Origin of the sequence: Lysobacter sp. Root494 (genome assembly GCF_001427225.1) — a bacterium.
Taxonomy (GTDB): domain Bacteria; phylum Pseudomonadota; class Gammaproteobacteria; order Xanthomonadales; family Xanthomonadaceae; genus Agrilutibacter.
Genome location: NZ_LMFH01000001.1, coordinates 287738 through 345408 on the forward strand (window position 1 = coordinate 287738; position 57671 = coordinate 345408).

The window sequence follows — 57671 nt, forward strand, 5'->3', positions numbered from 1 at the left end:
GATGCCGTCGTGCTGGGAATGGGCAACGATGCGCATACCGCTTCGCTGTTTCCCGGCGCGGTGGACCTCGCGGCCGCACTCGATCCGCAGGGTGCCGGGGATGCCTGCCGCATCGATCCGCAACCGCTGCCGCCCGAAGCGCCGTTCCCGCGCGTCACCCTGACCGCTGCGCGCCTGTTGCGCGCACGCAGTCTCCACCTCGCCATCACCGGCGAAGGCAAGCACGCCATGCTGCGTGAAGCGCAGGCATCGCAGGACGCATTGCGGTATCCGGTTGCCGCCATCCTGCATGCGCCTGGCGCCGACGTGCACATCCACTGGAGCGAATGATGTCCCTGCACCCCGCCATCGAACGCGTGACCCAACGCATCGCGGACAGGAGTGGCCGTACGCGTGGCGATTACCTCGCGCGCATGGACGCGGCGCGCGAAACGTCGCCCGCCCGTACGCGACTGAGCTGCGGCAACCTCGCCCACGGCTTTGCCGCGTCGGGCGATGACAAGGCGCACCTGCGCGGTACCCGCGGCGCGAACATCGGCATCGTCACCGCGTTCAACGACATGCTTTCGGCCCACCAGCCGTACGAGCAGTTCCCGACCCTGATCCGCATGGCCGCGCGCAATGCCGGCGGCAGCGCGCAGGTCGCCGGTGGCGTGCCCGCGATGTGCGATGGCGTGACCCAGGGCCAGGTCGGCATGGAGCTGTCGCTGTTCTCGCGCGACACCATTGCGCTGGGCACCGCCGTCGCGTTGTCGCACGACATGTTCGACGCGGTCCTGTGCCTGGGCATCTGCGACAAGATCGTGCCGGGCCTGCTGATCGGCGCATTGAGCTTCGGCCACCTGCCGGTGGTGATGATTCCCGGCGGACCGATGCCGAGCGGCCTGCCGAACAAGGAGAAGGCCGCGGTACGCCAGCGCTACGCCGAAGGCAAGGCGACACGCGACGAGTTGCTGGAAGCCGAAGCGGCCTCGTACCACGCACCGGGAACGTGCACGTTCTATGGCACGGCGAATTCCAACCAGATGATGATGGAAGCGATGGGCCTGCACATGCCGGGCAGCGCCTTCGTCCATCCCTACACCGCGCTGCGCGACGCGCTCACCGTCGCCGCGACCGAACAGGTACTGCGCATCACCGCGCTCGGTGACGACGGCACATCCGATAACTACCGGCCGATGGCGCGCACCGTCGACGAGAAATCGATCGTCAACGCGCTGGTCGCGCTTGCCGCAACCGGCGGTTCCACCAACCACGCGATCCACATGGTTGCGGTCGCGCGTGCGGCCGGGATCCTTTTCGACTGGGATGATCTCGATGAGCTGTCGCGGGTGACGCCGTTGCTTGCGCGCGTCTATCCGAACGGCAGCGCCGACGTGAACGGTTTCCAGGAGGCCGGCGGCACCGGGTTCGTGATCCGTGAACTGCTCGACGCGGGCCTGATGCACAACGACATCCTGTGCGTGCACGGTGGCGACCTGCGCCAGCAGACGCTTGAACCCTATCTCGACGGCACGCAGCTGCGCTGGCGCGAACCGCCACGGGTCACGCGCGATCCGACCATCGTGCGGCCCGTTGCCGAGCCGTTCGACAGCGAAGGCGGCCTGCGCCGCCTGCAGGGCAACCTCGGTCGCGCGGTCGCGAAGATCTCCGCGGTCGCGCCGGAGTTCCGCCGGATCACCGCGCCCGCGAAGGTCTTCGATGCGCAGGACGCTTTGCTCGATGCCTTCAAGGCAGGCCAGCTCGAAGGCGATTTCGTCGCCGTCATCCGTGGCCAGGGACCGCGTGCCAACGGCATGCCGGAACTGCACAAGCTCACGCCGACGCTCTCGCTGCTGCAGGATCGCGGCCAGCGCATCGCGTTGCTGACCGATGGCCGCATGTCGGGCGCGTCGGGCAAGGTGCTCGCGGCGATCCACGTGTCGCCGGAAGCCGCCGATGCCGGCGCGATCGCGCGGATCCGCGACGGCGATGCGATCCGTATCGACGCGGACGCCGGCACGATGGATGCGCTGGTCGACATCAACGAGTGGAATGCGCGCGCGCCGGAACTCGCGCCGCTGCAGCCCAATCGCACCGGCCTGGGGCGCGAGCTGTTCGCATTGATGCGTACCCAGGTCGGCACCGCCGAGCAGGGCGGATGCAGCCTGTTCGTGACGGAGACGCCATGACGACGCCTGATGGTTCGCAGCGCGAGCTTGCACTGATCGCCGATGTCGGCGGCACCAACGCGCGCTTTGCCCTGACCGACCCGGTGACGCCCGCGCCGGAGATCATCGAGCCGCGTTCGCTGGTCAACGCGAAGTTCGCGAGCCTGCAGCACGCAGCCGAACACTATCTCGCCGAAGTCGGCGCGAAGCCGCGCAGCGCCGCGATCGCCGTCGCGTCGCCGGTGCATGGCGACGAGATCCGCCTGACCAATCGCGCATGGTCGTTCACGCGCGCCGAACTCAGGCAGGCGCTGAACCTGGATCACCTCGCGGTGATCAACGATTTCGGCGCGGTGTCGTGGGCCGTGCCCGCGCTGCAGCCCGGCGAATACGTCACCCTGCATGGCGCCGACGACGCACCGTTGCGTGGCCCGGTCACGGTGATGGGTCCGGGTACGGGATTGGGCGTCGGGCTGCTGGTCGGCGACGAAAAGCGCAGCTGGGAAGTCATCGAGACCGAAGGCGGGCATGTCAGTTTCGCGCCGCTCGGCGACGAGGAACTGATGATCTCCCGCTGGCTCACCGCGCGTTTCGGCCGCGCATCGACCGAACGCGTGCTGTGCGGCGCCGGCCTCTCGCACATCGACGCGGTGCTCGGCAGCAATGGCAATGCCCCGAACGATGTCGCGTTGCGCGATCCCGCCGACATCGTGAAGGCGGCGCTGGAAGGCCACGACGTCGCCGCACGGCGCGCACTCGCGCGCTTCTGCGCGGTGCTCGGCAGCGTGTGCGGCGACGCCGCGCTGATCCATGGGGCGCGCACGGTGATGATCGCCGGCGGCATGGTGCCGCGCTTCATTCCGTTCCTGCGCAGCAGCGCGTTCCGCGAGCGTTTCCTCGCCAAGGGCCGCTTCGCCTCCTATCTCGAATCGGTGACGATCCGCGTCATCACCCACGCCAATCCCGGCCTGCTCGGCGCGGCCGTTGCCGCCCGCGAGGCCCTCTCGGAGGCAACATCATGAGCACGCCGATGGAACTCCATTCGCAACGCATCGACCAGGTCCTGGCGCGTGCGCCGATCGTGCCGGTGCTCAGCATCAACCGCGTCGAAGACGCGGTGCCGCTGGCGCGCGCACTCGTCGCCGGCGGCCTGCCGGTTCTGGAAGTGACGCTGCGCACCGAAGCGGCGATCGGCGCCATCCGCGCCATCCGCGAGGAAGTGCCCGGCGCCAGCGTCGGTGCGGGTACGGTGCTCAACGCGCGCCATCTCTCGGCGGTCGAAGCCGCGGGCGCGACGTTCGCGATTTCACCCGGCGCCACCGACGCGTTGTACGCGGCGGCGAGTGACTCGCGCATTCCGTTGCTGCCGGGCATTGCCACGGCGAGCGAGCTGATGCATGGACTCGAACTGGGCTACGAGCGCTTCAAGTTCTTCCCGGCCGAATCGAGCGGCGGCATCGCGTCGTTGAAATCCTTCGCCGGCCCGTTCGCGCAGGCGAAGTTCTGCCCCACCGGCGGCATCGATGCCGCGAAGGCGCCCGCGTATCTCGCCCTGCCCAACGTGATCACCGTCGGCGGTTCGTGGATGGTGCCCGCGGATGCAATGGCCTCGGGAGACTGGAGCCGGATCGAGAAGCTGGCGCGCGAAGCCTCCGCACTGCGCAACAGTTGATCGCGCGTTCCGGCGCCGCCTGCCCGCCGTTGCGGTTGAAGTGCGAGCAACCGGCACGGATAAAAAACACGCGCTCCTTGCAGAGCGTTCCGGCTTGCCCGGTTTTTCGCGCCGGTCCGGCCGTTGCGGCCATTCGCGTTCGACCCCAACAGCAATCGCTGTTCGGAGCGCACCGGCCTTTGCCGAGCCACCCGCGCGCCAATAAAAAAGCCCTTGCCTGCGGGAGGAGCAGGCAAGGGCCCAAAGGCAGAGCGAAGGCCCGTTATCAGAACTTGTAGTTCACGCCCAGCAGGTAGGTACGTCCATAAGAGTTGTACGAGGTCGGGCGGTCCGGGAAGCCCGCCTGCGATTCGCGGAACGGTTCGTTCTCCAGGTTGTAGACCTGCAGCAGGAACGAGAGGTTCTGCAGCGGTCCGGACTGGATCTCGTAACCCAGCTGCACGTCGGTGACTTTCTCGCCCTTGAACAGGCGTCCGCGCGACAGGTCGCCGCCAAAGCCGATGACCTGGCTGCGGAAGTCCGAACGGCTACGCTGGCTGACGCGGGCGGAGAAGCCCCAGCGTTCGAAGTACACCGACATGTTCGAAACGTACTTGGACAGGCCCGGCAGCGTCTCGTCGGCGTCGTTCGGGTTTGGCCGGATCGAGCTGGTCACGTCGCTGTAGTTGCCGGTGAAGCCGAAGCCTTCCAGCGGCGCCCAGAACATGTCGAACGGAATCGACAGCGCGACCTCGTAGCCCTTCAGCGTGCCGCCGGTGCCGTTCACCGGCTGGTTGAAGAAGCCCTCGGTCGTCGGCGGCCTTTCCGCGCCCGGCGGAAGGGCATCGTCGATCGGCAACTGGCTGAAATCGAACGGCGTCGACTGGTTGTAGATGTAGCTCTGCAGATCCTTGAAGAACACGCCGGCGGTGAAGAAGCCCGAGCCGTGGAAATACTTCTCGTAGCCCAGGTCGAAGGCATTGGCGATCCACGGCTTCAGCTCCGGATTGCCGCCGCTGCCGGAAAACTCGAGCCGCGTGCCATTGACGTCGCTGACGCGCGCGACGCTGAAGTCCGCGCTGGCCTTCATCTCGTCCATGCGTGGACGGGCCATCTGCCGTCCGAGCGCGAAGCGGATGAAGTTCTCGTTCGGCAACTCCAGCTTCAGGTTCAGGCTCGGCAGGATCTCGGTGTACTTGGCGCCATTGCTCGAGCCGGTACTCACCGCCACGCCGTTGAACATCGCGATACCGCTCGATTGCTGGTCGGCCTGCACCGCCTGCACGCCGAAGTTGCCGCGCAGCGGCGCACCGAGGAAGTCGGTATCGATGTTGGCCTGGATGTAGGCCGTGGCCAGGTCTTCGTCGACTTCCCAGTTCTTGTTGTTGATGTCGCGATGGATGTTCCTGCGTGCGTAATACAGCGGCAGGACCTTGTCCGCATCGACACCGACCAGGCTGCCGCTCGGAATGCCGGGGAAGCCAATGCTCGTGGTCCACAGCGCGTCATCCGGAATCGGCGCGCTGCCCGGAGTGAAGTCGGGGTTGAGATACAGCTGCGCTTCGTCGGCGGCACGGCTCTTCTCGCGCTTGGCGTAGTTGAGGCCGAATTCGAGGCTGCTGACAAAGCCCTTTTCGAAGCTGCGTTCGAAGTCGAGCCGGAGCGAGTTCATCTCGTCCTCGACGGTGAAGTCCTTCAGGTAGCCATCCTGGCCCCAGCTACCCGCGGCGCCGCCACCACCGGTGGTTAGGACCATCGAGCCCGGATCGCCATAGTCGCGGCCGTAGTCGAACTCGTAGTAACCGTCGGGATTCAGGGTGTAGGTCAGCGTGTCGCCGCCTTCCACCGGATACTCGGCATAGACCTCGAGCACGCGCTCCTTGCGCTCGGCGGAGGAGTGGCTGACGTCGGCCGTCATGTTCCACGCTTCGCCGAACTTGAACTCGTTGCGCCAGCCCACCGAGAGCAGCTTGTCGCGCATCGAATGCGATTCGTTCTTGCTGGTGATGAAAGGCAGGTTGGCGAAGGTGACCGAGGTGGCGGTGCCGTCCGGCGCGTCGGTGCGCGACGTCACCGTCGAACCCGCGCGGGCGCTCTCGAGGTTGTGCAGGTCCTCGTCGACGTCGAACTTGGAATAGAACACGTCCAGGGTCGATTCCCAGTTGCCGCCGGGGCGGAACTCGAGCACGCCCATCAGGCCATCGCGCTCGTTCTCACCGATGCGTTCGCCGACGTTCCAGCCGCCGAGGATGCCGTCACCGTCGTAGCCCCAGCTGCCGAAGGTGTGGTTCTGCGAAGGATTGTTGAGGTGCGCGTAGCCCAGCGCCAGGCCGATGGTGTTGTCGGCGAACTGGTCGATGTAGGAAACGCTGTAGCGGTTGCCGTACTTCTTCGAGTCCTCGAGGCGGTTCATGTCGCCGCGCAGGTTCACCGCGATGGTGCGCTTGTCGTAGTCGAGCGGGCGGACGGTGCGCAGGTCGACGGTGCCGGACAGGCCCTGGCCGATGATCGACGCGTTCTGGGTCTTGTAGACCACGGCCGAGCTCATCAGCTCGGAGGGGTACTGGTCGAATTCGACGCCACGGTTCTGGCCCAGGCTGACCTGTTCGCGGCCGTTGAGCGTGGTGGTGGAGAAGTCGCCGGAAAAGCCGCGGATGTGGATTTCCTGGGCGCGGCCACCAAAGCGCTGCGCGCTGAGGCCGGGCAGGCGGGCGATCGAGTCGGCGATCGACACGTCGGGCAGCTTGCCGATGTCTTCGGACGACACCGCTTCGACGATTTCGTTGGATTCCTTCTTGGTGTCGATCGAGCGTTCGATGGCGCCGCGAATACCGGTGACGAGAACCGTGTCCAGCGTCTTGGCATCGCCCTGCTTCGTGTCTTCCTTCTGCGTCGTCTGCGGTTCGGCGGTCTGCGCCTGCGCGCCGGCCGCGAGCATCATCGTGGCCGACGCCAGCGCGACACTCAGCATGTTTCTCTTGAATTGCACCATCACTCCCCCTCCGGAATGAAACTTCTCTCTTGTGTGGTCGTCTGCGGTCCGATTGCGCGGGCCGCGGGCCTTCACGTGCGGACCAAAACGGTGCCGCGAACGTTCGGCGATGGTAGTCCCGGGCGCCGCCGCACAATTTCCCCTGCATACGTATTCATGCAAAAAGCCCCGGAAAAACTGGTGTTAGCGTCACTTCCCGGTGAACACGCGGGTGCCCCCGGCCCTCGTCGTCACGCGCAAGGCGGCACAAGGAGGCCCGGGACACGGTGCCCGGCGTGGGATCGCGCAACAAGGTTCAAGGCGCTTCCGCGCCTTGCGAGGATTTACTTCGTGCCCAGCAGGAACTGCAGCGGCACGTCGACGCGCTGGCGCCAGGCGCGTTCGGAGTGCTCGGCACCTTCGTAGACGCGGGTCATGAAGTTGCCGCCTTCGACGTAACCGCGGGCACGCACCAGCGCATCCATGCGTTGCTGGAACGGCGCGTACTGCGCATCCAGCGTGGCCGTGCCGTGGTCGAAGTAGAGCCGGTGCGTGCGCGGATCGGGCAGGTGCGTGGCGAGCCAGTCGATGACGACGCCGTTGCCGATCGGCCAGTGCGTGGAGACCGCGCCAGCGCCGCCGAACACCTGCGGATACTCCGCCACCGCATACAGGGAAATCAGTCCGCCCATGCTCGAACCCATGACGAAGGTGTCGTCGCGCCCACGTCTGGTGCGGTAGGTCCGGTCGATGAACGGCTTGAGTTCGTCGACGAGGAAGGCGAGGTACGCGTCGGACACGATGCCCGATGCGGGCAGCTCGCCCATGCCCTCGACGCCGATGGGCAGCGAATCGCCCGTGACAGGCTTGCGCGGCATGTATTCCTGCAGGCGCAGCGGCGTGTTCCAGACGCCGACCACGATCGCTTCGCGCACGCGGCCTTCGGCGATCAGTTTCGTCATCGCTTCGTCCACGCCCCAGTCGGTCTGCGCGTAGTACGACAGTGACGGGTCGAACAGGTTCTGGCCGTCGTGCATGTACAGCACCGGATAGCGCCGGTGCGGATTCGCGGCATAGCCTGGCGGCAGCCACACGTCGACGTTGCGCGCGGCGACATGCGCCGAAGGCACGTCCTGCCAGCTCTCGAGCGTGCCGGTGGCCTTGATCGCGGGCGCATGCACCGCGTACGCCCAGCGCAGGAAGCGGGGAAGCATCTTCGCCCACGACGCCTGGTTGTGCTGGCCGCCTTCGAGCACGGCGAGCGCTGCGTCGGCGCGCGTCGGATGCGTGCCGTATTCGAGGTTCACGCTGTAGCCGAGCTGGCGCAGGCCTTTCGTCTTTACCTCTTCGCCCACGCGCCAGCCATCGATGAGATCGCGGGTGTCATCGAGTGCATCGTTGATGCCGTCGCCGTCGCGATCGTCGGTTTCCTCGGCCGTGCCCACGGCGAAGTAGAAGCGCGCGCCATTACGTGGCGCCGTGCCATCGACCATGCGTTGCGCCAGCCGCGTGCGTTGCACGGACGGCGGATCGCCGCGTTCGGCGGACAACCAGAACGAGGGCGAAAACGCACCCACGCGGCCGAACAGTTCCGGGTACTGCCAGCCGACACTGAACGCATTGAGCGCACCCAGCGACCAGCCCAGCACCGCGCGCGCATCCGGCGTGGTGCGCGTGCGGTAGCGGGCATCGATCAGCGGCACCAGCGTCTTCGCCAGCCATTCCGAGTACGCGTGCGCCAGCGCGCCCACGGGTCCGTACTTCGTCTGTGCAATGGTGCTGCGCGACTGCGCACGATCGGAAAGCCCGTACGCGCCCATGCGATCGGGGGGCATGTCGATCGCGACCACGATCACCGGCCGGATCGTCACTTCCGCATACAGCGCGGCGAGCGTCGGCTGCAAGCCAACGGCTTCCGCGTCCTGGCCATCGTTGACGTACAGCACCGGATAACCGATCGCCGCCCTCGCGTCGTAATCCGGCGGCAGGTACACGCGAACGCGCAAGGGTGCGGAAGCGATGCCGGGTGCCTCGACCTGCAGCGTGTCGACGCTCGAGTGCGTGGCGACTTCGCCGGGCGTCATCGGTCGCGGCGCCGCGACGTGCGCGCAGCCGGCGCACAGCAGGAACAGCAATGCGGATGTGATACGGAAAGAAATCACGCGAGGTTCCGCCTGCAGGTGAAGAAGCCGTTGAGAGTGAGCCGGCCGGTCCGCGGATCGTCGCAGAGCCGCTCCGGCGCCGTGATGTCGCCGCTGTGGAAGACGGTGCCGGAATAGAAGATCAATCGGTTCCACTTCGCCGGAACGGAAGTCATCTTCTCGAACCACGCATTCGAGGCAACCATGTAAGCCGGCCGGAGTCCATGGCGTGCGCCAAATTCAGCAGAAGGAAGCGCGGCCGCTTCCTCCATCAGCTGCATGATCTCTCCCAGGGGTCGCAGCGGCCGGTAAAAGCCGGTGCCGCCGAGCGACTCATCCCGGAACAGATAGAGCACCGATGCCACGGCGAGTTGCCCGGGCTCGGTACGCATGCGGTCAATGTGGCAAAGCCACTGCCTGGGCTGCAGTTCTTCAGGGCGCCTTGAGGCGATCGACAGTCGCGCATTGAGGCTCAGCGTGCGCCTCGCCTCGAAGCGCTGGCGCAGGTGCCGGGAAAAAAACGCTTCCAGTTGCAACAGGGCCGCTTCGGGAAGCGCCAGTTCTGGTCCGGGAAACGCGTTCCGCGGCGCGTCCCGGAAGGCGTGATGGTTCGCCGCGGCGAATTCGACCCAGCGTTCGGGCTCCAGCAACGCATTGTCGATGACGTGGCACAGCGGGCGCCCGCCGACGGTGACGGTTTCGATCACCGGCGCCGGATTGAACAGGCTGCGATCGAACATCGGCTACTTCGCCACGAACCGGATCGCCGCGCCACCGCCGGAACCGAGCTTCAGCGTCAGGGTGTCGCCACGCTTCACCGCGCGCTCTTCGCGCACGAATGCGAAGGGGCTGGTCTTCCAGTCGGCGCCGTCGCCATCGCGATAGATCTGCGCGGTGTAGGCGCGACCGGCATCGAGGAACGACAGCGGCACCTGCAACGTGCGCGCTTCTTCGTCGGTCACGCTGCCGAGGTACCAGTCCTCGCTGTTGCGGTCCTTGCGGACGATGGTGGCGTAGTCGCCGACCTCGCCATTGACCACGCGCGTGTCCTGCCAGTCGGTCGGCACGTCCTTGATGAACTGGAACGCGTCCATGTGCTGCTCGTAGTGCTCGGGCAAATCGGCCGCCATGTGGATCGGGCTGTACAGCACGACGTAATCGGCGAGCTGGCGCGCCAGCGTGTTCTGGATCACCTGGCCGCCGCGGCCCTTCAGGCTCACCACGCCCGGCGTGAAGTCCATGGGACCGGCCAGCATGCGGGTGAAGATGAGGTTGGGCTCGTGCTCCGGCGGATTGGGTGGATTGCCCCAGGCATTGAACTCCTGCCCGCGCGCGCCTTCGCGCGACACCCAGTTGGGATAGGTGCGGCGCAGGCCGGTGTCCTTGATCGGCTCGTGCGCATCGATCGCGATGTGACGCTTCGCCGCCGCCTCCAGCACGCGCGTGTGGTGGTTGCTCATGAACTGGCCTTCGTGCCACTCGCGCACGACCGGGCCATTCGTTTCATCCTGGCGTTCGATCTGGCCGGCGTCACAGACGTAACCCGTCTTCACCGCATCGATGCCGAGTTTTTCGAACAGCGCGAATGCCTCGTCCATCTGCCGCTCGTAGTGGCTCACCGCGCACGCGGTTTCGTGGTGGCCGATCAGGTGCACGCCCTTCGACTTCGCGTAGGCGGCAAGCCCTTCGAGGTCATAGTCGGGCGTCGGCTTGCGGAAATCGAAGTTCCAGCCGTTGGCGAACCAGTCGCCATCCCAGCCGACGTTCCAGCCTTCCACCAGCACGCCGCGGAAGCCATGCTTGGCCGCGAAGTCGATGTAGCGCTTCGTGTTCTCCGTGGTTGCGCCGTGCTTCGGCCCGGTACCCCAGGTCTGCTGGTCGAGATGCAGCGACCACCACACGCCGACGTACTTGGACGGCTTGAACCAGCTGACGTCGCCGAGCTTGTTGGGCTCGTTGAGGTTGAGGATCAGGCTGGATTCGACCAGGCCACCTGCGCGGTCGGCGACCTGGATGGTGCGCCATGGCGTCGCGAACGGCGCGCGGCGCACGACATTCGCCACGCTGCCGGGCGTGAGCGATGCGCGCAGGCGGCCGCCTTCGCCCTTCGCCAGGTTCATGCCGGCGTAGTCGACCAGCGCGGCCTCGTGGATGGCGATGTGCGTGCCTTTCTCGGTACGCAACGTGATCGGCGTCTGCGCGGTGCCGACTTCGGACAGTGGCGTCTTCGTGTACAGGTATTCCTCGCGGTTCCACTCGTAGGCCGGAATCCACCAGGCCGTCGCCGGCTGCGCGATCGCGAATTCGGTCAGCTCCTGCTGGATCTGCACCTCGTCGAGCCTGGGCTGCTTCGGGAATTCGTAGCGGAAGCCGACGCCGTCGTCGAATACGCGGAACACGATGTCGAGCCGGCGATGGTCGCGATCGCCCTCGACGAAACCCGTGCGCAGCTCGTTGTAATGGTTGCGCACGAAGCGGCGCTCGCCCCAGGGCTGCTCCCAGGTCTCGTCGAAGCTGCGCGTGGCCTTCGTATCCAGCTTCAGGCCGCGCAGGAACTCACGGCCGTTGCGCAGGTTCATGCCGAGCCGCGAATAGCCGATCAGCGGCTCGCCCTTGCGCGACACGCTATAGCCGAGGCGGCCTTCGCCGTTGACGTCGACTTCGACCTTGAGCGTGCCGTCGGGCGAGGAGACCTCGGCGACGGTGTCGGCGTGGGCGGGCAGGGCGAATGCCAGCAGGAGGATGGACAAATAAGAGCGCACGTGGAATTCCTCAGTAATGAACTACCGAACCGTCATTCCCGCGAAGGCGGGAATCCAGCGACTTTGTCTTGGCTGTTATCCGAAAGCAAAGACACTGGATTCTCGTCTTCGCGGGAATGACGAGCCAAAGCGAAGCCGGGCACTGCATCGCCGCGACCAACTCACTGCACAACAAACACTACCGTTGTTCGTGCCGGCACCGCCACGCGGCCTGTTCGCGAATCGAACCGGGCCTGCTTCACGCGAACGTCAGAGGCGCCTTCTTCCGCCAGCACCGGATGCAGCACGTAGCGCTTGCCGGCTTCTTCCGGGAGTTCCAGCGACTGCGCCTGCGGCGACACGTTCAGCAGATACAGAATCTCGCGGAAGCCGGCCCCGTCGTAGCCATGGCCATCGAGGTGGCCCACGATCACCAGCGGATTCTGCGAGGGACCGGTGTTGGGAAAGCGAAGACGCTGCTGCACGTCTTCCGCCGTGCGCAGGCGGAACAGCGTCGAACTCGCACGGATGCGCAGCAGGTCGCGGAAGGCATCGCGCATCCACGCAATGTGCTCCGGCGCCGGCTCGATCGCGGCTGCATCGGCGAGGATCGGTCGTAGCAGTTCCCAATCCTTGCCGTTGTCGTTCACGGGCGGCAGGCCGGTCCCGAAGTAATTGCCGCGATAGGTCCAGTCGAGCCGGTTGAACCAGTCGCCCGAATCGAAACTGTTGCGGTCCAGCGACTTCGAGCGCAGCACGTCCATGCCGGCATGGAAATACGCCACGCCCTGGCTGAAGGCGACGAAGGCCGCGCCCAGCAGCTGCACGCGTGCACGGTCTTCCGGTGAGGTATCACGCGGCAGCTTCATCGCGTTGATGTCGAACAGCGTCTGGTTGTCGTGGTTCTCGACGTAGTTGACGACTTCCGACGGCTGCGCGGCGAAACCCGCGGGCTGCCCCTTGTAGTCGATTTCCCGCAGCGGCCTGGTGCGGCCATCGGCGGTCTGCAGGCGGTAGTCACGCAGTGTGCCGGCAAGGCCGATACGCACGAAGTCGGCCGCGCGCAGCAGTTCGGCGCGCGTGTGCTTGCCTGTGCTCAGCGCGTTGGGTGAGTAGAACAGCCCATTGAGCCAGCCTTGCGCCGCGATTGCTTCGATCCCGCTGTCGCAGCAACCGCCGCCACGCAGCGCATCGCGCGCGCGATCGCTGAACGTGCCGATGCCAGAATCCTGCAGCGAGAGCTGCGAGGCCTGCACGAAACGCTTGCCGTCGGCGATCTCGCCGAAGTTCCAGCCTTCACCGATCAGGTTGACCTGGCGGCCGGCGGCTTCATCGGCGCGCTGCTGCACGATCTCCATCGCCGCGCGGGGCTGGTGGCCCATCAGGTCGAAGCGGAACGAGTCGATGCGGTAGTGCCTGGCCCACAGCGCGACTGAATCGGCCATGAGCTTGCCCATCATCAGGTGCTCGGTGGCGGTGTTGTCGCAGCAGGTGGAGCGCTCGACTTTTCCATTCGCGTCGAGGCGGTGGTAGTAGCCGGGCACGATGCGGTCGAGCACCGAGCGTTCTTCCTGGCCCGACACCGTGGTGTGGTTGTAGACCACGTCCATGCCGACGCGCAGCCCGGCAGCATGCAATGCAGCCACCAGCGCACGGAACTCGCGGATGCGCACTGCCGCGTCGCCGGGGTCGCTGGCGTAACTGCCTTCGGGCACGCTGTAGTGGTACGGGTCGTAGCCCCAGTTGAAGCAGTCGCGCGCGGCGTCCTTCATTACCGCCGCCTGTTGCGCGTCGCTGTCCGGTGCGGCCTGCGGAACCTGCGGTGTGATGCATCCGGCTTCCGGAATCGTGGCGATGTCGAACACCGGCAGCAGGTGGATGTCGCTGAGGCCCGCGTCGTGCAGTGCGCGCAGGTGGCGCATGCCGTTCGACTGCGTATCGGTGAACGCGAGGTACTTGCCGCGATGTGCGACCGGAACGCTCGCGTCGCCGATCGAGAAATCGCGCACGTGCAGTTCGTAGATCGACATGTCGGTCTGCGCGGCGAGCGGCGCGGGCCGCGCGGCTTCGTCCCAGCCCGGTGGTTTCAACGACGGATCGTCGAGATCGGTGATGTAGCTGCGCTTCGAATTCGTGGTCAGTCCGACCGAATACGGATCGGTGGTGCGGTTGCGCACCACGCCAACGCCGGGGACGAATACATCGACGAGGTAGGTGTAGTACTTCGTCGAAAGATCCATTGGCAACGTCGCCGACCAGAGGCCGGTCCCCGCTTCGCGCCGCAGCGGAACGACACGCGTCGCCTTGCCGCTGCCGGTATCGTGGATGCAGGTGGCCACCGTTCGTGCCGTCGGCGCCCAAAGCTGGAACCTGGTGCGTGCGCCATCGATGCTCACGCCCAGCGCATGGACATCGGCGGCGCGCGCATACAGTTCATCGAGCGCGCCTGGCACCTGCACGTAGGTGGCATCGAGCACGCGTCCGCGCTCGTCCTCGCGCACCAGCAACACCTGGCCAGTAAGCAGCGCCGGCACCTTCGCGAGATCCTCGCGCATCACCGCGAGTTCGATGCCCGCGCCAGTGAAGTCGAAGCGCCGGGTCGCTGCGGGCAGGTTGTCCGGAATATCCAGGGAGATGCTGCCATCGGCGCCGGCGATGCGTTGTCCGTTTGCGGCGCGAAGCTGGCCCGTCGCCGAGTGGTAGAGCCGGTAACGTCCGGACTCCACCCGCTGCTGCGGCCATCTCAGGAAACCGGCGCCGATCCAGTATGCCCGCGCGTCGGTTTCGCTCCGTGCCGCGGCCGAAAGCACCGTCGCATGCGTCGCCGCATCGCAATCGGCGAGCGCCGCCGGCCGCGCCGCCGCAGGGCCGGCCAGCGCGGCCGTCGTCAGCAGAAGTGTCAGGAATCGCGGCATGAATACGTTTCCAGTGCAATGTGAATGCGCCGCCGGCCGGGAATGCACGTGGCCCGGCACCGCAGAATGTGCGTCCGCTTTGTCGGCGGCATACTCAGCATTCGCAAGGGGACGGGGACGATCCATGGTCGATGGCAGCAACGAAGGTCGGGTGAGGAATATCGTCATCGTCGGTGGCGGCACCGCGGGGTGGATGGCGGCGGCCGCATTGTCGAAGGCGCTGACCCGCGACTATTCGATCCGCCTGATCGAATCGGAAGAGATCGGCACCGTCGGCGTAGGCGAAGGCACCATTCCGCTGATCAAGCTGTTCAACCATGCGCTCGAACTCGATGAAGCCGATTTCGTGCGCCGTACCAAGGGCAGCTTCAAGCTCGGCGTCAATTTCGTGGACTGGGGCAGGCTCGGCGATTCGTACGTGCACGGCTTCGGCAAGATCGGCCAGGATCTCGGGCTGGTGCCCTTCTACCAGTACTGGCTGAAAATGCACCAGGCCGGCAAGGCCAGGCCGCTCGACGACTATTCGATCAACACCGTCGCCGCACGGCAGAACAAGTTCATGCCGGCGGTGACCGATCGCCCGAACTCGCCGCTGGCCGATATCGCCTACGCCTACCACTTCGACGCCGGGCTGTACGCGCGCTTCCTGCGCGAGTACTCCGAGGCGCGCGGCGTGCAGCGCATCGAGGGCAAGGTCACCGGCTATCAGTTGCGTGGTGAAGACGGCTTCGTCGAATCGGTGACGATGGAAGACGGCACGCTGATCGACGGCCAGTTGTTCATCGACTGCTCCGGCTTCCGCGGCCTGCTGATCGAGCAGGCGCTCAAGACCGGCTTCGAGGACTGGACGCACTGGCTGCCCTGCGATCGCGCGGTCGCGGTGCCCTGCGCGAGCGCGCCGGGTGGAATCACGCCGTACACGCGTTCGACGGCGCGCAAGGCCGGCTGGCAGTGGCGCATCCCGCTGCAGCACCGGATCGGCAACGGCCATGTGTTCTGCAGCCGGTACACCAGCGAGGACGAAGCCACCGCGACGCTGATGGCGAACCTCGACGGCGAGGCACTGGCCGAGCCGCGCGTGCTGCGCTTCGCCACCGGCAAGCGCAACAAGACGTGGAACAAGAATGTCGTGGCCATCGGACTGTCGAGCGGTTTCATGGAGCCGCTGGAATCCACCAGCATCCACCTGATCCAGTCGACGATCGCGCGGTTGACCGCGTTCTTCCCGCATGTGGGCTTCGACCAGGCCGACATCGACGAATTCAACGCGCATTCCGATTTCGAAACGGTCCGGATCCGCGACTTCCTGATCCTGCATTACCACGCCACCGAGCGTGACGACTCGCCGTTCTGGAATTACTGCCGGACCATGGACATCCCCGACACGCTGCGGCAGAAGATGGACCTGTTCCGCAGCAACGGGCGCGTGTTCCGCGAGCACACCGAGATGTTCGCCGAGCCCAGCTGGGTGCAGGTAATGCACGGCCAGCGCGTGCATCCGCGCGGCTATCACGCGCTGGTTGACCTGCAGCCCGAGGAACGCATCGCGGAATTCCTCGAGAACGTGCGTGGGGTGATCGGCCATTGCGCGACGCAGATGCCGACCCACGATGCCTTCATCTCGCGCCTTGTCGCGAAGGAAAGCCAGGCCGCCTGATCGCGGCGGCGCCGTCACGAAAGCGCGGCGAAAGCCGCGCCGCAGGGCGGGAAATGCAGGATGCCGTCACGCAGCTCCGCGGCGGCCACGCCGGGTGCCGCCAACGGCGACAGCGCGTGCGGCGGCTGCCAGGACACCGGCGAGGACGACAGGTTGAAGGCGACGAGCATCGACTGGTCGCCGCATTCGCGGACGAAGGCAAGCACCGGTTCGGCCGTGTCAATGAAGCGGATCGATCCCTGGCGTAGCGCCGGTTGCGTCTTGCGCCAGCGCAGGAACGAACGCGCGGCATTCAGCACCGAATGCGCATCGGCATCCTGCAATGCGACGTTGCGTTCGACATGCTCCGGCGGAATCGGCAGCCACGGCTTGCCGTCGCTGAAGCCCGCCTGCGGCGCGTCGTTCCACGGCATCGGCGTGCGGCAGCCGTCACGGCCCTTGAAGTTGGGCCAGAACGTCTTGCCGTAGGGGTCCTGCAGCGCTTCGTACGGCACGTCGGCCTCGGGCAGGCCGAGTTCCTCGCCCTGGTACAGGCACACCGAGCCACGCAACGAGCACACCATCGCCACCATCTGCGCCGCGAACGTATCGCTTGCGTCCGGTCCGCCCCAGCGCGTTACGGCGCGCTGCACGTCGTGGTTGGAGATGGCCCAGCACGGCCAGCCTTCGGTCATCGTGGCTTCGAGCCGTTCCACCGTGCCGCGGATATAGGCGGCGCTGAAGTCATCGGTCAGCAGCTCGAAGCTGTAACCCATGTGCAGGCGCTGCCCGTTGCAGTACTCCGCCATCGTCGCCAGCGAATCCTCCGAAGAGATTTCGCCCAGCGTGGTCGCATCCGGATAGCGGTCGAGCAGGGCGCGCAGCTCCTCGAGGAACTGCAGGTTTTCCGGCTGCGTGTTGTTGTAGTGGTGATATTGGAATGCGTACGGATTGTCCGGGCTGAAGCCGCGCCCGGTGCGCAGTTCCGCCGGCTTTGGCGGGTTGTCGCGCAACTGTGCGTCGTGGAAGCAGTAGTTGATCGCGTCCAGGCGCAGGCCGTCGACGCCCTTGTCCAGCCAGAACTTGACGTTGTCCAGCGTCGCCGCGCGCACGTGCGGGTTGTGGAAATTCAGGTCCGGCTGCGACGACAGGAAGTTGTGCAGGTAGTACTGCCGGCGCCGCGGTTCCCACTTCCACGCCACGCCCCCGAAGATCGACAGCCAGTTGTTGGGTGGCGTGCCGTCGGGCTTCGCATCGGCCCACACGTACCAGTCCGCGCGCGCGTTGTCGCGGCTTTCGCGGCTCTGCCTGAACCACTCATGTTCCATCGAGGTGTGGCTGAGCACCTGGTCGATCATCACGCGGATGCCGAGCGCATGCGCCTTCGCCAGCAGGCGATCGAAATCGGAGAGCGTGCCGAACAGCGGATCGACGTCGCGGTAGTCGGCGATGTCGTAGCCGAAGTCCGCCATCGGCGACTTGAAGAACGGCGAGATCCAGATCGCATCGACACCGAGGCTGGCGACGTAATCGAGTTTCTCGACGATGCCGGCCAGGTCGCCGACGCCGTCACCGTTGGTATCCAGGAAGCTGCGCGGGTAGATCTGGTAGATCACCGCGCCACGCCACCAGCGGTTCGTCGCCATCTGCACCCGGCCCCAATTCCTTCAGAGCGGCGACTATTCCACGCCGCGCTCCCCGATAAGAGGGCGTTTGGTCACCGTGCTGCTTGAATACGATTACATTTCATTGTGCAGTGCGGCCGCTGACTACCATGCGTGCCGCCGTCGACAGAGGAAGCCAGATGAAGCAAAGCGAAGCGCAGCAGGGCACGAACCACAAGCCGCAATTGTCGTTCTGGCAGATCTGGAACATGTGCTTCGGTTTCCTCGGCATCCAGTTCGGTTTTGCACTGCAGAACGCGAACGTCAGCCGCATCTTCCAGACACTGGGCGCGGACATGGAGACGCTGCCTTCATTGTGGATCGCCGCGCCGCTCACCGGGCTGATCGTGCAACCGATCGTGGGCTATCTCTCGGATCGCACGTGGACGCGCCTCGGTCGCCGCCGCCCCTATTTCATGGTGGGCGCGGTCCTCGCCTCGGCTGCGTTGCTGCTGTTTCCCAACGTGCCCGCGCTGTGGATGGCCGCGGGCCTGCTGTGGATCCTCGATGCGTCGATCAACATCTCGATGGAGCCGTTCCGCGCCTTCGTCGGCGACCAGTTGCCGGTGAGCCAGCGCGCCACCGGCTATTCGATGCAGAGTTTTTTCATCGGGGTAGGCGCGGTGGTCGCCAGCCTGCTGCCGTGGCTGCTGACGAAGGTCGGCGTATCCAACATCGCCGGTCCGGGCGAAGTGCCGGACACCGTGCGCTATGCGTTCTATGCAGGCGGCGCGGTGCTGCTCGGCGCGATCACCTGGACGGTGTTGCGTACGCGCGAATATCCGCCCGAGGTGCTGCACGCCTGGGACGAAGCACCGGCGCTGGTACGACGCCCGCGCGAGGTTGCGCGCGTTCGCAGCCATGCACTCGCATGGCTGCTGGCCGGTGTCGCCGGATTGTTTGCGGTGGCGTGGGGTGGCTGGGATCGGCAGCTGTACATCCTCGGCGGCATGCTCGCCGCCTATGGCATCGCATTGCTGTTGCGCTCGCGCCTGCAGGGCGATCATCCATTCGGCCACATCATGGATGACCTCTACGACATGCCGCCGACGATGCGGCAGCTCGCGGTCGTACAGTTCTTTTCCTGGTTCGGCCTGTTCGCGATGTGGATCTACACCACGGGCGCGGTCACCAGCGTGCATTTCGGCAGCAGCGATACCAGTTCCGCCGCCTACAACGAAGGCGCCAACTGGGTGGGCGTACTGTTCGCCGCCTACAACGGCTTCGCTGCGCTCGCCGCGGTGGTGATTCCGTGGATGGTGAAGCGCTGGGGCCTGCGTGTTTCGCACCTCGTCAATGCGTCGCTGGGTGGCGTGGGCCTGCTCTCGTTCGTGCTGATCCGCGATGCGCAGTGGCTGTTGCTGTCGATGGTCGGTGTCGGTTTCGCCTGGGCATCGATTCTGTCGCTGCCGTACGCGCTGCTGTCGGATTGCGTGCCCTCGCAGAAGATGGGCGTGTACATGGGCATCTTCAATTTCTTCATCGTGATTCCGCAACTGGTGGCGGTGAGCACCCTGCCGGTATTGCTGAAGCTCGTCGGCGGGAATCCGATGTCCGTCCTGGTGATTGGCGGCGTCAGCATGATCGTCGCCGGACTGTGCGTGCTGCGCGTGCGTGAACCCGCACCGCGCATGGCAGCGGCGGTGAATTCATGAGGGCGCGTCGCATGCAACCCCGGATGATTGTCGCCGCTTGCGCGTTGTTGCTCGCGGCATGTGCGCGCGAAACGGCGCCACCCGCCATGAATGCGGAGCAAGAAGGTGCGAAGGCGATTGCCGCTTCTGCCGCGCCGCCCGAAGCAGGCGATTACGTCGGCACCACCGAACCGCTGGCCGCGGACGCGGTGTACTTCGTGCTCACCGACCGCTTCGTCAACGGTGATCCCTCGAACGACCAGCGCGAACAGGGCGGCACCGATCCCGCGTTGCGCACCTTCGATCGTCCCGTGCCCGGCGCGCCGGCGGGACGCACCGACAACGTCGGCTATCTAGGCGGCGACTTCAAAGGACTACTGGACAACGCGAAGTACATCCGCGACATGGGCTTTGGCGCGGTATGGATCACGCCAATCGTCGACAACCCGGACGAGGCCTTCACCGGCGGCGACGCGGTGAAGTGGGGCGGCATGTTCACCGACCGCGGCAAGACCGGTTTCCACGGTTACTGGGGCGTGAACTTCTACAAGCTCGACGAACACCTGCCCAGCAGCGGCCTGGACTTCCGCGCGCTCACCGCCGGGCTGAAGCAGCATGGCCTCAAGACCGTGCTCGACATCGTCAGCAATCACGGTTCCCCGGCCTACACGATGCCGAAGGACCAGCCTGGTTATGGCGAGATCTACGACCAGGACGGCAAGCTCCTCGCCGACCACCAGAACCTGCATCCGTCGAAGCTCGATCCGGCCGGCAATCCGCTGCACCGCTGGTACAACACCAGGCCGGGGCTGGCGCAACTCTCGGACATCAACGAGAACAATCCGGAGGTGCTCGAGTACTTCGTCGGCGCGTACTCGCAGTGGATCGACCAGGGCGCGGATGCGTTCCGCATCGATACCATTCCATGGATGCCGCACTCGTACTGGCACGCGTTCACCACGCGCATCCGTGAGAAGCATCCGGGCTTCTTCATGTTCGGCGAGGCGTTCAACTACGACGCCGCGACCATCGCGGCGCACACGCTGCCGCGCAATGCGGGCGTGAGCGTGCTCGATTTCCCGTTGAAGGAACGCGTCGCCGAAGTGTTCGGCAGGCAGGGCGGTGGTTTCGAGCGGATCGCCGAGCGCCTGTACCTGGAAGACGGTCCCTACGAGCGTCCTTACGAGTTGATGACCTTCTACGACAACCACGACATGGCAAGGATGGATGCCACGGACGAGGGATTCATCGACGCGAACAATTTCCTGTTCACCGCGCGTGGCATCCCGGTCATCTACTACGGTTCGGAAACCGGCTTCGAGCGCGGCACCGCGGAGCATGCGGGCAACCGCAACTACTTCGGGCAGGAGCGCATTAACGCCGCGCCGAAGAGTGCGATCCATCGGTCGCTCAAGCGCATCGCCAACCTGCGTGCGACCACGCCCGCGTTGCAGCGCGGCCTGCAGGTGAACGTGCTGATGGAAGGCGACCGTGCGGCGTTCTACCGCGTGCTGCAACACGAAGGCACGCAGCAGATCGCGCTGGTGCTGCTCAACAAGGGTGCGGCGCCCGCGGCGTTCGAGACCAGCGAGATGTTGCAGGCCGGTCGCTGGCGCGCGGCTATCGGCGGCGGCGCTGTCGACGTGGCCGGAGGCGGCGCGTTGCAGGCGACGGTGCCGGCGCACGGCGTCGAGGTGTACCTGCTCGATGCGGCGGTTACGGAGCCACAGTTGCGCATGGCGCTGGCGCGTGCGCAGACCGGCGCACGCCCACGCGGATAATCCGCCCTGTTGCAGAGCTGATCCAGGCGCTTTTGCCCGCCATTCCTGCTTCGCCAGGGATGACGGCAGGCCTTGTGCCCGCTATCGCGGGCGACGGGAGAAATACGGCTCCGCTCAGCCGACCGTGCTCGAACGCCGCACCACCAGCGACGGCGGCATCATCACGCTATCCACCGGTTCCTCGCGCACCAGCTTGAGCAGCGTTTCCACCAGCAGCTCGCCGGCACGCGAAGTGTCCTGGATCACCGAAGTGAGCGGCGGGCTGGCGAAGCGCGCCATCGGGATGTCGTCGAAACCGACCACGGCGACGTCCCACGGCACATGGCGGCCGTGCTCGATCAGTGCGCGCATCGCCCCGATGGCGATCATGTCGCTCGCCGCGAACACCGCATCGAACGGACGCCCACGCTCCATCAGCGTTATCGCGGCGGCGTAGCCGGCTTCCTCCGAGCTTTCCGCATCGACCTGCAGGTCCGCGTGCATCGACGCCCCTGCCTTCTGCAGCGCTGCATCGCAACCGCGATAGCGATCGAAGAATTCCGGATAGTGGTTCGAGGCATAACCGAGGAACGCGACGCGCTTGCGACCAAGCCCCACGAGGTGTTCGCCGACGAGCTGCCCGCCCTGGAAATTCTCGCAGCCGATCGAGATGCCGGGCTGGTCGGGCAGCACCGGCCCCCAGCGCACGAAATGCGTGCCCTGCTCGACCAGCTGGTCGAGCTTGCTGCGATACGCCATGTAGTCGCCGTAACCGAGCAGGATCAGGCCGTCGGCCTTCATGCTGTCCTCGTAGTCGGCGTGCCAGTCGTCCGAGAGTTGCTGGAACGACACCAGCAGGTCGTGGCGGTGGCGCGCGCAGGCGCGCGTGATCGAGCCGAGCATCGACAGGAAGAACGGATTGATGTGCGACTCGTCCGGCGTGGGATCCTCGAACAGCAGCAGCGCCAGCGTTCCCGAGCGCTGCGTGCGCAGGCTGGACGCGCGATGGTCGACCTTGTAGTTCAGTTCGCGCACCGCTTCGAGCACGCGCTCGCGCGTCTCGGGATTCACCAGCGAACTGCCGCGCAATACCCGCGACACGGTGGCCTGCGAAACGCCGGCACGATGGGCGATGTCGACGGAGGTGGCGCGGGTCTTCTTGCTGCGCATGCGGACCGGCTTGTTGCGGAAACCGGCCGAGTGTAGTCCGAAAGCGATCCGGTCTACGAGGCGGGTTAACACCCGGAAAGGGAGGTTGGAACGGGCCGCCGGAAACGGCGACGCCGGCGCGAGGCCGGCGTCGGGTGCAGCTTGATGTGGAACCTTACCGCTTCATCGAGCTGAAGAACTCGTCGTTCGACTTGGTGGTCTTCATCTTGTCGAGCAGGAATTCCATCGCGCCGATTTCGTCCATGCCATGCAGCAGCTTGCGCAGGATCCAGATCTTCTGCAGCAGCTCCGGCTCGATCAGCAGGTCTTCGCGGCGGGTGCCCGAGCGGTTGATGTCGATCGCCGGGTAGACCCGCTTCTCGGCGATGCGACGGTTGAGATGGACTTCCGAGTTGCCGGTGCCCTTGAACTCTTCGTAGATCACCTCGTCCATCTTCGAGCCGGTGTCGATCAGCGCGGTGGCGATGATGGTCAGCGAGCCGCCTTCCTCGACGTTGCGCGCGGCGCCGAAGAAGCGCTTCGGACGATGCAGGGCATTGGCGTCGACGCCGCCCGACAGCACCTTGCCCGACGAGGGCACGACATTGTTGTAGGCGCGCGCCAGGCGGGTGATCGAGTCGAGCAGGATCACGACGTCTTTCTTGTGCTCGACCAGGCGCTTGGCCCGTTCGATCACCATTTCGGCGACCTGCACGTGGCGCGCGGCGGGTTCGTCGAACGTGGACGACACCACTTCACCGCGCACGGTGCGCTGCATTTCGGTCACTTCTTCAGGACGCTCGTCCACCAGCAGCACGATGAGGTGCACGTCCGGGTGGTTGTGGGTGATGGCCGTGGCCACCTGCTGCATCATCATTGTCTTGCCCGCCTTGGGCGGCGAGACGATCAGGGCGCGCTGGCCTTTGCCCTGCGGCGCCATCAGGTCGAGGATGCGGCCGGTGATGTCTTCGGTCGAACCGTCGGCGCGCTCGAGCTTGAACTTGCGGCGCGGAAACAGCGGGGTGAGATTCTCGAACAGGACCTTGTTCTTGGACGCTTCCAGCGGCTCCCCGTTGATCGTGTCGATCGTCGACAGCGCGAAGTAGCGTTCGCCGTCCTTGGGCCAGCGGATGCGGCCGGACAGGTGGTCGCCGGTGCGCAGGTTGAAGCGACGGATCTGGCTGGGCGAGATGTAGGTGTCGTCCGGGCCGGCCAGGTAGCTGGCTTCGTGCGAACGCAGGAAACCGAAGCCGTCGGGCAGGATTTCCAGCACGCCGTCGGCGGCGACGCCTTCGCCGTGGCGGGTCAGGACCTTCAGGACCGCGAAGATGACGTCCTGCTTGCGCGCGCGGGCGACGCCGTCGGTGATCTGCAGCTGTTCGGCGATGTCGAGCAGCTTCGGCGCAGGCATGCGCTTGAGGTCGCCGAGCGAATAGGTCGGGAAGCCTTCCGGCACCTGCGGATGGGGGCGTGGGACGAAGGTTTCGTTGCCGCCGCCCTCGTCGGGCATGCCGCCGTCGCGGTAGCGGTCGCGCTGGCGATCGCGGCGGTTGCGGAAGCGGTCGCGGCGGTTGCCACGGCCTTCGAAGCCGCCGTCGCGCTGCTGGCCATCGCCGCCGCCGTTCTGGCCTGCGGAAGCGTTGTCGCCGGAGCCGGCGGACGCGGAGTTCTGGGTGTCGCCGGAGGCCTGCGGCGCAGGTGCGGGCGCGTTGTCGCGCGGAGCCGCCGGGGGCAAGGCTGGGGCCTGTGGGCTTTGCTCGGCAGCAGTGGCCGGAGCGTCGGCCTTTACGACGCGTGCCTTGCGCACGCGCTTCTCGGCGGTTTCGCCGGAATCGGGGGTGTTATCGGACAAGCAGGGAATCCTCGCTAAGCGGCGAGCGCTCGCGTCGGGCGAGCGGGACGTCAGGGACGTGTGGTGTGAGAAGAGGGGCGCGGCGCCGGAGAAAACGGAGCGCCTGCAGAGGCGAAACTAGCACCGTGGCTGCGTGGCGGCAAGCGGGATGGCGAATCTGTTCATGTTCCCCGTTGCCCGGGGAGGCTGGACGCGGTTCGGCCGCGTCGGCGTGCACGATCCGGCAAATCGACTTCCAGCACGGGCAGGCGCCGGACATCGTATCGACAATCGGCGCACCCCAACGGACAGGAGTCCTGTTGAATATCGATTACCTCGCACTTGAAATTCCGGCTGACGCAGTCGCTTTCGCGGATGAAGCTGCTGGCAGTCGGTGGCGCCCTGATAGCCGCCTTCACCCTGCTGGTGGCTGCGAAATCGCCGGAGCGCCCGGCGCAATTCGGAATCATCGATGCGCAGCGCTCGTGGTTACGCCATCCGGCGAAGCGAAAATTGTCTTTCTCGACGCCGACGTAAAGCGCACGAAGGAAATTTCAGGGGGAAATTAGCGCCTCACGCACAGGGCGCGGACCCGCACTGAGGGCGCCAGCAATGGGACGCATCGCCTGCCCGGCGGGCGAGCATTGGCGCTCAAAGCGCCTTGTCGATCATCTGGCTGAGCTGCGCCTTGCCCACGGCACCGATCTGCTGGGAATGGATCTGGCCGTCCTTGAACAGCAGCAGCATCGGGATCGAGCGGACGTGGTACTTCATCGCGCTGGCGCGATTGTGGTCGACGTTGAGCTTCACAATCTTGGCCTTGCCGGCGTAGGTATCGGCCAGCTCGTCGAGGGCCGGTGCGATCATCTTGCAGGGGCCGCACCATTCGGCCCAGAAGTCGACGAGGACCGGCTCGGACGAGCCCAGCACGACGGCATCGAAATCGGCATCGCCGACATGCATCACTTTGTCGCTCACGCAAATCTCCTGGATGGACCCCTTCGAGGGGCGCGCCCCGGCGAATCGGCGGGGCAGGAAAATATGGATTGGAACCGTGGGTTAAACTGGGGCGTTTCGCGCAGGCTTCAAGCCCTCTGGCTGGGGCCGCGCCGACATTCGACCGGACGGTCTGGCTGAACAGATTCCTGAACCAGCAGCCCACCCAACCCGGCCCCGGCAGTCTGCGATGGCAGGCCGCCACCATGCAAGCGCGCGAGTCGCGCGAGAATGAAACACACTGATGAGTGACAAGCCTTTAACCGATATCACGTTCGATTCGTTCGAACTCCACCCGTCATTGCTGGCGGGCCTCGAAGCCGCGGGCTTCACCCGCTGCACCCCGATCCAGGCGCTGACGCTGCCGCTCGCGCTCAACGGCCGTGATGTCGCCGGCCAGGCGCAGACCGGCACCGGCAAGACCCTCGCCTTCCTCGTCGCGGTGATCAACCGCCTGCTTACGCGGCCCGCATTGGCCGACCGCAAGCCGGAAGATCCGCGCGCGCTGATCCTCGCTCCCACGCGTGAACTGGCCATCCAGATCCACAAGGATGCGGTGAAGTTCGGCAGCGAGCTCGGCCTGAAGTTCGCCCTGGTCTATGGTGGCGTCGACTACGACAAGCAGCGCGAGCTGCTGCAGAAGGGCGCCGACGTCATCATCGCCACGCCCGGCCGCCTGATCGATTACGTCAAGCAGCACAAGGTCGTGTCGCTGCACGCCTGCGAGATGTGCGTGCTCGACGAAGCCGACCGCATGTTCGACCTCGGCTTCATCAAGGACATCCGCTTCCTGCTGCGCCGCATGCCCGAGCGCACCACACGCCAGACGCTGCTGTTCTCGGCGACGCTGAGCCACCGCGTGCTTGAGCTCGCCTACGAGCACATGAACGAGCCGGAAAAGGTCGTCGTCGAAACCGAGTTCATCACTGCGGCCAAGGTGCGCCAGAAGGTGTATTTCCCGGCGGACGAGGAAAAACTGCCGCTGCTGATCGGCCTGCTCTCGCGCAGCGAAGGCGCGCGCACGATGGTGTTCGTCAACACCAAGGCGTTCGTCGAGCGCGTCGCGCGCTCGCTTGAAAAGGCGGGTTATCGTGTCGGCGTGCTGTCCGGTGACGTGCCGCAGAAGAAGCGCGAGTCGCTGCTGAAGAAGTTCCAGGCCGGCAATCTCGAGATCCTCGTCGCCACCGACGTGGCCGCGCGTGGCCTGCATATCGACGGCGTGTCGCACGTCTACAACTACGACCTGCCGTTCGATGCGGAAGACTATGTGCATCGCATCGGCCGCACTGCGCGTCTTGGCGCGGAAGGCGACGCGATCAGCTTCGCCTGTGAGCGCTACGCGATGTCGCTGCCCGACATCGAGAGTTACATCGAGCAGAAACTGCCGGTGGCGCCGGTGGAACCCGAACTGCTGATTCCACTGCCGCGTCCTCAGCGCGAAATCCCTGCGGGCGCCGCCAACGAAGGCGATGACGAATCGGAAAGCATCGGCACCATCTTCCGCGAAGCACGCGAGCAGCGAGCCGCCGACGAGCAGCGCCGCGGAGGCGGTACCCGCAGCCGTAGCGGTGGTACCCGCAGCGGCGGAAGTCGCGACGGTGGTCCGCGTCGCGAGCGCGCGCCCGGCGAAACGCGCGCACCGCGTCCGCCGCGTGGGGAGCCCGCAGCCGCGCCGCCGCAAGCAACGCCCGTAGTGCCCGCAGTCGCCGCGGATGCCGAGCGCGCGCCGCGCAAGCGCCGCCGTCGCCGTAATGGCCGGCGCATCGAAGGTGCGGAAGGCGCGACGCCGGTGGTGAAGTCGGTGAATGTCGCGGCGAAGCCGGCTGCCGGCAAGGCCGAGTCGACGAAGCCGGGTCTGTTCGCACGCATCGGCCATGGCTTGAAGAAGCTGATCACGCGCGCGCCGAGTTCGCAGCACTGACGATTGCGTCCGGGCTCGCAGCGACCAGCTGCGGGCCCGTGATCCGCGCGGCTGCCGGAGTGACGCGTCACCGCAAGAGCACGATTGACCCTTCGTGCCTGGCAGTACATGGCGACTAGCCATCCGTCCCTCGGCGGTCGATACTGCCGGCATCCGGGCTGCAAATCGCGCATCGAATGACCGTCCTGCGCTTCGACAACGTCAGCAAACGCTATTCCAGCGGTCACCACGCCCTGACCGACGTCAGTTTCGAAGTCGCCCCGGGCGAGATGCTATTCGTCACCGGCCATTCGGGCGCAGGAAAAAGCACGTTACTGAAGTTGATCCATCTCACCGAGCGTGCGAGCCGCGGCGCGGTGCTGTTTGGCGAGAGGAACCTGGCGAAGGTGCGCGGCGGACGCATCGCGCTGCATCGTCGCGATGTCGGCGTGGTCTACCAGGACCATCGCCTGTTACCTGATCGAACCGTCGCCGACAACGTCGGGCTGCCGCTGGTGCTGCGCGGCATGCGCCGCGGCGACATCGCCAGGCGCGTCCGCAGCGTGCTGGAAAAGGTGGGCCTCGCCGCACGCGCGAATGCGTTGCCGGGACAGTTGTCGGCCGGCGAGCAGCAGCGTGTCGGCATCGCCCGCGCGATCGTCGGCGAGCCGAAACTGCTCGTCGCCGATGAACCCACTGGCAACCTCGATCCCACGCTGTCGGCGGAAATCCTCGCGCTGTTCGCTTCGCTGCCCGAGCGTGGCACCAGCGTGCTGGTCGCCAGCCACGACCTCAACCTGCTCAAGCGCATGAAGAAGCGTGTGCTCGTGCTCAACGATGGCCGCCTCGTCGACGACATCTCGCCGCAGGACCTGGCCGAATGAACATCGAATCGGAAGCCATCCGTTCGCAGTCGCGTCTCGGGATGTGGTTCGACCACCACGTGTACAGCCTGGTCGCGAGCCTCGGCCGCCTGTTCCGCAGGCCATGGGCGACCGCGCTGACCGTCGGCGTGATGGCGGTGGCGCTCGCATTGCCGCTGGGCCTTTGGGCGACGCTGCAGAACATGCAGCGCTTCGCCGGCGACATGCAGCAGTCGCGCCAGGTCAGCCTGTTCCTGAAGCCGGCCGTTGCGGTCGATCGTACGAAGTCGCTCGCGGAAGAACTGAAATCGCGCCAAGACGTCGCCGCCGTCGAACTGCGCACGCCCGAACAGGGCTTGGAGGAACTACGGCGACGCGGATTCGGTGACTCGCTGGCTGCGCTCGAAAGCAATCCGCTGCCGAGTTTGCTGATCGTCACGCCGAAGCTCGATGCGCGCGCGCTCGATGGCAGCACCAACGACAGCACCGCACTTGTGCAAGCGTTGCAGGCACTGCCAGAAGCTGACGTTGTCCAGCACGATGCCGGCTGGCGCAATCGTCTCGATCAATGGCTGCGCTTCGGCGCACGGCTGGCGTGGGTGCTCGCTGCGTTGCTCGGACTGGGCGCGCTGCTTGTCGTCGGCAACACCGTGCGGGTCGACATCCAGGCGCGGCGGGAAGAAATCGGCGTGCTGCAGTTGCTGGGTGCCAGCGACGGATTCATCCGCCGTCCGTTCCTGTATCTCGGCGCGTGCTACGGCTTGTTGGCCGGCGCGCTTGCGCTCGCATTGCTGACCGGCACGGATCTCGCGCTGCGCGAGCCGCTGGCCGAACTGGCGCGCAGCTACGGCAGCCGTTTCGCGCTGCGCGGCTTCGACATCGTGCAGGCCGCGGCCATCGTGGTGGGAGCAAGCGTGCTCGGCTGGCTCGGCGCCGGCCTGGTGACCGGCCATTACCTGCGCCAGACCCGTCCGACGGAAACCTGATCGAAAAGCCGACCGGCGTCGCAGCACGGTCCGATAAACCTTGTGCCCGGCGCGTACACTCGCCGTTCGCCTTCCCGCACTGAACTCCATGCCTTCGCAGGATCTCCGCCACCTCGACAATGCCGCGCCGCGCGTGATGGTGGTCGATGGCAGCAAGCTGGTGCGCAAGATGATCGGCGATGTGCTGGTGCGCGAAGTCGCCGACGCCGAACTGGTCGCCTGCAGCAGCATCGGCGAGGCGCGCGATGCACTCGCGCGGGGCACGGTCAACCTCGTCACGACGTCGCTGGTGTTGCCCGATGGCGACGGCATCGCGCTCGCGCGCACGGTACGCGAGGCATCGGGACAGGCCTACGTTCCGATCATCGTCGTTTCCGGCAACGCGCAGGACGCGCTCGAGGCGCGACGTTTCACCGAGGACGTCACCGACTACTTCGACAAGGGCCTCGGCTACAGCGCGCTCGCCGCGTTCATCCGCGGCTACGTGCAACCCGAGCCCATTCCGGGCGCACGCATCCTGTACGTGGAAGACAGCAAGGTCGTGGCGCTGGCGACCAAGCGCATGCTCGAACGCAATGGCCTGGCGGTCGTTCATTTCGTCGGCGTCGAGGAAGCGCTCGAGTATCTCGAACAGCATCGCGGCAATGGTGACCCTGGCGCGGACCTCGTCCTCACCGACGTGTACCTCAAGGGCCAGCTGGAAGGCAGCGACCTGCTCAAGCGCATCCGCAACGACTTCGGCTACGGCAAGCGCCGCCTGCCGGTGCTGGTGATGACCGGCGATGCGAATCCGGACAACCAGAGCGAACTGCTGCGCATGGGCGCGAACGACCTCGTGCTCAAGCCCATCGAAGAGCGGCTGCTGGTAACCAAGACGTTGTTCCAGCTGCGCGTGGCGAAGATGCCGGAGCAGCGCACGCTGGATGCCTGAATGACGTGAGTCGCTGGGTTGCGCGGAACGTGGCGGCCCGGAACATCGAAGCACATTCTCGTGAATGGCGGGAGTCGCTGGTTTCCGTCAATTCAAGGCAAGAGCAAAGGCGCTGCATGACTGCCGCCGGCTGCCGAAAAGCACTTCCGTCTTCGCGGGAATGAACGATTCTCCCTGTACGCACAGGGACGCCGGCACGGCGGCTTGCCCGCAGGCCAGCGCTTCGCTCTGCCATTATCCTTCCCCCATGAACGAAACTGCCGACCGGATCAAACTCGAACCGTCGTGGAAGGCGCGCATCGGCGATTACCTGCAGCGCGAGGACATGCAGTCGCTTTCGGCCTTCCTGCGCGAACGCGGGACCAACGGCGCACGCATCTTTCCGCCGGGTCCGCAGATCTTCGCGGCGCTCGACGCGACACCGTTTGACGCAGTGAAGGTCGTGATCCTCGGGCAGGATCCGTATCACGGCTTTGGCCAGGCGCACGGGCTGTGCTTCTCCGTACAGCCTGGTACAACGGTGCCGCCGTCACTGGACAACATCTACAAGGAACTCCAGCGCGATCTCGGCATCGCACGTCCGGACCACGGTTGCCTGACGCATTGGGCCGCGCAGGGCGTGCTACTGCTCAATGCCGTGCTCACGGTGGAAGAAGGCCGCGCCGGCGCGCACCAGGGCAAGGGCTGGGAAGGATTTACCGACCGTATCGTCGAAACGCTCAATCGCGGGCGCGAGCATCTCGTCTTCATGCTTTGGGGCAGCTACGCGCAGGCCAAGGGCAAGGTGATCGATCCGCGCCGGCACCTGGTGCTAAAGGCGCCGCATCCTTCGCCCTTGTCGGCGCATCGCGGCTTCATCGGGTGCGGGCATTTCTCCGCCGCCAATCGCTATCTCGCGCAGCACGGAATGCAACCGATCGACTGGTCGCTGCCGCCGCGATCGCGGTTAGCGGCATCGACTTCGTAACGCCGCGCCTGCGCGGTGCGTTGCACTGCGGAAGCAGGAACGCACGAGCAGGCCCGGCGCTAAAAAAGCAAAGCGCCGGCCATGGCCGGCGCTCTTGCAATCCGCCGGACATGCAGCTCAGTCGAACTGCAAAGCCGCATCGCCGGAGAACGACTCCAGCGTGATCTCGCCATCGCCGTTGCCGTAGCGGTGTTCAAAGCTGGAACCCGGACCGTGCTTGGGCCGGTTGATCTGCGCATTCGGCGCGGACAGGTCGCCGCTGAAGCTCTCGCCGCGCACTTCGGCGGAGAGTCCGGCCGGCACCTGCAGGGTGATGTTGCCGCTGACGCTTTCCAGCCCGATACGACCGCCGGAAGCGAGCGCCGTGCCGATGCGCATGTCGCCCGACACTGTGTTGCCGTCGAGCTTGCGCACGCTGCTCTCGTGTCCGGCGACTTCGATGTCGCCCGAAACAGTTTCCACGTGCACCTCGCCGCCCAGGCGCCCGCGCAGGTCGACGTCGCCGCTGACGCTTTCGGTGCTCACCTTGGCGCTGTTGAGGATCAGCTTGAGGTCGCCGCTGACGCTGTCGATGTTGGCTTCGCGTGGCGCGCCCACGACGCTGACATCGCCACTGACACTGTCGATGGTGAGTTCGCCCGAAGCGATGCCGCTGACGTCGACGTCGGCGGACACCGAGTCGATTTCCAGGTCTGCCTGCAGCGGCACCATCAGGCGCAACTGCGAGGGTTCGCTCTTGTCGCTGCCGGAGAAAAATCCCAGTCCGCCGCTCTTTGGATACTTCACCTTCACCGAGAGATGGTCGGCGTCACCGACGATCTCGAGCTTTTCCACACCCTGGCCGAGGCTGCCTTCGATCTTCACCTCGTTGCGTTCCCAGGCGCGCACTTCGATGCGGCCCTTGAGGTTCTCGATGGTGAGGTGGCCGCGGGCATCGAGCGGGCGGGTTTCGTTGATCGGCGTGGCCGCCTGGGCGCTGTTGAACAGCACGGGAGCGGCGAGCAGGCCGGCAATCAGGAAGACGGGGAGTCGGGACATGGCGGGTTCTCCGGAACAGCAGCAATCGGTCGAGACGGGAAGCAATCAGGTGTAGACCACGCGCTGCGCGAGCGCGAGGCGGTGGGCATAGGTGCGCCGCAGTTGTTCGAGCAGCCGTACCGAATCGGGATCACGCGCCAGCGCAGCGCGGATGAGGGCGACGTCGCGGTCGAGCGCTTCGACCGTCGGCTTCAGACTGGCCGGTGTCGGCGCCTGCACTTCCTGCAGCGCGGCCTGGTATTGCAGGGTCAGGCCATCCGCTTCGCGCTGCACCAGCGTGGGGACCGGCGCAGTGATCTCGGTCGTACGCGCGAACCAGCCGACCGTGCCGACCGCGAGCATCAGGCTGGCCGCCAACGCGACCGGACGCAGCCAGCGTTGTGGCCTGCGAACCGGCGGCTGCGCGGCAAGCCGCGATGCAATGCCGGGCCACAGATCGTGCGAAGGCGTGGCATCCCGGCGCAGGGCACGCAGCTGCCAGCGCAGGGTGTCGGGGAGTTCGTTGTTCCGGTCTGAGGTGTTCATGCGTGAGCCTCCAGCCGTTCCCGGAGCAGATGCCGGGCACGGTGCAATTGCGCTTTCGAGCTACCGACGGCCATGCCGAGTTCGGTGGCGATTTCTTCGTGTTGCCAGCCTTCCACGTCGTACAGCACGAGGACAGCGCGGGCGCGCGGCGGCAGGCTGGCGACCGCGCGCTCCAGGTCCATCGACAGGGCGGTGCCGTGGCCGGCGGAGTCCGGCGTGCCGAGCGCCTCGAAGGCATCCTCGTCGCCGTCGTCCTGCGGCCGGCTCTTGCGGCTGCGCAGGTCCATCAGCGCGGTGTTCACGGCAAGTCGATGCAGCCACGTGCCAAATGCGGATTCGAAGCGGAACGCCGGCAGCGCCTGCCAGGCTCGGACGAAGGCGTCCTGGGTCAGGTCCTCGGCCCGCGAACCGTGGCTTCCGACCAGGCGGACGATGACGCCGTGGATCCGGCCGGCGTGGCGGCGGTACAGGGCCTCGAAGGCCGCCACCTCACCGCGGGCGGCCGCACCGACCAGGGTCCGCTCGTCGTCGGGACCCGTTTCGGGGCTGCTGTCGGTCTGGATCGGCATGACGGCGGTGAGCATAGCGATACAGATGCACGGGCGGCCGCATGCGTTTAAGGCCGTGGGGAGTGCCGTTCGCCCCTTGTCAGGATGGCCGGCGACCCCATAGAAATGAGCTGGACAAACAACTGAATCGCGCCGGCGCCGTTCCATGAATGCAACGCACCGGAACTCTTCCACCCTTTAGCAGTCCCATACCCCGACTGCTAACATGGCCGCCATGACCCAGACCCCGTCTACCGCCCTCGTCGCCAACAACCTGCCGATCCCGGTTTTCAGCGGGCTTGCCCCGATTGGTTCGCTGGAGTCGTACATCGGCGCGGTGCACCAGATCCCGGTGCTGAGCGCCGAAGACGAACAGGCACTTGCCCGCCGCTTCCGCGACGCCGAGGACCTTGATGCCGCCCGCGAGCTGGTGCATTCGCACCTGCGTTTCGTCGTCCATGTCGCCCGCGGCTACAACGGCTACGGCCTGCAGATGGGCGACCTGATCCAGGAAGGCAACATCGGCCTGATGAAGGCCGTGAAGCGCTTCGACCCGGAACAGGGCGTGCGCCTCGTGAGTTTCGCCGTGCACTGGATCCGCGCGGAGATGCACGAGTTCATCCTCAAGAACTGGCGCATCGTGAAGGTCGCCACGACCAAGGCGCAGCGCAAACTGTTCTTCAACCTGCGCAAGTCCAAGACCCGCCTGGGCTGGATGAACGCGGAGGAAGTCCGCGCCGTCGCCGCCGACCTCAACGTCTCCGAGCGTGAAGTGCTGGAGATGGAATCGCGCCTGTCCGGTCGCGACATCGGTTTCGACGCCCCGGCCGACGAGGACGACGAACACGCCCCGCCGTCGCCGGCTGCCTATCTGCGTACCGAAGCCGAAGACCCGTCGCAGATCTACGAGCGCGCGGACGACGAGGACAACCAGCTCGAACTGCTGCGCGAAGGCCTCGCCAACCTCGATGCCCGCTCGCGCGACATCGTCAGGCGTCGCTGGCTCGATGCCGACAGCAAGATCACGTTGCAGGAACTGGCCGACGAATACGGCGTCAGTGCCGAACGCATCCGCCAGATCGAGGCGAATGCGCTGAAGAAGATGAAAGCGTTGTTCGTCGCCTGATTGTTGAATCAATGCGCATGCAGACAGCCCGGGAAACCGGGCTGTTTGTATTTACGGTTTCGGTGCGCCGTGTAGTTGATCCGATTCCGCATCCGCGTCACCGCCGAGGATGATCCGCGCCGCGCGCTGGTAGCTCCAGTACGCCCACGCCCAGTTGATCAGCACGATCAGGCGGTTACGGAAGCCGATCAGGAAGAAGATGTGGATCACGAGCCAGAACCACCACGCGAGCACGCCGGAGAGTTTGAGTTTTCCGAAGTGCACGACCGCGGCCATGCGGCCAATGGTGGCGAGGTTGCCGAAGTCGCGATAGCGGAACGGCAGGGTGCGTGACGTAGCTTCCGCTGAGCTGGCTGCACTGGCTTCGTTCGCATTGCGTGCGCCATCGCGCAGGCGTGCGCGGATCACCTTCGCCACGTGCACGCCCATCTGCTTGGCCGCGGGTGCGACGCCGGGCACCGGCTTGCCGTCCTGCTGCACGCTGGCGAGGTCGCCGGCGACAAAGATCTCGGGATGGCCGGGAACGCTGAGGTCGGCCTCGACCTGCACGCGCCCGGCGCGGTCGCGCGGGGCGTCGAGCAATGCACCCAATGGCGAAGCCGCAACACCCGCCGCCCAGACCACCGTGTGCGCGCGAACGAAGCTGTCGCCGAGCGTGTAACCCTCGGCATCGATAGCGTTGACTGGCGTGCCCGTCACGACTTCGACGCCCAACTCGTCCAGCTGCGCGCGCGCCTTCGCGGACAGCGATTCGGGAAACGACGGCAACACCCGCGGTCCCGCTTCGATCAGTCGCACCTTCGCCTCGGCAGGATCGATGCGGCGGAATTCGTCGCGCAAGGTATGCCGCGCGATTTCAGCCAGGGTGCCGGCGAGTTCGACCCCGGTCGGGCCGCCACCGACCACGGCGAAGTTGAGCCATGCGGCGCGGTCCCGTGCGCTCTCCGCCGACTCGGCGCGCTCGAAGGCGAGCAGCAGGCGGCGGCGGATCGCCAGCGCGTCGTCGAGCGTCTTCAGGCCGGGCGCGTGCGGCGCCCAGTCGTCGTGGCCGAAGTAGGCGTGGGTCGCGCCGCTAGCGAGCAGGAGGAAGTCGTAGCGCAGTACCTCGCCGTCGCGCAGGGCGACCGACTTCGTGGCGGCATCGATGGCGACCACTTCGCCCATCCGTACTTCAACATTGCGTTGCCCGCGCAGGATGTGGCGCAAGGGCGCGGCGATGTCGGGCGCCGACAGGCCTGCAGTGGCGACCTGGTACAGCAGTGGCTGGAACAGATGGTGGTTGCGGCGATCGATCAGCGTGATGCGGACGTCGGCGCTTGAGAGCGCGCGCGTCGCCCACAACCCGGCGAAGCCACCGCCGACGATCACGACGTGCGGGATCGCTTTCTCACTCACGTATGCGTGCTTCCCATGTTCATGCCCTCATTGATTTCGTCACGATCGATGCGCGAGGTGGTCCGTGTATCCGGCATCCACAGATACACCAGCAGCGATATCGCGATGCAGGCGGTGACGTACCAGTAGAAGCCGCTTTCGTGGCCCGCCTGCTTGAACCACAACGCAACGTATTCGGCGGTGCCGCCGAAGATCGCGACCGTCAGCGCATACGGTAAGCCAACGCCGAGCGCGCGCACTTCGACCGGGAACAGCTCGGCCTTCACCACCGCATTGATCGCGGTGTAGAAACTGACGATGGCAAGCGCGGCAAGAATCAGCCAGAACGCCTGCATCACGTTCTGCACGTTCTGCAGCGAACCCAGGATCGGTACGGTGAGCAGCGTGCCGAGCACGCCGAAGGCGATCAACACCGGGCGCCGGCCGATGCGGTCGGACAAGGCGCCCACCAGCGGCTGCATCAGCATGTAGAGAAACAGCGTCGATGCATTCAGCGCCGACGCCGTGTGGCTGTCGAGGCCCGCGCTGTTGACCAGGAATTTGTGCATGTACGTCGTGTACGTATAGAACGCCAGCGTGCCGCCCATGGTCAGGCCGACCACGGTCAGCACGGCGCGCGGATGCTGGAACAGCGCGTGTAAAGTCCCCTGGCGCTGCTGCACCGCGTTGTCGCGTTCGCTGCGAACGAAGGTGTCTGTTTCCTGCATGTTGCGGCGTAGCCACAGCGCCGTCACCGCGGCGAACGCACCGATCGCGAACGGGATGCGCCAGCCCCACTCGCGCAGCTGCGCATCGCTGAGGAATACCTGTTGCAGCAGGATCAGCACGGCCAGCGCCAGCAGGTGCCCCATCACCAGGGTGACGTACTGGAAACTCGACCAGAAGCCGCGATGCTCCGGTGTTGCCATTTCGCTCAGGTATGTCGCCGATGTGCCGTATTCGCCGCCGACGCTCAATCCCTGCAGCAGCCTCGCGAGCACCAGCAGCGCCGGTGCCGCCACGCCGATCGTGGCGTAGCCCGGCGTGAACGTGATGATCAGCGAGCCCGCGCACATCATCAGCACCGATAACATCAGCGCGCGGCGGCGGCCGTGGCGATCGGCGTAGCGCCCGAGCAGCCAGCCGCCGAGCGGACGCATGAGGAAGCCGACGGCGAAGATCGCCGCGGTATTCAGCAGTTGTGAGGTCCGGTCGCCACTGGGAAAGAACGCCTGCGCGAAGTACAGCGAAAACGCGGCGTAGACATACCAGTCGTACCACTCGACCAGGTTGCCGACCGAGCCCGAGAAGATGCTGCGCAGCCGGCCTGCGGGCGTGAGCGGCTCAGACCTCATGGGCGAAGGCCGATCACATCTGCGACGCGAGCAACTGCTCGAGCTTCACCTGGTCGGCGGCGAAGCGACGGATACCGTCGGCGAGTTTTTCCGTCGCCATCGCGTCCTCGTTGTGCTGCCAGCGAAATGCGGCTTCGTCGAGTTTCGCGGGCGGAGCACCGCGCTTGCCATCGTCCGCCAGTGCGCGCGGCACCTCGCCTTCGCTTGCATCGAGCGCGCCGAGCAGGTCGGGCGAGATCGTCAGGCGATCGCACCCGGCAAGCGCCAGCACCTGCGCGGTGTTGCGGAAGCTGGCGCCCATGACCACGGTGTCGTAGCCATGCTGCTTGTAGTAGTTCCAGATGCGCGTGACCGACACGACGCCCGGATCGTCCTGCGGCGTGGCCGGCGGCGGCGCGCCCTGTGCGATGTACCAGTCGAAGATGCGGCCGACGAAGGGCGAGATCAGGAACACACCGGCTTCCGCGCATGCCACCGCCTGGGCGAACGAGAACAGCAGCGTGAGGTTGCAGTGGATGCCTTCGCGCTCGAGCTCCTCGGCGGCGCGGATGCCTTCCCAACTGGAGGCGATCTTGATCAGCAGGCGGTCGCGGCCGATGCCCGCGGCTTCGTACAGGCCGACGATCTTGCGGGCCTGCGCGAGCGTGGCGGTGGTGTCGAAGCTGTGGCGCGCATCGCATTCGGTGGAGACGCGGCCGGGAATGAGCTTGAGGATCTCGCCGCCGATCGCCACGGCGAGGCGGTCGCCGGCGTCGGCGATACGCGCGGATGTGTCTTCGCCCGTGGCCTTCGCGATCACGGCATCGATCAGCGGCGCGTACGCCGGCAGCGAGGCTGCTTTCAGCAACAGCGACGGATTGGTCGTCGCATCGAGTGGGCGGAAGCGGGCGATGGCTTGGATGTCGCCGGTGTCGGCGACGACGGCGGAAAGGGCGCGCAGTTGTTCGAGTTGGCTGGTCATGGAGCGATTGTGCCGTGAAGCGGGTGCCCGCGGCCACGCTGGCCAAGGGCTTATGCCCCAGCGCTATCAGCGGATACGCATGGTTCTGCGAGCGCGACGCTAGTACAGGTCGACCGGATCCACATCCAGCGACCACCGAACCCGACGCGCTTCCGGTGCTGCATGGATCGTAGGCAACGCGGCATCGAGTGCGGCGTGCAGCGTGCGGCGCTCCGGCGACGACAGCAGCAGCTGCGCGCGCTGGAAGCCGGCGCGGCGCGGCATCGGAGCCGGCAGCGGACCGTGCAGTTCGAGCTGCGCGCCGCTGTCGCGCAGCGCGGCTTTCGCCACGTGCAAGAACGCGTGCGTGGCTTCGAGCTGCCTGGCTTCCGCACGCAGCAACGCCAGGTGCGCGAACGGCGGGAAGCCCGCGGCTTCGCGTTGCGCAAGCTCCGCATCGGCGAAGGCGTGGTAGCCGCCGTTCAACAGCGTTTCCAGCAACGGATGCTGCGGATGGTGCGTCTGCAACAGCACTTCGCCCGGACGAGCGGCGCGTCCGGCGCGTCCGGCAACCTGGATCAGCAGCTGCGCGAGCTTTTCCGGCGCGCGGAAGTCGGCGCTGAACAGTCCTTCGTCGACGCCCACCACGGCGACGAGGGTGAGGTTCGGCAGGTCATGGCCCTTGGCCAGCATCTGCGTGCCGATGAGGATCCCGGGCGCGTCGCCGAAATCGCGCAGCAGGTTCTCCAGCGCATCGCGGCGCTGCGTGGTGCCGCGGTCGATGCGCAGCACCGGGAAATCCGGAAACCGCTTCGACAGTGCTTCCTCGATGCGCTCGGTGCCCGCGCCCTGCGACTGCAACGCAAGGCCGCCGCAATCCGGGCAGGCGTCCGGTGCGGGTCGCCGCGCACCGCAGTGATGGCACTGCAGGCGGCGCCCGCCGGCGTGCACGGTCATCGAAGCGTCGCAGCGCGTGCACTGCGCGCTCCAGCCGCAGTCATGGCACAGCAGCACTGGCGCGTAACCGCGGCGGTTCTTGAACACGAGCGCCTGGGATCCGCTGCGCAGCGTCGCGGCGATCGCTTCGAACAGCTCCGGCGACATGCCCGCATCGAGCGGCCGCTTGCGCACATCGGTCACGCGCACGCGCGGCGGCCGCGCCTCACCGGCGCGCACGTGCAGGCGCAGGTGCGTGTAGCGGCCCGTTCGTGCGTTGCGTAATGATTCCAGCGAGGGGGTAGCGCTGCCGAGCACGATCGGAATATCGAGCGCTTTCGCCCGCACCAGCGCGAAATCGCGCGCGTGGTAACGGATCCCGTCGAGCTGCTTGAAGCTGCCGTCGTGTTCTTCGTCGATGACGATCAGGCCGGCGTTGGGCAACGGCAGGAACGCGGCCGAACGCGTGCCGACGATCACGCGCGCCTCGCCGCGCACGCACGCCGCCCAAGTGCGTGCACGCTCGCCGTCGCCCAGGCCGGAATGCAGCGCGTGCACCGCGATGCCGAGACGTTCGCGAAAGCGCTTGAGCGTCTGCGGCGTGAGGCCGATTTCCGGCACCAGCACCAGCGCTTGCCGGCCACGCGCGAGGCAATCGGCGATCGCGTGCAGGTAGACCTCGGTCTTGCCGCTGCCGGTGACGCCATCGAGCAGGAACGATGCGAAGCCGTCGCGGGCGGCGAGCAGGGCTTCGGCGGCGGCTTGCTGTTCCGGATTGAGCGGGGGACCTGTGTTGACGCCGGTTCCAGAGGCAGTGGCACCGCGCCGACGCGGCGGTACGAGCGCGTTGGGCTCGATCGCGAAGCGCGCGGCCAATTCGCGTTTCGCCAACGCACGCGCGGCGGCGCGCCAGTCGTCGAGCTGGTCGGCCAGCGCGTCTTCGTCCTGGTCCGAGCCGGCCAGCAGCTTCGCCAGCCGCCGCGGTTTGCCGCGCAGCCGTGGCACGGCGGTGCGGCCGGCGTCGGTCAGCCGCCAGCCCCAGGCGTGTGTGTCCGCCAGCGGTTCGCCTTGGCGCAGTGGGCCGGGCAATGCGGTGGCGAAGACCTCGCCGAGCGGCGCGTGGGTGTAGCGGGCGAGCCAGCGGAGCGACTCCAGCAGCTCGCCGTGGAACAGCGGCTGCGTGTCCAGGCGCTCGCCGGTCTTGAGCTCCGGCGTGCCGGCTTCTGGCGTACCGATCGCGGCGACAACACCGATGAGCTCGCGCGAGCCGAACGGCACCCGCACCCGGCAACCGATGTCGGCCTTATCCGCGACCCCATCTGCCGGCCGGTAATCGAACAGGCGTGGCAACGGGACCGGCAGGGCCACGTTCCACACCGTCGCGATGGTGGTTTCAGTGGACATCGGGCCGCTGGCAGTCGGCGGAAAACGCATGGAAACAGAAATGCGTCGCCACGCCAGAGACGGATTCAGATTTGGCGCGCAAACACGCCTGCGAGAGGGGTTGGAAGTTGCGCGTCATTCCTCTCATAACCATGACGTAGATCACGCAACTATCGGAAGCAAAAGGGGATTCGGGTTTATCCACACGAGTTGTGGATAAGTCTGTGGAAGCACACGGGCAAGATGCGCGCAAACCCGTAAACACAAGCCCCCTACACAGGTTGGTGAAAAAAGTGCCAACGCGACTATATCCTTCAAAATCAAAAAGTTAGGCGTGAAACAGTCCCATCACGCATCCTGGCCGCAGCCCCGGATTGACCCATGTGACGCGCGCGTTACTGCTGTGCACAACTGATTTGCGCGCAACCCGCGCCACGCCTCGGAGAGCGCCAAATCGGACGGTGTCAAGCCAGTGTTTTACCCGTTCAGGACGAGGCCGGTCCGGGGTAGGGAAGCTGGGCCGAAGCGGGCTCAGTTCGGCCCCGCCAGGACCCGCCGCGAAGCGGTGAACCGGGTGCCGAATCGTGCCACGCCTTCCGCGCGCAGCCGGGGGGCATGTTCGGCCAGATAGCGGCCCAATGCATCCGGGCCGGTGAGGCGGTACTGCACGCACAGGCTGGCCCGTCCGGGCGCGGGCGGCGGATCGGTGACTTCCAGGACCTGCGCGCCGAGAAAACCGGGCAGGGCGCAGATTTCGACGACATGGGCATCGAGCCAGGCCAGGTACTCGGTGCGGATCGCCGCTTCGAGGTCGATGTTGACCTCGTAGACCACGGTGCCCTTGGTCGCGCTCACGACGACAGCCCCGACACCATGGCGAACGCCACCACGAACAGCACCAGCACCATATAGATGGACCCGATGACCACGTAGCGCAGGGTGGTGACCAGCCAGTGGTCGCGGTAGACGCGGTGTTGCATCACCCACAGGTAGATCGGCACCCACATCCACAGCAGCGCGCTGAGCAGCGAGGTGAGCACCGCGACCCAGTTGGCGGAGAACGCGTCCTTCACCGCGTTGAGCAGGAACAGCGCCAGCAGGAACACCAACAGCCACGCATGGCTGTAGAGCGCGACGACGACGTGTTCCAGGTAACGGCGGCCGGAGCCGAGATAAAACACCTTCAGCAGCAGGGCGAACACCGGCATCAACAGGAACAGTGCGGTCGGCACCGCGCCGAGAAACGCTTCGATGAACCTGTTCGGGTCGCCATCCATCTGTTCGATGTTGTTCTTGGCGCGTCCGATCTTGTGGTTGATCCAGCGATTGGCGAATCCCGGGAGGAACGACACCTCGACCGGATTGGTTTTCTCGTCCCACTCGCGATCGTTGAAGCGCCAGCGGGTATCGTCGTCGTCCTGTGTTTTCGTTTCCTTTTCCTTCGCGTTGACGGAAGTGGGCGCGGTGGCAGCGCCGCTGCCCTGGCCGTCCGAAGCTTCGGTCCTGGCGGCTTCTGCCACGCCGTCGGTTCTTGCAGCGGCGGCGCCGTTGTCCCGGCCCTCCGATGCTTTCGTCTTCCCGCTATCCGCAGCCTTGGCGGAAGACTTCCCCTCGGCGCGGTCCTTCGCGATTTCCTCCAGTTCGGCGATGCGGTTGGCCGCGGCGCCCTCAATGGCCACGCGCGTGGCGACCAGCGCGGGGTTCACGCCCGGGGTCCGGGCCGCCTTCTTTTCATCGACCGAGAGTTTCGCCAGCAGCCGGCTTTCGATCTGCTTCACTTCGGCGATGGTCTGCGCCTTTTCGAGGGCCGCGCCGCCTTCGCCGCCGAAATGGATCGGCGCCTGGTCCACGTGCACCACCAGCTTGCCGATGAAGAACGTGAGCAGGCTCAGGATCACGAACAGGCGGATCGGCGCGATGTAGCGAACGCGTTGCCCGGCGAGGTAGTTGAGCGTGACGCGGCCCGGCACCATCAGGTCGCGCAGGGTGCGGAACACGCGCCCATCGAGATGCCAGAACGATTCCAGCACTTCCTCTACTGCATGGCCGAAGTGCCGTGTCGGGTTGTGCATCGACTGGCCGCAGACGTAGCAGTAGTGGCCCTGCAACGGCGTTCCGCAGTTTTCGCACTTGGCTGGTAGGTGTTGCTCGTCCTTGCCACTCATGCCCCGCTCTCCACAAGCCAGCTCCCCGTGCCGTCATCCGGCGTAAACAGGCGGCTAAGATAGCGAGCCGTCGTGACCTAGCGCCAGCGCGCAACACGGGTCCATGGCTCTAGCCGCATTCCAATGGTTTGACACCGGCCGCGACACAACTCGCATTCTGTGTGGTTGATGCCGCCCTGGCGGCCGGCCCGACTCGCACGTCGGGTCGTTGGTGCGGCGCGTGCCGCCGATAATCTTCAAGTCACTAGTGTTTGATGACATGGCAAGGTGTTGAAACAGCCACGTTGCCACGTCGCATGGAGTTCCAGTCCCATCCCCATGAGCATCGAATCCACCCTGCCGGCCACGCCGCGCTTCGCCAGCGAAGTGCGCACCACTGCCGTGCTCGCCGCGCCGCTGGTGGCCGGGCATGTGTCCACCGGCATGATCGGTTTCGTCGACAGCGTGATCGCCGGTCACCATGGCACGGCGACGCTCGCGTCCGTTGCGGTCGGCACCGCGCTGTTCTGGCTGCCGATGATGATCCCGATGGGTACGCTGATGTCGCTGCCGCCGGCGGTGTCGCAGCTCGATGGCGCGGGCCGCCGGCACGAAGTCGGCGCCTTGTTCCGCCAGGGCCTGTGGCTTGCCGCGATGCTGGGCGTGCTGCTGTTCGGCTTCCTCACGCTGCTCGTGCTCGCGCTGGAGCCGATGGGGATCGCGCCGGAAATCCGCCCGGGCGCCGAGGCCTTCCTGCATGGCATTCGCTGGGGCGTGCCCGGACTGACGCTGTACCTGACGATGCGCTACCTCAGCGACGGCCTGCACTGGACGCTGCCGACGATGCTGCTCGGCTTCGGCGGATTGCTGGTGCTGGTGCCGCTCGGTTATGCCTTCACCTATGGCATCGGTGGCCTGCCGGAGATGGGCGCGGGCGGCCTCGGCATCGCCTCCGCGATCATGATGTGGGCGCAGGCGCTCGCCTTCGCGCTCTACCTGTGGCGCGCGAAACGCTTCGCCGACCTCGGCCTGTTCGCGCACTTCGATCGTCCGCATGGACCGACCCTGCGCACCCTGCTGCGCACGGGCCTGCCGATCGGCGTGACCGTGACGATGGAAGGCGGCCTCTTCATCGCCACCGCGTTGCTGATCGGCCGTCTCGGCGAGGTACCTGCGGCCGCGCACCAGATCGCGATCAACATCTCCGCGCTGTGCTTCATGGTGCCCATGGGGATCGCCGAGGCGACGACGGTGCGCATCGGCCATGCGCTCGGACGCGACGACGGCCAGGCACTGCGCCGCGCGGCGCTCGCCGGTTACACGATCGTGCTCGCGACACAGGCGCTGTCTGCCGTGGTGCTGCTGGCGGGCAACGAATTCGTGGTCGGCTTCTACACCGCCGATGCGGCGGTGGCATCGCTGGCCGCATCGCTGCTGCTGTATGCCGCCGCGTTCCAGTTTCCCGATGGCGTGCAGGTGCTGTCGGCGGGCGCGCTGCGGGGGCTCCGGGACACGCGCGTGCCGATGGTGCTCGCCGCGCTGGCGTACTGGGGCATCGGCATGCCGGTCGGGGCGGGCCTGGGACTCGGATTGGGCTGGGGGCCGCGCGGCATGTGGGTCGGACTGATCTGCGGCCTGACGGTGGCGGCACTGCTGTTGTGCACGCGGTTCTGGCGATCGAGCCGCAAGCTTGCTCCTCCGTAGAGCTGAACTCGTTCCTCCCAACCCCCTGAGTCAGGCGCGAATGGGGTTGCAGCGCGTAGCGGGGTCCGAGGTTTGCGCCGCAAACTTTGGGGTTTCGCCGCCTGGGGAACGCCGCGGCCACGCCGGCTCCACCGGCATGAGGTCAGGATGACCTGTGGCGGGTGAAACCGCCGCACCGGGCAGGTACCCTGCCGGTATCGTTCTGGAGTCAAGTACATGAATAGTGTTTCGCGTCGCGGCCCCATTGCCGAATTCTTCGTCGGCCTGTGGGGCGTGATGAATTTCACCCGCCGGCTGATTCTCAACATCCTGTTCTTCGGCCTGTTGCTGCTGTTCGTGGTGCTGCTGCTCGCGATCGCCGGCGCCGGCGGCACCAAGCCGCTGCAGGACAACACCGCGCTGGTGATCGAGCCAACTGGCCCGCTCGTCGAGCAGTTTTCCTCCGATCCTGCCCAGCGCGCCTTCAAGCACGCGATCGGCGATCGCGATGGCGACGAGATCCAGTTGCGCGACGTGCTGCGCGTGCTCGATGCCGCGAAGGACGACAAACGCATCGAGCGCGTCGTGCTCAAGCTCGATCGCCTGCAGGGCAGCGGCATGGCCTCGCTGCGCGAAGTCGCCGCCGCCATCGCGCGGGTGAAGGCGAGCGGCAAGGAAGTGGTCGCGTACGGCGAGATGCTCGACCAGAAGCAGTACCTGCTTGCTGCGCAGGCCAGCGAGGTCTACCTCGACCCGATGGGCGGCATGCTGCTCGAAGGCCTCGGCCGCTATCGCAGCTATTACCGCGAAGGCCTGCAGGACAAGCTCGGTGTCGACGTGCACCTGTTCAAGGTCGGCGAATACAAGTCCGCCGCCGAGCCTTACGTGCTCGACGCCGCTTCGCCCGAAGCGAAGGAAGCCGACCTGTTCTGGATGAACGACGTGTGGCAGCGGTATCTCGCCGACGTCGCAAAGGCGCGCAAGCTCGATCCGGCCAAGGTCGCCGAAGGCATCGACCAGTTGCCCGCCGGCATCGCCGCCGCGCAGGGCGACATCGCGAAGTACGCGTTGCAGCAGAAGCTCGTCGACGGCCTGAAGACGGCCGAGGAAGTTGGCGACATGCTTGCGGAACGCGGCGCCGGCGACAACGACGCGGAAGACGGCTATCGCCAGGTGTCGTTCGACGATTACCTCGGGCACGTCAACAGCCGCGCCAACCCGGTCGATCCGCGGCCGCAGGTCGCCGTGGTCGTGGCCGAGGGCGAGATCGCCGGCGGCGAACAGCCGCCTGGACAGATCGGCGGCGAATCCACCGCCGAGCTGCTGCGCGACGCGCGCGAGGACGACCACGTCAAGGCACTGGTGCTGCGCGTCGATTCGCCCGGTGGTGAGGTTTTCGCCAGCGAGCAGATCCGCCGCGAAGTGGCCGCGCTCAAGAAGGCCGGCAAGCCGGTGGTCGTGTCGATGGGTGACCTCGCCGCATCGGGCGGCTACTGGATCTCGATGAATGCCGACAAGATCTACGCGGACGAATCGACCATCACGGGTTCGATCGGCATCTTCGGCCTGATCCCGACGTTCCCGCGCGCGCTGGACAAGATCGGCGTGCACAGCGACGGCGTGGGCACGACGAAGTTCGCCGGCGCATTCGATGTCACCCGTCCGTTGCAGCCTGAAGTGGGACAGGTGATCCAGACGGTCATCGACAAGGGCTACCGCGACTTCACCGGCCGCGTCGCGGCCGCGCGCAAGCGCAGCGTCGAGCAGATCGACGAAGTCGCGCGCGGCCGCGTGTGGAGCGGTGCGCAGGCGAAGGAACGTGGCCTGGTCGATGGCTTCGGCGGCCTGCAGGTCGCGATCGACGACGTTGCGCAGCGCGCCAAGCTCGGCAAGCCGGGCAGCTACCGCGTGCGTTACATCGAGAAGGAAGCGCCGCCGTTCTCGCAGTTCTTCTCCAGCTTCGCCGAGAGCCGCATCGGCGCGTACTGGCTGCAGAAGTCGGACTTCATGCAAGGTGTCGCGCAGGTGCTGCTGCCGCACGCGATGCCGCAAGCCGCGCAGGACCTGCGCTTCCTGCAGAGCGCGATCCAGCCTACGCGCGGCGTGCCGGTGAAGTCGCTGGCGTATTGCTTCTGCGGGTTGTGACGCTCTGCTGTGAATAAAAAAAGCCCGGCATTTGCCGGGCTTTTTGTTTCCTTCTCCCCGCTTGCGGGGAGAAGATGCCCAGGGGCGGATGAGGGCGCTTCAGCCGTTGCCTTTTGCTTCTGCTGTGATTGCAACAAAAAGCCCCGGCATCGCCGGGCTTTTTCTATCCTTACCCCACGTACGCGAGGAGAAGGTGCCCGAAGGGCGGATGAGGGGCGCTTCTGCCGTTGCCTTTGCACTGCGCGCACCACGCCCCCTCACCCTGCATCGCTGCGCGATGCTGTCCCTCTCCCCGCAAGCGGGGCGAGGGAGAGGTCGCGTAGTGTGACGGCGTCGCCTAACCGCCCGCGGCTTCGATCGCCGCGTCCTGCGCATCCTTGTCTTTCTGCATCTGGTCCTCGACGGCCTTCGCCTTGTCGAGTGGCGCCTGGATCGCGTCGCGCAGTTCGGTGTGTGCCTGCGCAGCCTGCGGATCCGGCGGTTGATCCTTGTCGGGCGGCTGCGGCTTCGAACAGGCGGTGAGCAACAACAGGGTGCAGCAGAGCAGTCGAAGCATCGCGGCGGTCTCCAGTCTTGCTGCGGGTATGCTACGCCACGTTGCGCAACGACGTAGAGGAAGGCACATGGACCCGAAGCGTTGGCGGCTGGATGGCCAGCTGGCTCTTGTCACCGGCGGCAGCGCTGGCATCGGCCGCGCGATCGCGCGCGAACTGCTGGGATTCGGCGCCGACGTGCTGCTCGCCGCGCGCGACGCAGCGGGACTGGAATCCACGCGCAGCGAGCTGCTCGAGGATTTTCCCGAGCGCGAAGTCAGCACCTTCGTCGCCGACGTCGCCGACGACGAGCAGCGGCGCGAGCTGCTCGACTGGGTCGAGGATTTCGGCGAAGGCCTGCACATCCTCGTCAACAACGCCGGCGGCAACGTCACCAAGCCCGCGACCGATTACACAGAAGACGAATGGCGGCAGATCTTCGAGATCAACCTGTTCTCCGCGTTCGAACTCTCGCGCTACGCCTATCCGCTGCTCACTCGTCATGCGGCCTCGTGCATCGTCAACGTCGGCAGCGTGTCCGGCACGACGCACGTGCGCAGCGGCGCGCCCTACGGCATGAGCAAGGCCGCTGTGCACCAGATGACCCGCAACCTCGCGGTGGAATGGGCCGAGGACGGTGTGCGCGTGAACTGCGTGGCCCCGTGGTACATCCGCACGCGGCGCACCTCCGACAAGCTGGCCGACCCGGATTACCTGGATGAAGTGTTGCTGCGCACGCCGCTGGGGCGCATCGGCGAACCGGAGGAAGTCGCGGCGGCAGTTGCGTTCCTGTGCCTGCCGGCATCGAGTTACGTCACCGGCGAATGCATCGCGGTGGATGGTGGATTTTTGCGCTACGGCTTCTAAGCAGCGCTTTTGATACCGATTTAGATTGCGCCTTGCGCCTTGCGCCTTGCGCCTTGCGCCTTGCGCCTTGCGCCGTTGCGTCTTTGCATTTGCGTTTCGATTTTGCCTTTGCTCGTCATTCCCGCGAAAGCGGGAATCCAGTGTCTTGGCTTCATTCGCCATCGCAAACGCGAAAGGCGCTGGATTCCCGCTTTCGCGGGAATGACGAGCAATAGCAGAGCCACGAGCAACGGCTTCGTCCGAGACGAGCAGCGAGGACCTCGCAGGCACTACTTCAACAACGGCGCCAACGCCTTCCACACGTGATCGCGCAACAACGGCTGTGCCGTCGCCACAGGATGCAGGTTGTCGCCCTGGAACGCCGCGCGATCGCGCGCGATCGGCTCGAGCAGGAACGGCAGCAACGCGACGTCGAACAACTTCGCTAGTTCCCCATAGTTCTGTTCGAACGCGCGCGTGTACTCGGCCCCGTAATTCGGCGGCATGCGCATGCCGACCAGCAGCACCTTCGCGCCGACGCCTTGCGAGGCGCCGATCATGCGCGCGAGGTTCCGGCGCGTTTCCTTTACCGGCAATCCGCGCAGTCCATCGTTGGCGCCCAGTGCGATCACCACCACGCTCGGTCGCACGCGCGCGACTTCGCGTACCACGCGCGCCGCACCACCGGCGCTGGTCTCGCCGCTGATGCTCGCGTTGACCACACGCCAGCCAGGCCTTTCCTTCGCGATGCGCTGTCCGATCAGCGACACCCAGCCTTGCGCGGCATCGAGGCCGTAGGCGGCGGAGAGCGAGTCGCCGAAGACCATCACTGTGGGCGGTGGCAGCGGCGCGACCTTCGCGATGGGCGCGGCCTGCCCGAATGCGCATAGCGAAAGGCCGAATACGAGCAGGAAGCCTTGCACCCGGACTTTCGACCATTGAAGCCAGCGCATCGATGCCTTATGTCCTGAGTTCACCGAATCTCTCCCGAACCGTTACTGCGATCCCGCACGGGACGCAGCCAATGATGGATACCCGTGATGAATAGAGCCGATCCGTCGTCCGTTCAAGTCGTTGCCGTCGGCGCGTCCCATGCACTGGAAGTCACGGGCCTGGGCAAGCGCGTTCCCCTGCCTGCGGGCGAGCTCACCATTCTCGATGACGTGGGTTTCACGATCGAGCGCGGCGACGCGGTGGCGATCGTGGGTGCGTCGGGTTCCGGCAAGAGCACGCTGCTGGCGTTGATGGCCGGCCTCGACGTTCCCAGCAGGGGCCGCGTCGTGCTCGAAGGCGAGCCGATGTCCACGCTCGACGAGGACGGGCGTGCGCGCGTGCGCGGCGAAAAGGTCGGCTTCGTGTTCCAGAGCTTCCAGCTGCTGCCTTCGCTCACCGCGCTGGAAAACGTGATGCTGCCATTGGAGTTGCGCGGCGATGCCGATGCGGAAACGCCGGCGCGCGCGATCCTCTCGCAGGTCGGACTCGGCGAGCGCCTCGGTCATTACCCGCGCCAGCTTTCCGGCGGCGAACAGCAGCGCGTCGCGCTCGCTCGCGCCTTCGTTACCCGGCCTTCGCTGCTGTTCGCGGACGAGCCCACCGGCAACCTCGATACGCGTACCGGCCAGGCGATCATCGAACTGCTGTTCGACCTGAATGCCGCGGCCGGCACCACGCTGGTGCTGGTGACCCACGACGAACACCTCGCGCAGCGCTGCAACCGCATGCTGCGCCTCGATGGCGGTCGGCTGGTGCCTGCATGAAGACCCCGACGTTCACGCTTGCATGGCGGCAGCTGCGGCGCGACCTGAAATCGGGCGACATCCGCATCCTGCTCGCGGCACTGGCGCTGGCCGTGTTCGCGGTGACGGCGATTGGCTTCGTCACCGATCGCGCCGAACGCGCGCTCGCGATCGAAGCCAACCGGCTGATGGGCGGCGATGCGGTCGTGCGCGCCGACGCGCCGATCACCGGCGCCGTTCGCAATGCGGCCAATGCGCCGGGTTTGCGCCACACCGAAACCGTCGAACTCAACTCGATGATCCGGGTGATGCGTGCCGGCAGCACTGATGCCGAAAGCCTGCGCCTGGGCGACCTGCGCGCGCTCGGCGCCGGCTTCCCGCTGCGCGGTGCATTCCGTGTCATCGATGAACATGGCGTCGAGCGCAATGCCGGTGCGATTCCCGAGCGCGGCACGGTGTGGATGAGCCGCGCCGGCGCCGACACGCTCGGCGCATCGATCGGCGACACCGTGCGCCTGGGCGATGCGTCGCTGCGATTGACCGCGCTCGTGGCGCAGGAACCCGATGCGTCGATGGACTACTTCAACGTCGCGCCGAAGGTGTTCCTCAACCTCGCCGACCTGCCGGCGACCGCACTGGTGCAGGAAGGAAGCCGCGTCGGTTACCGGCTCGTCGTCGCGGGCGATGCGGGGCCCGTCGAGCGCTTCGTCGCTTCCGCGCGCGCCGCGCTCGGACGCGGCCAGCGCCTGGAGACCATCGGCCAGGCGCGCCCGGAAATCCGCTCCGCGCTCGATCGCGCCGGGCGATTCCTGGGCCTCGCGGCGATGGTGTCGGTAGTGCTCGCCGCGGTTGCAGTGGCCATGGCGGCACGCCGGCACAGCGCACGGCACCTGTCCGGCGCCGCGGTGATGCGCTGTCTCGGTGCGAGCCAGCGCACGCTGGTCGGCATCCATGTCGGCGAGATGCTGTTGCTGGGCGCGCTGGCGAGCGCGATCGGCATTGCGTTCGCGTTCGTCGCCCAGTGGGCGCTGAGTGACTGGCTCGGTCGCGTGCTGTCGTTGTCGATTCCACCGGCCGGATGGCTGCCTGCATTGCATGGACTTGGCGTCGGACTGGTCGTGTTGCTCGCCTTCGGCGCGCCGCCGGTGCTTGCGCTGCGTCGCGTGTCCGCGTTGCGCGTGCTGCGCCGCGATCTCGACGCGACCGAGCCGAGCGCGTGGCTCACCGCGATCGCCGGCATCGGGGGACTCGGTGCGTTGCTGTGGTGGAAGGCGGGTTCGGCCGTGCTCGGCGGCGCGATGCTGTTCGGCATCGGCGGCACCTTCGTCGTGCTCGCATTGCTGGCGTGGCTGCTGATCGTCGCCGTGCGCCGGTTGCGGCCGCGGCTGCGCGGCAGCCTGCGTTACGGACTCGCCAACGTCAGCCGCCGCGCGGCGACGAGCATCGCGCAGGTGTCGGCGCTCGGCTTGGGGTTGATGGCGCTGTTGCTGCTCACGTTCGTGCGCACCGACCTGCTCGATCGCTGGCAGCTCTCGCTCGCGCAGGACGCACCGAACCGCTTCATCATCAACGTGCAGGACGACCAGGTGCGGCCGGTACGCGAATTCGTCGCCACACAAGGGCTCGCGCCGCCAGTGCTGTATCCGATGGTGCGTGCACGCCTTGTAGCCCACAACGGCAAGGCGGTCGCGAACGCCGCAACGCAGGCGCCTGCCGCGGACGATGCGGATCGCGACGAGATGCGCGCGCGCCGCCGCAGCGAACGCGAGTTCAATCTGTCCTCGGCAACTACCTTGCGCGACGACAACAAGGTGGTCGAAGGACGCTTCTGGAGCACGGGCGGACACATCGCGCCGCAGTTCTCGGTTGAAGAGGACTTCGCCGAATCGCTCGGCTGGAAAGTCGGCGACCGCATCGCCTTCGACGTCGCCGGTCAGCGCCTCGAAGCCCCAATCACCAGCCTGCGCAGCGTGGAGTGGGAGAGCTTCCGGCCCAACTTCTTCGTCATCGCCTCGCCGGGTGCGCTCGACGGCTTTCCCGCCAGTCACATCACCGCGGTCAGCGTGCCGGCGGCGAAGACGCGCTTCACCGCCGATCTTGTCGAGCGTTTCCCCAACGTGTCGGTGATCGACGTCGACGCGGTGCTCAAACAGGTGCGCGCGACCGGCGACCAGGTGTCGATGGTGGTGCAGGTGGTGTTCTGGCTGTCGCTCGCCGCCGGCGTGCTCGTGCTGATGGCTGCGATCAGCGCGAGCCAGGACGAGCGCCTGCTCGAAGGCGGCGTGATGCGCGTGCTCGGCGGCAGCCGCATGCAGCTGCGACTCGCGCAGGCGTCGGAGTTCGCGGCGATCGGATTGATCGCGGGGCTGGTGGCCGCGATCGCGGCATCGGTGCTGTCAGGCGTCATCGCCGATCGCGTGTTCGACCTGCCGTGGAAGCCCGACTGGATGCTCGCCGCCGTTGGAGGTGGGCTCGGCATGCTGGCCGCGCTCGGCGCAGGATTGTTCGCGACACGGCGCGTGCTGGATGCGCCGCCCAGCGTGACGCTACGCGAACTGCAGGGGTGAGGAGGGCCTGCTTGCGCGGCACTGCCGCGCGGGCCATCCGAACGCCCGGCGCGCTGCGCCGGGCCGGGTGAGCAGGTGTTGGCCCATCTGCGCTTGGCAGTCAGACTCTGTTGAACGTCAGGATCCGATGAAGCGCGCGAATCCCTGCACGAACTCGCCCAGCAGCTTGCGCGTGGGGTCGTCGGCGAGTTCGCCTTCCGCATCCATCAACGTGTGCGCGCGGGAGACCTGCAGGCGTCCGCCGGACCAGTAACGCACCCTCAGCGTGCGCAGCACCGGCAGCCACGCGCTCTGCGCGAGGATCGTGCCGAAGCCGCCGGGTGAGGCGCCGATCACCGCGAAGGGCCGGTCGCCGAACACGCGCGGGATGTCGTCCGCAGGGCGCGACAGCCAGTCGATCGCGTTCTTGAAGACACCGGGAATGCCGTTGTTGTATTCGGGCGTGCACAACAGCACACCGTCGCTGGCGACCACGCGTTCCTTCAATTCCTTCACTGCAGCGGGCAGGCCATCGTGCTGCTCGACATCGCCGTCGTAGAGCGGAATGCCGTGCAGCGTGACGACTTCGAGCTTCACGTCCGCGCCTGCGGCGGCCTGTGCGGCACGCAGCAGCGCGGTGTTGAAGGAGCGGCTGCGCAAGCTGCCGGAAATGCCGAGGATCGTGGCCATCGAACGACTCCGTGGGTGGGAGAAATGATTCAAGCGCGTTGTAACAGCCGCGCGCTCGCCGAAGGTGATGGCTCACGCCGTCGGCAGTGCAGCCATCATCGATGTCGCGATCCGCACCTCGCCTTCGAGGACGTTATGGATTGGACAGGCGTTGGCGATCTGCAGCAAACGCGCGTGCTGCTCGGCCGTCAGTTCGCCCTGCAGCGTGATGCGCCGGGTGATGTCGGTGCCCGAGGCGGGCTTGCCCTGCGGATTGAACTGCAGTTCCACTTCGACCGCCGCCAACGGCCAGTGCTTGCGCGCCGCGTACATCTGCAACGTGATGATCGTGCACGCGCCGAGGCTGGACAGGAGAAGGCGCGTCGGATCGGGGCCGAGGTTGGCGCCGCCCTTGTCCGGCGGCTCGTCGCCGATCCAGGTATGGGCGAGGTCGTCGGTGAGCGAAACGGTGTAGGGCACGGCGCCGCTGCGCGCATGGACGGTCGAAAGCGTGGTCATTCGATGGAGTTCCCCTTGAGTTCAGCCGCCGCGTTCGCTGGTGATTACCGCACCTTCACGCATCGCCTTGGTGACCGGCGTGTTGGCGACGATCTCGAGCAGCCGCGTCCATTGTTCGTCGCTCAGCGGCTGGTCCGAGTGCAGCGTGCGATGCACGTGCACCTTGCCGTCGTCATCGAAGCTCAGCGCGAGTTCCGCGCGGAATTCACCGAGGTTCCAGCCCTTGCGCTCCGCATACATGCGCAAGGTGATTGCGGTGCAGGCCGCGAGCGAGGCGAGGTAGTAGTCGAACGGCGCAGGCGCCTGGCCCTGCCCCCCGAGCGTCTTGTGCTCGTCGGTGTCCAGGTCGAAGCGGCCCGCGTGGATGTGGTGGAGGTAGTGCGTATCGGTGGAAGTCACCGTGGCCGTGCCGATTTTTCTCACGAGACACTCTCCTGCGATCGCCTGTTGTGAAAAGTACGCGACGGCCCGGGCGATGGAAACAACAATCGCGCGACAGGCTGTCGCGTGGCGTGCAACGTTCCGGGATTCCGCGTGGCGTCGGCTACTGCTTGCCGCAGGTGCTGTCGCGCACGACGCGCATCACCCGTTGCACCTCGGCGTCGGCTTCGGCACGGTTTTCGGGTGCACCGAACTGCAGCGCCGACTGGACTTCGCGCAGGCGCCGCCGCCAGCTGTCGCACAGCGCGCCGTCGGGCACCCGCTGGCACTGGTCGGTCTTCATTTCGCACGCGGACACGTTGTTGCTCTCGATCACGCCGCTGAGCCCGGTCGGATTGAGCGTCACGCATCGCGGTGCCGGCGCGCCGACTTCGCTGAAGTAGGTGTCGTCGTTGTAGGTGCGGCACTCGTAGAGCCAGGGCGGTGGCAGGCGATCGGAGTCCGCGATCGTCGTTTCCGGCGCCGGTGCGATCGGGGGCTCGGCAGGAACTGCGGCGGGCGGGAGCGCACTCACCATCGCGCGCGGCGCCGGTCGCACGGGAGGCGCCGCAGAAGGCGAGGGAACGGATGTAGGCGCCAGCGCGGCCGGCGCGGCTTCCATCACCCGGCGCTCCTGCTTGCTGCCCTTGGGGCAGGGCGTGCCGTTCTGGATCGTCAGTGCGCCGCTGGCGTCGGTGCAGCGATAGATCACGACGGTGCCTTGCGCGGAGGCGGTCTGCGCACTCGCGAACGCGATCAGGCCAAGCAACGCCACGGCCGGAACCCAACGGCGTTCTGATTGCAGCACCAGGTCGAAAACAGATCGGAACGTGCTCATCAGCTGCCTCCGCAATCATTGGCCAGGCGCGCGTCGATGCCACGGGTTTCGCGATCGATCTGCGCGCGTTCGCTGGGTTGCGCGATATTCCAGCGGCGGTTGAGTTCGTAACGTTCGTCCCGCAGGCGGTCGCACACTTCGCCTTGCGGCAGGCGCTGGCAGACATCGCGAATCCATTGCCCGGTTGGCATCGCCGGCACCAGTACCGGCTGCGAGGACGGAAAGCGCTCGCCGATGCGCACGTTGCCGCTGACATTGCCGCTGCGCACGCCGATGTTCGCGCTGTAGCCGCCGCCACCGGGACGGATCGGATAGGCGGGATAACCGTAGGTCCACAGCGGTTCCCAGCGTGCGTGGCCTTCGCCCGTGTCGCTCGTGTAACGCTCGCCGTCTGGCGTCACGCACTCGTACAGCGGTTGCGGCGGCGTCACCATCACGTAGCGCGGCCCGGGTTCGCGTGGCGTTGCGACCGCGGGTGCGGGCGGAGGTGCCGGGCGCGGCGGCGGATCGGTTGGACGGACCATGTTGCGCGCTTCCTGCTGCTCGCCCTTGCGGCATGGCGTGTCGCGCAGGGTCAGATGGCCCTTTGCGTCGGTGCAGCGATAGATGGTCACTTCCGCCGCACGTGCCGCGGGCATCGCCAACAAGGCGGTGAGGCTCAACAGCAGGAAGCGGCCGTGGCGTTTCATGGCGGCATCTTGCGCCGGTGCGCGTGAGCAGGGAAGCGGGAGAGCCAGGTGCGTTGGCCCGGTTTCAGCCTGGGGAGCTGTCTCCGTGGCGGACACGTTGCGCACGAGGAGACGGAGTTGCCGGACTGAACGGATCGTGCGGCGAGCACGCGCTACGAGTTCTTCAGAGCCGCAGAACGGAGCCAGTCAGTGCATCACGGATGGCGGTGGGCGCGGACAGGCCGCCGGTTTCGCCTTCCGCGACACCATCGACCTGCGCGAGCAGCCGCGGATCCAGTGCCTCGCGCGAGAACGCAGGTGGCTCGCCCGCCAGGTTCGCACTGGTGGACACCAGTGGCGCGCCGAAGTGTTCGCACAACGCGATCACAAGCGGATGGTCGCTCACGCGCACCGCGACGCCGGTGTGCTCGCCGGTGATCCAGCGCGGCACGCGCGACGTCGCCGGCACGATCCAGGTGTTGGGTCCGGGCCAGCTCGCGTCGGCCGCCGCGACACGGTCGGGCGGCAGCCCGCTCCAGTCGAGCAGGCCATCGAACTGCGCGCGGCGTGCAGCGACGAGGATCAATCCCTTCGCGACTTCGCGCTGTTTGATCGCGAGCAGGCGCAGCACCGCGCCTTCATCAAACGGATCGCAGCCCAGCCCCCACACGGCTTCCGTCGGATAGGCGATCACGCCGCCGCGCCGCAGCGCGGCGATCGACTCGGAGATCGATAGCGGGAGCGAACTCATCGTCCGCACCGATCAGAAGGGCGGCTTGTCGGCGGTGGCCTTCGCGACTTTCTTCGCCGCCTTCTTCACCGTTTTCTTCGCCGCCGTCTTGCTGGTTTTCTTCGTCGCCTTCTTGGCGGCCTTCTTCGCCGGCGCCTTCCTTGCGGCGGTTGTTGTTTCCGCCGTCTTCGCCGCGGTCTTGGTCGCCTTCTTGACCGCCGGCTCCTTCTTCGCCGCCGCCTTCTTGCCGAAGCGGCCACGCATCGGCTTGCCGGTTTCTTCCAGCAGCTTGGTCACTTCTTCCAGCGTCAGCGAAGCCGGCTCGCGATCCTTCGGAATGCGCCCGTTGAGCTTGCCGTCGCTGATATACGGACCGAAGCGGCCGTTGAGCACCTGGATGTCGCTGCCCGGGAATTCCTTGATGATGCGGTTGCGCGCGATCTCTTCCTTCTCGTCGATCAGGAACACCGCGCGGGCGAGGTCGATCGTGTACGGATCGTCTTCCTTCTTCAGCGATGCATACACGCTGCCGCGCTTGGCGAACGGACCGAAGCGGCCGACGCCGACGCTGACTTCCTCGCCGTTGCTCTCGCCTAGCTTGCGTGGCAGCTTGAACAGTTCGAGCGCGTCTTCCATCGAGATGGTGTGCATCGACTGGCCCGGACGCAGCGAGGCGAACTGCAGCTTCTCGTCGGTGTCCTTGTTGCCGATCTGCGCGTACGGCCCAAAGCGCCCCAGGCGCACGCTCACCGGCTTGCCGGACTTGGGATCGGTGCCGAGTTCGCGCGCGCCGGTGGCTTCGCTGCGATCGACCGATTCGGTCTTCTCGCTGACCAGTTCCTTGAACGGGCCCCAGAACTTCTCCATCAGCGGGATCCAGTCCTCCTCGCCGCGCGAGACGGCGTCGAGTTCGTCCTCGAGCTTGGCGGTGAAGTCGTAGTCGACGTAGCGGGTGAAGTGCGAGCTGAGGAAGTTGGACACCGCGCGGCCAACGTCGGTCGGACGGAAGGCGCGGCCTTCCATCTCCACGTACTTGCGGAACTGCAGTGTCTGGATGATCGAGGCGTAGGTCGAGGGACGGCCGATGCCGTATTCCTCCAGCGCCTTCACCAGTGCGGCTTCGGTGAAGCGCGGCGGCGGCTGGGTGAAGTGCTGGTCGGCGTGGATGCGATCGAGCGGCACGCGGTCGCCGGTCTTCATCTGCGGCAGCTTGCGGCCTTCGTCCTCGTCTTCCGACATTTTGGTGTCCTTGCCTTCCTCGTAGACGGCGAGGAAGCCAGGATCGACGACCGTCGTGCCGGAAGCGCGGAAGCTGTGCTCGGAGCCGGCGGCGAGATCGACCGACACCGTGTTGAGCGTGGCCGGCACCATCTGCGAGGCGACGGCGCGCTTCCACACCAGTTCGTAGAGCTTGCGTTCGTCGTCGCTGAGGAAACGCGCGACCTGCGCCGGCGTGCGCAATGCGGAAGTCGGACGCACGGCTTCATGCGCTTCCTGCGCGTTCTTCGACTTCGTCGTGTAGGCGTTGGGCTTGTCGGGCAGCGCGTGCGTGCCGAAGTCGCGCGCGATCACGTCGCGGATCTCCCCCAGCGCGTCCTGCGAGAGCGCGACCGAGTCGGTACGCATGTAGGTGATCAGGCCGACGGTGCCTTCCTCGCCGACAGTCACGCCTTCGTACAGTTTCTGCGCGACCTGCATGGTCTTGCGCGTGGTGAAGCCGAGCTTGCGTGCGGCTTCCTGCTGCAGCGTGGACGTGGTGAATGGCGCGGCGGGGCGGCGCTTGCGCTCCTTGCTGACGACATCGGTGACGTGCAAGGCGCCCGCGGCAGCCTTCACGATGCGCTGGCGCGCGGCTTCGGCGGTGTCACCGTCGGTGACGGTGAACTGTTCGAACTTCTTGCCGTCAAGTTTGGTGAGCCTGGCGGTGAACGGCTGCTTGGGATGCGCGCACTCGGCTTCGATCGACCAGTATTCGCGCGCGATGAAGGCTTCGATCTCTTCCTCACGCTCGACGATCATGCGCAGCGCCGGCGACTGCACGCGGCCAGCGGACAGACCGCGCTGCACCTTGCGCCACAGCACC

At 66.4% G+C, this 57671-nt stretch carries 46 protein-coding genes (2 of these 46 running past the window's edge); 19 read left to right on the plus strand and 27 right to left on the minus strand.

The features are described 5' to 3' along the window. The 4 genes in view from pgl to ASD14_RS01200 are tightly spaced (each overlapping or abutting the next) and all read left to right on the plus strand, a layout consistent with a single transcriptional unit that may run on beyond the window. Positions 1 to 330, plus strand: the end of a protein-coding gene (pgl, locus tag ASD14_RS01185; RefSeq protein ID WP_056127699.1) for a 6-phosphogluconolactonase. 375 nt of this gene lie to the left of the window's left edge; the window shows 330 of its 705 coding nt (coding positions 376–705); its start codon lies off the left edge, out of view; it ends in the stop codon at positions 328 to 330. Further along, positions 330 to 2171, plus strand: a complete 1842-nt coding sequence (gene edd, locus ASD14_RS01190; RefSeq protein ID WP_200946996.1) for a phosphogluconate dehydratase — start codon at positions 330 to 332, stop codon at positions 2169 to 2171. Before pgl ends, edd begins: the two co-directional genes overlap by 1 nt. Continuing rightward, positions 2168 to 3172, plus strand: a complete 1005-nt coding sequence (gene glk / locus ASD14_RS01195) for a glucokinase (protein ID WP_056127701.1) — start codon at positions 2168 to 2170, stop codon at positions 3170 to 3172. The genes edd and glk overlap by 4 nt, the downstream gene beginning before the upstream one ends. Next, positions 3169 to 3822: a bifunctional 4-hydroxy-2-oxoglutarate aldolase/2-dehydro-3-deoxy-phosphogluconate aldolase gene (locus tag ASD14_RS01200; RefSeq protein ID WP_200946997.1), complete on the plus strand. Its 654-nt coding sequence runs from the start codon at positions 3169 to 3171 to the stop codon at positions 3820 to 3822. Before glk ends, ASD14_RS01200 begins: the two co-directional genes overlap by 4 nt. A gap of 265 nt (positions 3823 to 4087) precedes the next feature. Here ASD14_RS01200 and ASD14_RS01205 read toward each other — a convergent pair whose 3' ends face one another. The 5 genes from ASD14_RS01205 to ASD14_RS01225 all read right to left on the minus strand — a co-directional run bounded on the left by ASD14_RS01205 (position 4088) and on the right by ASD14_RS01225 (position 14569). After that, positions 4088 to 6790, minus strand: a complete 2703-nt coding sequence (locus tag ASD14_RS01205) for a TonB-dependent receptor (protein WP_162247657.1) — start codon at positions 6788 to 6790, stop codon at positions 4088 to 4090. Positions 6791 to 7116: 326 nt separating this feature from the next. Continuing rightward, complete coding sequence (locus ASD14_RS16270; RefSeq protein ID WP_200946998.1) at positions 7117 to 8934, minus strand: alpha/beta hydrolase-fold protein; 1818 nt, start codon at positions 8932 to 8934, stop codon at positions 7117 to 7119. Further along, complete coding sequence (locus ASD14_RS01215; protein WP_056127707.1) at positions 8931 to 9653, minus strand: DUF6445 family protein; 723 nt, start codon at positions 9651 to 9653, stop codon at positions 8931 to 8933. The genes ASD14_RS16270 and ASD14_RS01215 overlap by 4 nt, the downstream gene beginning before the upstream one ends. A 3-nt stretch (positions 9654 to 9656) precedes the next feature. After that, the gene (locus tag ASD14_RS01220) at positions 9657 to 11663 is read right to left on the minus strand and encodes a glycoside hydrolase family 97 protein (RefSeq protein ID WP_235565291.1); all 2007 of its coding nucleotides are present in this window, start codon (positions 11661 to 11663) and stop codon (positions 9657 to 9659) included. A gap of 173 nt (positions 11664 to 11836) precedes the next feature. Then, a complete protein-coding gene (locus ASD14_RS01225) occupies positions 11837 to 14569 on the minus strand; it encodes an alpha-1,6-glucosidase domain-containing protein (RefSeq protein ID WP_056127714.1) in 2733 nt (910 codons plus the stop codon). A gap of 124 nt (positions 14570 to 14693) precedes the next feature. On the opposite strand from ASD14_RS01225, the gene ASD14_RS01230 reads away from it, so the two are divergent. Beyond that, entirely contained in the window at positions 14694 to 16226 is a 1533-nt protein-coding gene (locus ASD14_RS01230; protein ID WP_056127717.1) for a tryptophan halogenase family protein, read from the plus strand. 14 nt (positions 16227 to 16240) lie between these two features. Here the strand turns inward: ASD14_RS01230 and ASD14_RS01235 are convergent, their stop codons facing one another. Continuing rightward, positions 16241 to 17851, minus strand: a complete 1611-nt coding sequence (locus ASD14_RS01235) for an alpha-glucosidase family protein (RefSeq protein ID WP_056127720.1) — start codon at positions 17849 to 17851, stop codon at positions 16241 to 16243. 158 nt (positions 17852 to 18009) lie between these two features. On the opposite strand from ASD14_RS01235, the gene ASD14_RS01240 reads away from it, so the two are divergent. Continuing rightward, a complete protein-coding gene (locus ASD14_RS01240) occupies positions 18010 to 19524 on the plus strand; it encodes an MFS transporter (RefSeq protein ID WP_056128821.1) in 1515 nt (504 codons plus the stop codon). Positions 19525 to 19610: 86 nt separating this feature from the next. After that, positions 19611 to 21284 carry an alpha-amylase family glycosyl hydrolase gene (locus ASD14_RS01245; RefSeq protein ID WP_056128824.1) on the plus strand — a complete coding sequence of 558 codons (1674 nt, stop codon included), beginning with the start codon at positions 19611 to 19613 and terminating at the stop codon, positions 21282 to 21284. A 114-nt stretch (positions 21285 to 21398) separates the two neighbouring features. Here the strand turns inward: ASD14_RS01245 and ASD14_RS01250 are convergent, their stop codons facing one another. Beyond that, a complete protein-coding gene (locus ASD14_RS01250; RefSeq protein ID WP_056127722.1) occupies positions 21399 to 22433 on the minus strand; it encodes a LacI family DNA-binding transcriptional regulator in 1035 nt (344 codons plus the stop codon). Positions 22434 to 22587: 154 nt separating this feature from the next. Then, positions 22588 to 24264, minus strand: a complete 1677-nt coding sequence (gene rho / locus ASD14_RS01255; RefSeq protein WP_056127724.1) for a transcription termination factor Rho — start codon at positions 24262 to 24264, stop codon at positions 22588 to 22590. Between the two features lie 321 nt (positions 24265 to 24585). On the opposite strand from rho, the gene ASD14_RS15860 reads away from it, so the two are divergent. Then, on the plus strand, positions 24586 to 24780 hold the full coding sequence (locus tag ASD14_RS15860; protein WP_157474948.1) for a hypothetical protein: 195 nt from the start codon (positions 24586 to 24588) through the stop codon (positions 24778 to 24780). A gap of 114 nt (positions 24781 to 24894) precedes the next feature. Here the strand turns inward: ASD14_RS15860 and trxA are convergent, their stop codons facing one another. Next, positions 24895 to 25221 carry a thioredoxin gene (trxA, locus tag ASD14_RS01260; protein WP_056127726.1) on the minus strand — a complete coding sequence of 109 codons (327 nt, stop codon included), beginning with the start codon at positions 25219 to 25221 and terminating at the stop codon, positions 24895 to 24897. Between the two features lie 262 nt (positions 25222 to 25483). Here trxA and rhlB point away from each other — a divergent pair, with 262 nt between their 5' ends. From rhlB to ung, 5 genes are all read left to right on the plus strand, one after another. Next, positions 25484 to 27160, plus strand: a complete 1677-nt coding sequence (gene rhlB, locus ASD14_RS01265; protein WP_056127728.1) for an ATP-dependent RNA helicase RhlB — start codon at positions 25484 to 25486, stop codon at positions 27158 to 27160. A 176-nt stretch (positions 27161 to 27336) separates the two neighbouring features. Further along, positions 27337 to 28023 carry a cell division ATP-binding protein FtsE gene (gene ftsE, locus ASD14_RS01270; protein ID WP_056127731.1) on the plus strand — a complete coding sequence of 229 codons (687 nt, stop codon included), beginning with the start codon at positions 27337 to 27339 and terminating at the stop codon, positions 28021 to 28023. Further along, positions 28020 to 28988 (plus strand): permease-like cell division protein FtsX, encoded by a 969-nt coding sequence (gene ftsX / locus ASD14_RS01275; protein WP_056127734.1) that lies wholly within the window; start codon positions 28020 to 28022, stop codon positions 28986 to 28988. Before ftsE ends, ftsX begins: the two co-directional genes overlap by 4 nt. An 88-nt stretch (positions 28989 to 29076) precedes the next feature. Then, positions 29077 to 29919 (plus strand): response regulator, encoded by an 843-nt coding sequence (locus ASD14_RS01280; protein WP_056127736.1) that lies wholly within the window; start codon positions 29077 to 29079, stop codon positions 29917 to 29919. Positions 29920 to 30166: 247 nt separating this feature from the next. Then, complete coding sequence (gene ung / locus ASD14_RS01285) at positions 30167 to 30886, plus strand: uracil-DNA glycosylase (protein ID WP_056127739.1); 720 nt, start codon at positions 30167 to 30169, stop codon at positions 30884 to 30886. 117 nt (positions 30887 to 31003) lie between these two features. Here ung and ASD14_RS01290 read toward each other — a convergent pair whose 3' ends face one another. From ASD14_RS01290 to ASD14_RS01300, 3 genes are read right to left on the minus strand one after another with little or no spacing between them, the layout of a single operon-like run. Beyond that, positions 31004 to 31924 carry a DUF4097 family beta strand repeat-containing protein gene (locus ASD14_RS01290; protein WP_056127742.1) on the minus strand — a complete coding sequence of 307 codons (921 nt, stop codon included), beginning with the start codon at positions 31922 to 31924 and terminating at the stop codon, positions 31004 to 31006. A 45-nt stretch (positions 31925 to 31969) separates the two neighbouring features. After that, positions 31970 to 32449, minus strand: coding sequence for a hypothetical protein (locus tag ASD14_RS01295; RefSeq protein ID WP_056127744.1), 480 nt, complete (start codon positions 32447 to 32449; stop codon positions 31970 to 31972). Continuing rightward, complete coding sequence (locus ASD14_RS01300; RefSeq protein ID WP_056128827.1) at positions 32446 to 33018, minus strand: sigma-70 family RNA polymerase sigma factor; 573 nt, start codon at positions 33016 to 33018, stop codon at positions 32446 to 32448. Before ASD14_RS01300 ends, ASD14_RS01295 begins: the two co-directional genes overlap by 4 nt. A gap of 214 nt (positions 33019 to 33232) precedes the next feature. Between ASD14_RS01300 and rpoH the strand changes: the two genes are divergently transcribed. Then, positions 33233 to 34123, plus strand: coding sequence for an RNA polymerase sigma factor RpoH (gene rpoH / locus ASD14_RS01305; protein WP_056128830.1), 891 nt, complete (start codon positions 33233 to 33235; stop codon positions 34121 to 34123). Between the two features lie 51 nt (positions 34124 to 34174). Here rpoH and ASD14_RS01310 read toward each other — a convergent pair whose 3' ends face one another. The 6 genes from ASD14_RS01310 to ASD14_RS01335 form a co-directional block, all read right to left on the minus strand. Beyond that, complete coding sequence (locus ASD14_RS01310) at positions 34175 to 35518, minus strand: NAD(P)/FAD-dependent oxidoreductase (protein WP_056127747.1); 1344 nt, start codon at positions 35516 to 35518, stop codon at positions 34175 to 34177. After that, positions 35515 to 36852: an MFS transporter gene (locus ASD14_RS01315; protein WP_056127750.1), complete on the minus strand. Its 1338-nt coding sequence runs from the start codon at positions 36850 to 36852 to the stop codon at positions 35515 to 35517. The genes ASD14_RS01310 and ASD14_RS01315 overlap by 4 nt, the downstream gene beginning before the upstream one ends. A gap of 13 nt (positions 36853 to 36865) precedes the next feature. Further along, on the minus strand, positions 36866 to 37813 hold the full coding sequence (gene tal / locus ASD14_RS01320; RefSeq protein ID WP_056127752.1) for a transaldolase: 948 nt from the start codon (positions 37811 to 37813) through the stop codon (positions 36866 to 36868). A gap of 99 nt (positions 37814 to 37912) precedes the next feature. Beyond that, the gene (locus ASD14_RS01325; RefSeq protein ID WP_056128833.1) at positions 37913 to 40132 is read right to left on the minus strand and encodes a primosomal protein N'; all 2220 of its coding nucleotides are present in this window, start codon (positions 40130 to 40132) and stop codon (positions 37913 to 37915) included. Between the two features lie 510 nt (positions 40133 to 40642). Further along, positions 40643 to 40966 carry a DUF4286 family protein gene (locus tag ASD14_RS16180; protein WP_056127755.1) on the minus strand — a complete coding sequence of 108 codons (324 nt, stop codon included), beginning with the start codon at positions 40964 to 40966 and terminating at the stop codon, positions 40643 to 40645. After that, positions 40963 to 42276, minus strand: coding sequence for a DUF3667 domain-containing protein (locus ASD14_RS01335; RefSeq protein WP_056127758.1), 1314 nt, complete (start codon positions 42274 to 42276; stop codon positions 40963 to 40965). The genes ASD14_RS16180 and ASD14_RS01335 overlap by 4 nt, the downstream gene beginning before the upstream one ends. A gap of 318 nt (positions 42277 to 42594) precedes the next feature. Here ASD14_RS01335 and ASD14_RS01340 point away from each other — a divergent pair, with 318 nt between their 5' ends. Together ASD14_RS01340 and sppA are read left to right on the plus strand one after the other, a co-directional pair. Next, a complete protein-coding gene (locus ASD14_RS01340; protein WP_056127761.1) occupies positions 42595 to 43959 on the plus strand; it encodes an MATE family efflux transporter in 1365 nt (454 codons plus the stop codon). A gap of 216 nt (positions 43960 to 44175) precedes the next feature. After that, positions 44176 to 46083, plus strand: a complete 1908-nt coding sequence (gene sppA / locus ASD14_RS01345; RefSeq protein WP_056127765.1) for a signal peptide peptidase SppA — start codon at positions 44176 to 44178, stop codon at positions 46081 to 46083. A gap of 337 nt (positions 46084 to 46420) precedes the next feature. On the opposite strand, the gene ASD14_RS01350 is transcribed toward sppA, so the two are convergent. Beyond that, the gene (locus ASD14_RS01350) at positions 46421 to 46639 is read right to left on the minus strand and encodes a hypothetical protein (protein WP_056127768.1); all 219 of its coding nucleotides are present in this window, start codon (positions 46637 to 46639) and stop codon (positions 46421 to 46423) included. Between the two features lie 67 nt (positions 46640 to 46706). Between ASD14_RS01350 and ASD14_RS01355 the strand changes: the two genes are divergently transcribed. After that, complete coding sequence (locus tag ASD14_RS01355; protein ID WP_056127771.1) at positions 46707 to 47483, plus strand: SDR family oxidoreductase; 777 nt, start codon at positions 46707 to 46709, stop codon at positions 47481 to 47483. Positions 47484 to 47752: 269 nt separating this feature from the next. Here ASD14_RS01355 and ASD14_RS01360 read toward each other — a convergent pair whose 3' ends face one another. Next, positions 47753 to 48415: an arylesterase gene (locus ASD14_RS01360; RefSeq protein ID WP_082538655.1), complete on the minus strand. Its 663-nt coding sequence runs from the start codon at positions 48413 to 48415 to the stop codon at positions 47753 to 47755. An 87-nt stretch (positions 48416 to 48502) separates the two neighbouring features. On the opposite strand from ASD14_RS01360, the gene ASD14_RS01365 reads away from it, so the two are divergent. Both ASD14_RS01365 and ASD14_RS01370 read left to right on the plus strand, forming a co-directional pair. Further along, positions 48503 to 49219, plus strand: a complete 717-nt coding sequence (locus tag ASD14_RS01365) for an ABC transporter ATP-binding protein (RefSeq protein ID WP_056127774.1) — start codon at positions 48503 to 48505, stop codon at positions 49217 to 49219. Continuing rightward, a complete protein-coding gene (locus ASD14_RS01370; protein ID WP_056127778.1) occupies positions 49216 to 51765 on the plus strand; it encodes an FtsX-like permease family protein in 2550 nt (849 codons plus the stop codon). Before ASD14_RS01365 ends, ASD14_RS01370 begins: the two co-directional genes overlap by 4 nt. Positions 51766 to 51882: 117 nt before the next feature. Here ASD14_RS01370 and ASD14_RS01375 read toward each other — a convergent pair whose 3' ends face one another. From ASD14_RS01375 to ASD14_RS01405, 7 genes are all read right to left on the minus strand, one after another. Further along, positions 51883 to 52434 carry an NADPH-dependent FMN reductase gene (locus ASD14_RS01375; protein ID WP_056127781.1) on the minus strand — a complete coding sequence of 184 codons (552 nt, stop codon included), beginning with the start codon at positions 52432 to 52434 and terminating at the stop codon, positions 51883 to 51885. Positions 52435 to 52506: 72 nt separating this feature from the next. Continuing rightward, a complete protein-coding gene (locus ASD14_RS01380) occupies positions 52507 to 52932 on the minus strand; it encodes an OsmC family protein (RefSeq protein ID WP_056127784.1) in 426 nt (141 codons plus the stop codon). 21 nt (positions 52933 to 52953) lie between these two features. Continuing rightward, positions 52954 to 53346 (minus strand): OsmC family protein, encoded by a 393-nt coding sequence (locus ASD14_RS01385; protein ID WP_157475007.1) that lies wholly within the window; start codon positions 53344 to 53346, stop codon positions 52954 to 52956. 130 nt (positions 53347 to 53476) lie between these two features. Further along, the gene (locus ASD14_RS01390) at positions 53477 to 54190 is read right to left on the minus strand and encodes a DUF4124 domain-containing protein (protein ID WP_056127790.1); all 714 of its coding nucleotides are present in this window, start codon (positions 54188 to 54190) and stop codon (positions 53477 to 53479) included. Further along, positions 54190 to 54879, minus strand: a complete 690-nt coding sequence (locus tag ASD14_RS01395; protein WP_056127793.1) for a DUF4124 domain-containing protein — start codon at positions 54877 to 54879, stop codon at positions 54190 to 54192. The genes ASD14_RS01390 and ASD14_RS01395 overlap by 1 nt, the downstream gene beginning before the upstream one ends. 163 nt (positions 54880 to 55042) lie before the next feature. Continuing rightward, positions 55043 to 55609 carry a Sua5/YciO/YrdC/YwlC family protein gene (locus ASD14_RS01400; RefSeq protein ID WP_056127795.1) on the minus strand — a complete coding sequence of 189 codons (567 nt, stop codon included), beginning with the start codon at positions 55607 to 55609 and terminating at the stop codon, positions 55043 to 55045. A 12-nt stretch (positions 55610 to 55621) separates the two neighbouring features. Beyond that, positions 55622 to 57671: the 3' portion of a DNA topoisomerase I gene (locus tag ASD14_RS01405; protein WP_056127798.1), read on the minus strand. 467 nt of this gene lie beyond the right edge of the window; only the last 2050 of its 2517 coding nucleotides appear in the window; the start codon falls outside the window, past its right edge — the gene reads right to left on this strand; the stop codon is at positions 55622 to 55624.

Bases quoted from the DNA above. Each gene is read 5' to 3' on its own strand.
- ftsE (WP_056127731.1), top strand. From the start codon at position 27,337: ATGACCGTCCTGCGCTTCGACAACGTCAGCAAACGCTATTCCAGCGGT.
- ASD14_RS01280 (WP_056127736.1), top strand. From the start codon at position 29,077: ATGCCTTCGCAGGATCTCCGCCACCTCGACAATGCCGCGCCGCGCGTG.
- ASD14_RS01250 (WP_056127722.1), bottom strand. From the start codon at position 22,433: ATGCGCAGCAAGAAGACCCGCGCCACCTCCGTCGACATCGCCCATCGT.
- ASD14_RS01370 (WP_056127778.1), top strand. From the start codon at position 49,216: ATGAAGACCCCGACGTTCACGCTTGCATGGCGGCAGCTGCGGCGCGAC.
- tal (WP_056127752.1), bottom strand. From the start codon at position 37,813: ATGACCAGCCAACTCGAACAACTGCGCGCCCTTTCCGCCGTCGTCGCC.
- ASD14_RS01360 (WP_082538655.1), bottom strand. From the start codon at position 48,415: ATGCGCTGGCTTCAATGGTCGAAAGTCCGGGTGCAAGGCTTCCTGCTC.
- ASD14_RS01390 (WP_056127790.1), bottom strand. From the start codon at position 54,190: ATGAGCACGTTCCGATCTGTTTTCGACCTGGTGCTGCAATCAGAACGC.
- ASD14_RS01235 (WP_056127720.1), bottom strand. From the start codon at position 17,851: ATGGCGACGAACCGCTGGTGGCGTGGCGCGGTGATCTACCAGATCTAC.
- ASD14_RS01350 (WP_056127768.1), bottom strand. From the start codon at position 46,639: ATGCTTCGACTGCTCTGCTGCACCCTGTTGTTGCTCACCGCCTGTTCG.
- ASD14_RS01395 (WP_056127793.1), bottom strand. From the start codon at position 54,879: ATGAAACGCCACGGCCGCTTCCTGCTGTTGAGCCTCACCGCCTTGTTG.
- ASD14_RS01355 (WP_056127771.1), top strand. From the start codon at position 46,707: ATGGACCCGAAGCGTTGGCGGCTGGATGGCCAGCTGGCTCTTGTCACC.
- rhlB (WP_056127728.1), top strand. From the start codon at position 25,484: ATGAGTGACAAGCCTTTAACCGATATCACGTTCGATTCGTTCGAACTC.
- ftsX (WP_056127734.1), top strand. From the start codon at position 28,020: ATGAACATCGAATCGGAAGCCATCCGTTCGCAGTCGCGTCTCGGGATG.
- rpoH (WP_056128830.1), top strand. From the start codon at position 33,233: ATGACCCAGACCCCGTCTACCGCCCTCGTCGCCAACAACCTGCCGATC.
- ASD14_RS01315 (WP_056127750.1), bottom strand. From the start codon at position 36,852: ATGAGGTCTGAGCCGCTCACGCCCGCAGGCCGGCTGCGCAGCATCTTC.
- ASD14_RS01400 (WP_056127795.1), bottom strand. From the start codon at position 55,609: ATGAGTTCGCTCCCGCTATCGATCTCCGAGTCGATCGCCGCGCTGCGG.
- ASD14_RS01375 (WP_056127781.1), bottom strand. From the start codon at position 52,434: ATGGCCACGATCCTCGGCATTTCCGGCAGCTTGCGCAGCCGCTCCTTC.
- ASD14_RS01325 (WP_056128833.1), bottom strand. From the start codon at position 40,132: ATGTCCACTGAAACCACCATCGCGACGGTGTGGAACGTGGCCCTGCCG.
- ASD14_RS01215 (WP_056127707.1), bottom strand. From the start codon at position 9,653: ATGTTCGATCGCAGCCTGTTCAATCCGGCGCCGGTGATCGAAACCGTC.
- ASD14_RS01225 (WP_056127714.1), bottom strand. From the start codon at position 14,569: ATGCCGCGATTCCTGACACTTCTGCTGACGACGGCCGCGCTGGCCGGC.
- ASD14_RS01230 (WP_056127717.1), top strand. From the start codon at position 14,694: ATGGTCGATGGCAGCAACGAAGGTCGGGTGAGGAATATCGTCATCGTC.
- ASD14_RS01245 (WP_056128824.1), top strand. From the start codon at position 19,611: ATGAATGCGGAGCAAGAAGGTGCGAAGGCGATTGCCGCTTCTGCCGCG.
- sppA (WP_056127765.1), top strand. From the start codon at position 44,176: ATGAATAGTGTTTCGCGTCGCGGCCCCATTGCCGAATTCTTCGTCGGC.
- ung (WP_056127739.1), top strand. From the start codon at position 30,167: ATGAACGAAACTGCCGACCGGATCAAACTCGAACCGTCGTGGAAGGCG.
- ASD14_RS01365 (WP_056127774.1), top strand. From the start codon at position 48,503: ATGAATAGAGCCGATCCGTCGTCCGTTCAAGTCGTTGCCGTCGGCGCG.
- ASD14_RS01340 (WP_056127761.1), top strand. From the start codon at position 42,595: ATGAGCATCGAATCCACCCTGCCGGCCACGCCGCGCTTCGCCAGCGAA.
- ASD14_RS01200 (WP_200946997.1), top strand. From the start codon at position 3,169: ATGAGCACGCCGATGGAACTCCATTCGCAACGCATCGACCAGGTCCTG.
- ASD14_RS01300 (WP_056128827.1), bottom strand. From the start codon at position 33,018: ATGCCGATCCAGACCGACAGCAGCCCCGAAACGGGTCCCGACGACGAG.
- ASD14_RS01290 (WP_056127742.1), bottom strand. From the start codon at position 31,924: ATGTCCCGACTCCCCGTCTTCCTGATTGCCGGCCTGCTCGCCGCTCCC.
- edd (WP_200946996.1), top strand. From the start codon at position 330: ATGTCCCTGCACCCCGCCATCGAACGCGTGACCCAACGCATCGCGGAC.
- ASD14_RS01295 (WP_056127744.1), bottom strand. From the start codon at position 32,449: ATGAACACCTCAGACCGGAACAACGAACTCCCCGACACCCTGCGCTGG.
- ASD14_RS01335 (WP_056127758.1), bottom strand. From the start codon at position 42,276: ATGAGTGGCAAGGACGAGCAACACCTACCAGCCAAGTGCGAAAACTGC.
- ASD14_RS01380 (WP_056127784.1), bottom strand. From the start codon at position 52,932: ATGACCACGCTTTCGACCGTCCATGCGCGCAGCGGCGCCGTGCCCTAC.
- ASD14_RS01240 (WP_056128821.1), top strand. From the start codon at position 18,010: ATGAAGCAAAGCGAAGCGCAGCAGGGCACGAACCACAAGCCGCAATTG.
- glk (WP_056127701.1), top strand. From the start codon at position 2,168: ATGACGACGCCTGATGGTTCGCAGCGCGAGCTTGCACTGATCGCCGAT.